Origin of the sequence: Lelliottia wanjuensis (genome assembly GCF_030238365.1) — a bacterium.
In the GTDB taxonomy this organism is placed as follows: Bacteria; Pseudomonadota; Gammaproteobacteria; order Enterobacterales; family Enterobacteriaceae; genus Enterobacter; species Enterobacter wanjuensis.
Genome location: NZ_JASSOT010000079.1, coordinates 1 through 55,965, shown reverse-complemented (window position 1 = coordinate 55,965; position 55,965 = coordinate 1). Strand labels below are relative to the sequence as shown.

At 52.5% G+C, this 55,965-nt stretch carries 59 protein-coding genes and 5 pseudogenes; 31 read left to right on the top strand and 33 right to left on the bottom strand.

Annotation, left to right across the window (positions count from 1 at the left end):
- Positions 1-48: 48 nt before the first annotated feature.
- The 17 genes from tssB (QQF33_RS24275) (at position 49) to QQF33_RS24195 (ending at position 20,621) form a co-directional block, all read left to right on the top strand.
- Entirely contained in the window at positions 49-549 is a 501-nt protein-coding gene (gene tssB / locus QQF33_RS24275; RefSeq protein WP_282494357.1) for a type VI secretion system contractile sheath small subunit, read from the top strand.
- A 20-nt stretch (positions 550-569) separates the two neighbouring features.
- The gene (gene tssC / locus QQF33_RS24270) at positions 570-2,054 is read left to right on the top strand and encodes a type VI secretion system contractile sheath large subunit (protein ID WP_282494358.1); all 1,485 of its coding nucleotides are present in this window, start codon (positions 570-572) and stop codon (positions 2,052-2,054) included.
- An 8-nt stretch (positions 2,055-2,062) separates the two neighbouring features.
- The gene (gene tssE / locus QQF33_RS24265; RefSeq protein ID WP_285144001.1) at positions 2,063-2,482 is read left to right on the top strand and encodes a type VI secretion system baseplate subunit TssE; all 420 of its coding nucleotides are present in this window, start codon (positions 2,063-2,065) and stop codon (positions 2,480-2,482) included.
- A gap of 4 nt (positions 2,483-2,486) precedes the next feature.
- A complete protein-coding gene (tssF, locus tag QQF33_RS24260; protein ID WP_285148327.1) occupies positions 2,487-4,310 on the top strand; it encodes a type VI secretion system baseplate subunit TssF in 1,824 nt (607 codons plus the stop codon).
- On the top strand, positions 4,277-5,320 hold the full coding sequence (gene tssG, locus QQF33_RS24255; RefSeq protein ID WP_285148328.1) for a type VI secretion system baseplate subunit TssG: 1,044 nt from the start codon (positions 4,277-4,279) through the stop codon (positions 5,318-5,320). The genes tssF and tssG overlap by 34 nt, the downstream gene beginning before the upstream one ends.
- A gap of 16 nt (positions 5,321-5,336) precedes the next feature.
- Complete coding sequence (gene tagH / locus QQF33_RS24250) at positions 5,337-6,623, top strand: type VI secretion system-associated FHA domain protein TagH (protein WP_285148329.1); 1,287 nt, start codon at positions 5,337-5,339, stop codon at positions 6,621-6,623.
- Entirely contained in the window at positions 6,620-7,144 is a 525-nt protein-coding gene (tssJ, locus tag QQF33_RS24245) for a type VI secretion system lipoprotein TssJ (protein ID WP_285143919.1), read from the top strand. The genes tagH and tssJ overlap by 4 nt, the downstream gene beginning before the upstream one ends.
- Positions 7,145-7,146: 2 nt before the next feature.
- A complete protein-coding gene (gene tssK / locus QQF33_RS24240) occupies positions 7,147-8,490 on the top strand; it encodes a type VI secretion system baseplate subunit TssK (RefSeq protein WP_285148330.1) in 1,344 nt (447 codons plus the stop codon).
- A 42-nt stretch (positions 8,491-8,532) separates the two neighbouring features.
- A complete protein-coding gene (icmH, locus tag QQF33_RS24235) occupies positions 8,533-9,288 on the top strand; it encodes a type IVB secretion system protein IcmH/DotU (RefSeq protein WP_285148392.1) in 756 nt (251 codons plus the stop codon).
- 8 nt (positions 9,289-9,296) lie between these two features.
- Positions 9,297-11,921: a type VI secretion system ATPase TssH gene (tssH, locus tag QQF33_RS24230; protein WP_285158749.1), complete on the top strand. Its 2,625-nt coding sequence runs from the start codon at positions 9,297-9,299 to the stop codon at positions 11,919-11,921.
- Complete coding sequence (gene vasI / locus QQF33_RS24225; RefSeq protein ID WP_285158748.1) at positions 11,918-12,607, top strand: type VI secretion system-associated protein VasI; 690 nt, start codon at positions 11,918-11,920, stop codon at positions 12,605-12,607. The genes tssH and vasI overlap by 4 nt, the downstream gene beginning before the upstream one ends.
- A complete protein-coding gene (tssA, locus tag QQF33_RS24220; protein WP_285158747.1) occupies positions 12,607-14,001 on the top strand; it encodes a type VI secretion system protein TssA in 1,395 nt (464 codons plus the stop codon). The genes vasI and tssA overlap by 1 nt, the downstream gene beginning before the upstream one ends.
- Before the next feature lie 75 nt (positions 14,002-14,076).
- The gene (gene tssM / locus QQF33_RS24215) at positions 14,077-17,541 is read left to right on the top strand and encodes a type VI secretion system membrane subunit TssM (RefSeq protein ID WP_285158746.1); all 3,465 of its coding nucleotides are present in this window, start codon (positions 14,077-14,079) and stop codon (positions 17,539-17,541) included.
- 10 nt (positions 17,542-17,551) lie between these two features.
- Positions 17,552-18,892, top strand: a complete 1,341-nt coding sequence (locus QQF33_RS24210; protein ID WP_285158745.1) for a type VI secretion system ImpA family N-terminal domain-containing protein — start codon at positions 17,552-17,554, stop codon at positions 18,890-18,892.
- Positions 18,893-18,913: 21 nt separating this feature from the next.
- Complete coding sequence (locus QQF33_RS24205) at positions 18,914-19,393, top strand: Hcp family type VI secretion system effector (protein ID WP_285148343.1); 480 nt, start codon at positions 18,914-18,916, stop codon at positions 19,391-19,393.
- Between the two features lie 35 nt (positions 19,394-19,428).
- On the top strand, positions 19,429-20,280 hold the full coding sequence (locus QQF33_RS24200) for a glucosaminidase domain-containing protein (protein ID WP_285148344.1): 852 nt from the start codon (positions 19,429-19,431) through the stop codon (positions 20,278-20,280).
- Between the two features lie 2 nt (positions 20,281-20,282).
- Entirely contained in the window at positions 20,283-20,621 is a 339-nt protein-coding gene (locus QQF33_RS24195) for a hypothetical protein (RefSeq protein ID WP_285148346.1), read from the top strand.
- A 74-nt stretch (positions 20,622-20,695) separates the two neighbouring features.
- Here QQF33_RS24195 and QQF33_RS24190 read toward each other — a convergent pair whose 3' ends face one another.
- Together QQF33_RS24190 and QQF33_RS24185 are read right to left on the bottom strand one after the other, a co-directional pair.
- A complete protein-coding gene (locus QQF33_RS24190) occupies positions 20,696-21,469 on the bottom strand; it encodes a hypothetical protein (protein WP_285148348.1) in 774 nt (257 codons plus the stop codon).
- A 510-nt stretch (positions 21,470-21,979) separates the two neighbouring features.
- Entirely contained in the window at positions 21,980-22,879 is a 900-nt protein-coding gene (locus QQF33_RS24185) for a WYL domain-containing protein (RefSeq protein WP_285148396.1), read from the bottom strand.
- Positions 22,880-22,977: 98 nt separating this feature from the next.
- Here QQF33_RS24185 and QQF33_RS24180 point away from each other — a divergent pair, with 98 nt between their 5' ends.
- The 3 genes from QQF33_RS24180 to QQF33_RS24170 all read left to right on the top strand — a co-directional run bounded on the left by QQF33_RS24180 (position 22,978) and on the right by QQF33_RS24170 (position 23,622).
- Positions 22,978-23,151, top strand: a complete 174-nt coding sequence (locus tag QQF33_RS24180; protein WP_285148397.1) for a hypothetical protein — start codon at positions 22,978-22,980, stop codon at positions 23,149-23,151.
- 158 nt (positions 23,152-23,309) lie between these two features.
- Positions 23,310-23,432, top strand: coding sequence for a hypothetical protein (locus QQF33_RS24175; RefSeq protein ID WP_285148398.1), 123 nt, complete (start codon positions 23,310-23,312; stop codon positions 23,430-23,432).
- A gap of 16 nt (positions 23,433-23,448) precedes the next feature.
- Positions 23,449-23,622, top strand: coding sequence for a hypothetical protein (locus QQF33_RS24170; RefSeq protein WP_285148399.1), 174 nt, complete (start codon positions 23,449-23,451; stop codon positions 23,620-23,622).
- Between the two features lie 19 nt (positions 23,623-23,641).
- Here the strand turns inward: QQF33_RS24170 and QQF33_RS24165 are convergent, their stop codons facing one another.
- A complete protein-coding gene (locus tag QQF33_RS24165) occupies positions 23,642-24,502 on the bottom strand; it encodes a DUF4942 domain-containing protein (protein ID WP_285158744.1) in 861 nt (286 codons plus the stop codon).
- A 184-nt stretch (positions 24,503-24,686) separates the two neighbouring features.
- Here QQF33_RS24165 and QQF33_RS24160 point away from each other — a divergent pair, with 184 nt between their 5' ends.
- Complete coding sequence (locus QQF33_RS24160) at positions 24,687-24,911, top strand: hypothetical protein (protein WP_285148402.1); 225 nt, start codon at positions 24,687-24,689, stop codon at positions 24,909-24,911.
- Positions 24,912-24,978: 67 nt separating this feature from the next.
- On the opposite strand, the gene QQF33_RS24155 is transcribed toward QQF33_RS24160, so the two are convergent.
- The 16 genes and pseudogenes from QQF33_RS24155 to QQF33_RS24080 form a co-directional block, all read right to left on the bottom strand.
- On the bottom strand, positions 24,979-25,638 hold the full coding sequence (locus QQF33_RS24155; protein ID WP_285148403.1) for a metallophosphoesterase: 660 nt from the start codon (positions 25,636-25,638) through the stop codon (positions 24,979-24,981).
- 72 nt (positions 25,639-25,710) lie between these two features.
- A pseudogene (locus QQF33_RS24150) lies at positions 25,711-25,913 on the bottom strand (hypothetical protein).
- 30 nt (positions 25,914-25,943) lie between these two features.
- Entirely contained in the window at positions 25,944-26,435 is a 492-nt protein-coding gene (locus QQF33_RS24145; RefSeq protein WP_285148405.1) for a DUF5983 family protein, read from the bottom strand.
- Positions 26,436-26,449: 14 nt separating this feature from the next.
- Positions 26,450-27,238: a hypothetical protein gene (locus QQF33_RS24140; protein ID WP_285148407.1), complete on the bottom strand. Its 789-nt coding sequence runs from the start codon at positions 27,236-27,238 to the stop codon at positions 26,450-26,452.
- Positions 27,239-27,295: 57 nt separating this feature from the next.
- The gene (locus QQF33_RS24135; protein ID WP_285148408.1) at positions 27,296-27,646 is read right to left on the bottom strand and encodes a TA system toxin CbtA family protein; all 351 of its coding nucleotides are present in this window, start codon (positions 27,644-27,646) and stop codon (positions 27,296-27,298) included.
- A gap of 61 nt (positions 27,647-27,707) precedes the next feature.
- Positions 27,708-28,046: a type IV toxin-antitoxin system YeeU family antitoxin gene (locus QQF33_RS24130; protein ID WP_285148409.1), complete on the bottom strand. Its 339-nt coding sequence runs from the start codon at positions 28,044-28,046 to the stop codon at positions 27,708-27,710.
- Between the two features lie 25 nt (positions 28,047-28,071).
- Entirely contained in the window at positions 28,072-28,293 is a 222-nt protein-coding gene (locus tag QQF33_RS24125) for a DUF987 family protein (RefSeq protein ID WP_285148452.1), read from the bottom strand.
- A complete protein-coding gene (radC, locus tag QQF33_RS24120; RefSeq protein WP_285148411.1) occupies positions 28,290-28,826 on the bottom strand; it encodes a RadC family protein in 537 nt (178 codons plus the stop codon). The genes QQF33_RS24125 and radC overlap by 4 nt, the downstream gene beginning before the upstream one ends.
- A gap of 10 nt (positions 28,827-28,836) precedes the next feature.
- Positions 28,837-29,280 (bottom strand): antirestriction protein, encoded by a 444-nt coding sequence (locus tag QQF33_RS24115; protein WP_285158743.1) that lies wholly within the window; start codon positions 29,278-29,280, stop codon positions 28,837-28,839.
- A gap of 170 nt (positions 29,281-29,450) precedes the next feature.
- Positions 29,451-30,272, bottom strand: a complete 822-nt coding sequence (locus tag QQF33_RS24110) for a DUF932 domain-containing protein (protein ID WP_285148414.1) — start codon at positions 30,270-30,272, stop codon at positions 29,451-29,453.
- Positions 30,273-30,362: 90 nt separating this feature from the next.
- Positions 30,363-30,485: a hypothetical protein gene (locus tag QQF33_RS24105; RefSeq protein WP_285148415.1), complete on the bottom strand. Its 123-nt coding sequence runs from the start codon at positions 30,483-30,485 to the stop codon at positions 30,363-30,365.
- An 80-nt stretch (positions 30,486-30,565) separates the two neighbouring features.
- Positions 30,566-31,033, bottom strand: coding sequence for a hypothetical protein (locus QQF33_RS24100; protein WP_285148416.1), 468 nt, complete (start codon positions 31,031-31,033; stop codon positions 30,566-30,568).
- Entirely contained in the window at positions 31,030-31,587 is a 558-nt protein-coding gene (locus tag QQF33_RS24095; protein WP_285148417.1) for a DUF4234 domain-containing protein, read from the bottom strand. Before QQF33_RS24095 ends, QQF33_RS24100 begins: the two co-directional genes overlap by 4 nt.
- A 468-nt stretch (positions 31,588-32,055) precedes the next feature.
- Positions 32,056-32,775, bottom strand: coding sequence for a hypothetical protein (locus QQF33_RS24090; protein WP_285148418.1), 720 nt, complete (start codon positions 32,773-32,775; stop codon positions 32,056-32,058).
- Between the two features lie 116 nt (positions 32,776-32,891).
- Entirely contained in the window at positions 32,892-33,365 is a 474-nt protein-coding gene (locus QQF33_RS24085) for a hypothetical protein (protein ID WP_285148419.1), read from the bottom strand.
- A gap of 19 nt (positions 33,366-33,384) precedes the next feature.
- Positions 33,385-33,861 (bottom strand): L,D-transpeptidase family protein, encoded by a 477-nt coding sequence (locus QQF33_RS24080; protein WP_285148421.1) that lies wholly within the window; start codon positions 33,859-33,861, stop codon positions 33,385-33,387.
- Between the two features lie 1,057 nt (positions 33,862-34,918).
- On the opposite strand from QQF33_RS24080, the gene tnpA reads away from it, so the two are divergent.
- The 4 genes and pseudogenes from tnpA to QQF33_RS24060 all read left to right on the top strand — a co-directional run.
- Positions 34,919-35,296 carry an IS66-like element accessory protein TnpA gene (tnpA, locus tag QQF33_RS24075; RefSeq protein ID WP_285158797.1) on the top strand — a complete coding sequence of 126 codons (378 nt, stop codon included), beginning with the start codon at positions 34,919-34,921 and terminating at the stop codon, positions 35,294-35,296.
- A pseudogene (gene tnpB / locus QQF33_RS24070) lies at positions 35,293-35,642 on the top strand (IS66 family insertion sequence element accessory protein TnpB). Before tnpA ends, tnpB begins: the two are co-directional and overlap by 4 nt.
- Before the next feature lie 49 nt (positions 35,643-35,691).
- Positions 35,692-36,300, top strand: a pseudogene (locus QQF33_RS24065) (IS66 family transposase zinc-finger binding domain-containing protein); the annotation flags it as partial.
- A 5-nt stretch (positions 36,301-36,305) separates the two neighbouring features.
- Positions 36,306-36,670: pseudogene (locus tag QQF33_RS24060) on the top strand (hypothetical protein); the annotation flags it as partial.
- A 128-nt stretch (positions 36,671-36,798) separates the two neighbouring features.
- Here the strand turns inward: QQF33_RS24060 and QQF33_RS24055 are convergent.
- The 5 genes from QQF33_RS24055 to QQF33_RS24035 all read right to left on the bottom strand — a co-directional run bounded on the left by QQF33_RS24055 (position 36,799) and on the right by QQF33_RS24035 (position 43,533).
- On the bottom strand, positions 36,799-38,334 hold the full coding sequence (locus QQF33_RS24055) for a right-handed parallel beta-helix repeat-containing protein (RefSeq protein ID WP_285148423.1): 1,536 nt from the start codon (positions 38,332-38,334) through the stop codon (positions 36,799-36,801).
- A gap of 32 nt (positions 38,335-38,366) precedes the next feature.
- Positions 38,367-39,152: an oligogalacturonate-specific porin KdgM family protein gene (locus tag QQF33_RS24050; protein ID WP_285148424.1), complete on the bottom strand. Its 786-nt coding sequence runs from the start codon at positions 39,150-39,152 to the stop codon at positions 38,367-38,369.
- An 89-nt stretch (positions 39,153-39,241) separates the two neighbouring features.
- Positions 39,242-40,432: a glycoside hydrolase family 88 protein gene (locus tag QQF33_RS24045; RefSeq protein WP_285148426.1), complete on the bottom strand. Its 1,191-nt coding sequence runs from the start codon at positions 40,430-40,432 to the stop codon at positions 39,242-39,244.
- A gap of 19 nt (positions 40,433-40,451) precedes the next feature.
- A complete protein-coding gene (locus QQF33_RS24040; protein ID WP_285148427.1) occupies positions 40,452-41,714 on the bottom strand; it encodes an oligosaccharide MFS transporter in 1,263 nt (420 codons plus the stop codon).
- Positions 41,715-41,748: 34 nt separating this feature from the next.
- Positions 41,749-43,533, bottom strand: coding sequence for a DUF2264 domain-containing protein (locus tag QQF33_RS24035; protein WP_285148428.1), 1,785 nt, complete (start codon positions 43,531-43,533; stop codon positions 41,749-41,751).
- Between the two features lie 181 nt (positions 43,534-43,714).
- On the opposite strand from QQF33_RS24035, the gene QQF33_RS24030 reads away from it, so the two are divergent.
- Entirely contained in the window at positions 43,715-44,572 is an 858-nt protein-coding gene (locus QQF33_RS24030; RefSeq protein WP_285148429.1) for an AraC family transcriptional regulator, read from the top strand.
- 132 nt (positions 44,573-44,704) lie between these two features.
- Here the strand turns inward: QQF33_RS24030 and QQF33_RS24025 are convergent, their stop codons facing one another.
- Genes QQF33_RS24025 through QQF33_RS24015 form a run of 3 tightly spaced genes read right to left on the bottom strand, consistent with a single transcriptional unit; the run spans position 44,705 to position 46,900 of the window.
- Complete coding sequence (locus tag QQF33_RS24025; RefSeq protein ID WP_285158741.1) at positions 44,705-45,376, bottom strand: DUF2913 family protein; 672 nt, start codon at positions 45,374-45,376, stop codon at positions 44,705-44,707.
- On the bottom strand, positions 45,360-46,010 hold the full coding sequence (locus QQF33_RS24020) for a hypothetical protein (RefSeq protein WP_285148431.1): 651 nt from the start codon (positions 46,008-46,010) through the stop codon (positions 45,360-45,362). The genes QQF33_RS24025 and QQF33_RS24020 overlap by 17 nt, the downstream gene beginning before the upstream one ends.
- Positions 46,007-46,900 (bottom strand): DNA-processing protein DprA, encoded by an 894-nt coding sequence (locus tag QQF33_RS24015; RefSeq protein ID WP_285148433.1) that lies wholly within the window; start codon positions 46,898-46,900, stop codon positions 46,007-46,009. The genes QQF33_RS24020 and QQF33_RS24015 overlap by 4 nt, the downstream gene beginning before the upstream one ends.
- A gap of 446 nt (positions 46,901-47,346) precedes the next feature.
- On the opposite strand from QQF33_RS24015, the gene QQF33_RS24010 reads away from it, so the two are divergent.
- A complete protein-coding gene (locus QQF33_RS24010) occupies positions 47,347-47,964 on the top strand; it encodes a hypothetical protein (protein ID WP_285158740.1) in 618 nt (205 codons plus the stop codon).
- A gap of 3 nt (positions 47,965-47,967) precedes the next feature.
- Complete coding sequence (locus tag QQF33_RS24005; RefSeq protein ID WP_285148436.1) at positions 47,968-49,095, top strand: helix-turn-helix domain-containing protein; 1,128 nt, start codon at positions 47,968-47,970, stop codon at positions 49,093-49,095.
- Between the two features lie 84 nt (positions 49,096-49,179).
- On the opposite strand, the gene QQF33_RS24000 is transcribed toward QQF33_RS24005, so the two are convergent.
- From QQF33_RS24000 to QQF33_RS23975, 6 genes are all read right to left on the bottom strand, one after another.
- Positions 49,180-49,434 (bottom strand): protein L, encoded by a 255-nt coding sequence (locus tag QQF33_RS24000; RefSeq protein ID WP_285158739.1) that lies wholly within the window; start codon positions 49,432-49,434, stop codon positions 49,180-49,182.
- A 149-nt stretch (positions 49,435-49,583) separates the two neighbouring features.
- Positions 49,584-50,510 (bottom strand): glycosyltransferase, encoded by a 927-nt coding sequence (locus QQF33_RS23995; RefSeq protein ID WP_285158796.1) that lies wholly within the window; start codon positions 50,508-50,510, stop codon positions 49,584-49,586.
- Between the two features lie 5 nt (positions 50,511-50,515).
- Positions 50,516-50,686 carry a hypothetical protein gene (locus QQF33_RS23990; RefSeq protein ID WP_285148439.1) on the bottom strand — a complete coding sequence of 57 codons (171 nt, stop codon included), beginning with the start codon at positions 50,684-50,686 and terminating at the stop codon, positions 50,516-50,518.
- A gap of 42 nt (positions 50,687-50,728) precedes the next feature.
- Positions 50,729-50,884 carry a hypothetical protein gene (locus QQF33_RS23985; protein ID WP_285148440.1) on the bottom strand — a complete coding sequence of 52 codons (156 nt, stop codon included), beginning with the start codon at positions 50,882-50,884 and terminating at the stop codon, positions 50,729-50,731.
- A 51-nt stretch (positions 50,885-50,935) separates the two neighbouring features.
- Positions 50,936-52,204 (bottom strand): GTPase, encoded by a 1,269-nt coding sequence (locus QQF33_RS23980; protein WP_285158738.1) that lies wholly within the window; start codon positions 52,202-52,204, stop codon positions 50,936-50,938.
- A gap of 330 nt (positions 52,205-52,534) precedes the next feature.
- Entirely contained in the window at positions 52,535-53,032 is a 498-nt protein-coding gene (locus QQF33_RS23975) for a hypothetical protein (protein WP_285148443.1), read from the bottom strand.
- Between the two features lie 767 nt (positions 53,033-53,799).
- Between QQF33_RS23975 and tssB (QQF33_RS23970) the strand changes: the two genes are divergently transcribed.
- From tssB (QQF33_RS23970) to QQF33_RS23960, 3 genes and pseudogenes are all read left to right on the top strand, one after another.
- Positions 53,800-54,294 carry a type VI secretion system contractile sheath small subunit gene (gene tssB, locus QQF33_RS23970; protein ID WP_285148445.1) on the top strand — a complete coding sequence of 165 codons (495 nt, stop codon included), beginning with the start codon at positions 53,800-53,802 and terminating at the stop codon, positions 54,292-54,294.
- Positions 54,295-54,311: 17 nt separating this feature from the next.
- Entirely contained in the window at positions 54,312-55,862 is a 1,551-nt protein-coding gene (tssC, locus tag QQF33_RS23965) for a type VI secretion system contractile sheath large subunit (RefSeq protein WP_285143873.1), read from the top strand.
- Positions 55,863-55,875: 13 nt separating this feature from the next.
- Positions 55,876-55,965 (top strand): annotated as a pseudogene (locus QQF33_RS23960) (type VI secretion system baseplate subunit TssK); the annotation flags it as partial.

Genomic DNA, 55,965 nt, shown 5'->3' with positions numbered 1-55,965 from the left:
GAACATGCTGCATTGATGGCCTGGTCAATTACCTGAAGGACTATTTGTATGAGCAGCCAAAAAAATGACGGCAGCATTGCTCCACGGGAGCGCGTCAATATTAAATTCACCCCTAAGACAGGCTCCCAGACTGCGGAAGTTGAGTTACCACTTAATCTGCTGGTCACCGGTAATCTGACGGGCATTGTGGATGATACGCCGCTGGATGAGCGCCAGCCTGTTGCCATCAATCGTAATAATTTCAACGCAGTACTTGAGCAGGCGGATATTGGCCGCAATTTCGCCGTCCCTTCCACACTCAATGAAAGTCCGGATGCGAACATGAGCATCAACCTGAAAGTGAAATCGCTGGCCGATCTCGCGCCGGACAATATTGCTGCCCAGGTACCGGAGATGCGAAAGATGCTGGAATTACGTGAAGCACTGGTCGCGTTGCGTGGACCGATGGGCAATATCCCTGCCTTCCGCGCGCAACTTAAGGCGTTGCTCGATAACGAAACAAGCCGCGAGCAGTTGATTGCGGAATTAGGCATCGCAGGTCGGAAATAACTTTGTACAAGGATTTCACCATGTCAGATATCACATTACCTGAAGCGTCAGCTTCTGCCGCACAGGTCGCAGCGCCCACATTACTTGATGACATCATGGCGCAAACCCGTTTTAAACCCGAGTCAGAAAGCTACGATATCGCTCGCCAGGGGGTCACAGCCTTTATCACTGCTCTGCTGCAAAATGACGAAGAGGTTGAGTCTGTCGATATTCTGGCGGTCAACGGCATGATTGCAGATATAGACGCGCGTATGGGCCGTCAAATGGACCTGATCCTGCATGCGCCGGAATTTCAGGAGCTGGAGTCATTCCTGCGCTCCCTCAAACTGCTGGTAGATCATGCCGATCCCCGTGAAAACATCAAAATCCACCTGCTGCATGTGACGAAAGAAGAGCTTCTGGATGATTTCTCGTTTGCTCCTGAAATCACTCAATCCGGCTTCTATCGCCACGTTTACTCCAGCGGTTTTGGGCAGTTTGGCGGTGAACCTGTCGCCGCAGTTATTGGCAATTACAGTTTCGATAATACGACGGCTGATATGAAGCTGCTTCAGCATGTCAGTGCCGTCAGTGCGATGGCCCACTGCCCGTTCCTCTCCTCAGTTTCTCCGGCATTTTTCGGGCTGGACTCATTTACCGAGTTGCCTGGCATTAAAGACGTTGCCGCCATTTTTGAAGGTCCTGCTTACACCAAATGGCGCTCGCTGCGCGAATCGGAAGATGCCCGAAATCTTGGCCTGACAGCGCCGCGTTTTTTACTGCGCCACCCCTATGTGCCGCACGAGAATCCAATAAAAAGTTTTAACTATCATGAGGATGTCAGTAAGAGCCACGATCACTATCTGTGGGGAAATACTGCGTTTCTTCTGGCTGCCAATATGGCTGAAAGCTTCATGTCGACCCGCTGGTGCCCGAATATCGTTGGCCCACAAAGCGGTGGGGCGGTGAAGGATTTACCAGTGCATCTGTATGAGGCGATGGGACAACTTCAGGCAAAAGTGCCGACCGAAATTCTCATCACCGATCGCCGGGAGTACGAGCTGGCGGAGCAGGGATTCATCACGCTCACCATGCGTAAGGGCTCTGATAATGCAGCCTTTTTCTCCGCCAATTCAGTGCAGAAACCAAAAGTCTTCCCGAACACAGTGGAAGGGAAGGAGGCAGAGACCAATTACAAATTAGGGACTCAACTGCCTTATCTATTTGTTATCAACCGGTTAGCGCATTACATCAAAGTTCTTCAACGCGAACAGCTTGGTTCATGGAAAGAGCGTGGCGATCTGGAGCGCGAGCTGAATACCTGGATCCGCCAGTATGTGGCTGATCAGGAGAACCCACCTTCTGAGGTCCGCAGCCGCAAACCGCTTCGTCAGGCGAAAATTGAAGTGTCTGATGTCGAAGGCGAGCCGGGCTGGTACCAGGTTGCACTGAGCGTACGTCCGCATTTCAAATATATGGGCGCGTCGTTTGAGTTGTCTTTAGTCGGACGTTTAGACAGGGAATAAGCACCATGATAACGGAGCGGGAGTCCGGAAGCAGTTTGTTTGAGCGCATTCGCGAGGCGGCGATACCACCTTCGCGGCAGCGCCCGAAGGCGGCACTGTTGCGCTCTGTGCGGGAGACCCTGCGCAACGTGCTCAATACCCGTTCCGGCAGTTGTTATGGTTCGCCAGAGTTGGGGATTGACGATTTTAACGATCAATCCCCTGACTCCATGAACATAAGAGACTGGATGGTTCAGGCTATCAGGGAGTGTATTTTGGGTTATGAACCTCGGATTTCGGATGTGTCCGTTGCTGCCGTTGCAGAAGACGCCAGTATGCCGCTGGAGCTGCGTTTTCATATTGTGGCAACGATAGATTTTAGCAACAGCCAGGATGTTCTGGAATTTGACATCCTGCTGGATAACCACCGTCACTGGCGCGTGGAGTGATCCTATGGCCTTCGAAGAGCGTTACTACCGCGAAGAGCTGGATTATCTGCGTCAGCTTGGCAAATTGCTGGCACATGAGAAACCTTATCTGGCCCGTTTCCTGGCGGAGAAAGAGGGCGATCCGGATGTGGAGCGGCTACTGGAAGCCTTTGCCTTTCTCTCCGGTGGCCTGCGGCAAAAGCTGGAGGATGAGTTTCCTGAATTTACGCATGGCATCATCAATATGCTGTGGCCTAACTACCTGCGTCCGGTTCCGGCGATGACCGTTATTGAGTATCAGCCGCGTAAAGAGCTTAAATCACTTGTTCAGGTTTGCCGCGATGAGCTGGTCAAGACGAAAACGGGTAACCGAACTCAGGAGTCTGGCCAGGGAGCGTTAACCGGGGAGAGTACCCGAGATGCGCTGCCAGTCTGCCATTTCACGCTGGCGCGTGACACCTGGCTGCAACCGCTTTTTGTTCGGGAAGTGAGAAACACCAGTAGCCTCAAATCGGGCGGCATTGAGATTGATCTCTTTACCGAGGGCAACGTTTCCCCCCATGCGCTGGATCTTAATAAGCTCACCTTTTGGTTGGGTAACGAGGATGACTATACCCGCCATCAGCTCTACCTGTGGTTCAATGAACATCTGGTGGATGCCGAACTGGTTGCCGGTGACCGCCGTCTAGCGCTGCCGGAACTCAGGCTTGAGGCCGCAGGGTTCGATCAACAAGATGCGCTGCTGCCGTGGCCGAAAAACGTCCATAACGGTTATCGCGTGCTGCAGGAATATTTCTGTTACCCGGAGAGTTTTTTCTTCTTCCATCTGCGGGATGCTGCACCTTTGCCGGAAGATTTTCCGGTCAGCGCCTTTACGCTGCGCCTGCATTTTAATCTGCCACTGCCAGCAGACATCAAACTGCGCAAGAATTCTCTGCGGCCTTACTGTACGCCAGCGGTGAATCTGTTCCCTCAACATTCCGAACCGGTCAGACCGGATGGCACTGCGCCGCAATACCCGCTGTCTGCCAGTCAGCAATATCCGGAATCTTGCGATATTTTCCAGATAAAAACAGTCTCCAGCAAAGTGAATGATACCGGGCAGGGCAAGAAATTCCGTCTCTGGCCTGAGTTCGAAGGGTTTCAGCACCAGATTGAGTACAGCCGTCAGCGGGAGGTGATCTACTGGCACCACCGGACAAAAACTTCGCTATTCCATTCTGGTCTGGATCATTCTATTTCCTTCGTCCATGCCGATGGCTGCATGCCGCATCGTTCCCAACTGGATGGCGAGGTGTTCACCGCCTCAATGGTGTGCACCAACCGTATGTTGCCCGCCTCTCTGCACGCCGGGGATATCTGCGAGGCGGTCAATAAAAATCCGGCGGTCGCCTCCTTTAGCAACGTTATGCGTCCGACCCGTCCGCTGTATCCGATGACGGACGGCAATATGCACTGGTCGCTCATCTCCTGCATGAATCTGAACTATCTCTCCCTGCTCGACAGGGAAGCGTTGATTCAGGTACTGCACACTTTTGATCTGCCCGGGATACATCATCCGCAGCAGGCCAGGCTTTCCTCGCAAAAGCTGGATGCCATCGAAAAGATGGAATCCTCTCCGGTTGATCGCCTGTTTAAAGGCGTACCGGTTCGCGGTCTGTCCACGACGCTGTGGATTAATCCCGCCCCCTTTGTCTGTGAAGGTGAGATCTATCTGCTGGGGACCGTCCTGTCATACTTTTTTGCCCTGTATGCCAGCATCAATTCGTTTCACTGCCTCAAAATTATTAACACGGAAAGTCAGGAGTCCTGGGAATGGCAACATACCGGCCAGCACGCCCTGATGTAAGGGAAAACACACCACTCCCGGATGTGCGCGGGACAAATTTTTTTGTGCTCATGGACTCGTTGTACCGCCGCTATGGCGGCGCCGATCGGGAGCCATCCTTACGCACTGACCCTGAGCAGGAAGTGGTGCTGTTCAAATCTGATGCCAGCATTGCCTTTCCTGGCAGCGACCTGAGCGGGCTTGCGCGCAGTGATGCGGGGCAGTTTATTCTGACCACCCAATTTCTCGGGCTCTCCGGCAGTCAGTCGCCGTTGCCCGGTTACTACCTGGACAGGATGGCGCAAGAATCTGCCCAGAATGAAGAGGGGCTGAAAGAGTTCCTCGATCTGTTTAGCCACCGCTGGACGCAGTTTGCCTACCATGCCTGGCGTAAATACCGCTATCACATCTGTTTTCGCAATGGCGGTACCGATGCTTTTTCGCAGCGGATGTATGCCCTGGTTGGACTGGGGAACGCCAGTGTGCGGGGCAGACTCGCTATCAACCACAGCAAGATGCTGGCCTATGCCGGGATACTTGCGACGCCAGGGCGATCGCCCGATGTGGTGTGCAATCTGGTTTCCCACTGTTTCGATCTGCCTGAGGTCAGCATTGAGAGCTGGCAATTGCGCAAAGTGCCGATTGACCCCGCTCAGCAGAACCGGCTTGGCGTACGAAACCCAAAAAACAAAACCTTCGGATATGTGCCGGGGCGCTCAGTGGTGGGCGTGAATTTTACCCTCGGCGCCCGAGTGCCCGATCGTAGCGGGAAATTTTTGCTGCGGATCAGCAATCTTTCCATGGCGCGTTATCTCTCATTCTTACCGGACGGTGAGCACCACCAGGCGCTGACCATGTTCGTTTCCTTCTTGCTTCGCGATCAGTTTGCCTGGGATCTCCGGTTGGATCTGGCTCCAGAGCAGGCGAAAGGAATGCGGCTGGGAGACGTTTCCCGATCCTGTATCGGGCGTACGGCATTTATCGGAGAACCGAAAATGCCGCCATCCGTCACCCTCCACATCAGGGATTAATTTTATGGAATCGCATATGACTGAGGAAAAAATACCGTCTTCCGCGCTGTCACTGACGTTGCAGGTGATGAACGGCAACGAACTGGAAAGTGGCCGCGCCGCAAAATGCCTGTTTTCTGCGGCAGGCGGCGATATCGGCCATGCCGCGGCGTGCCATTGGGCGGTGCAGGATCGGGCTGGTTCTGTGGCCGGTCGCGCATGCGAGATTGTTTTGCATGACGGCACTTTTTGCCTGCGCAGCCTGATGCCTGGGCTGATGATCAACCTGGCCCCAGTGTCCGTGGACGCCGGACTGGTACGCCTGCGTCAGGGGGATGAGATTGGGCTAGGGGCGCTGGCGCTGAAGGTCTTTATCCATGAGGGAAAACTGGTCAGTTACAGCGAGCAAATGGCCGCTCCTGAAACCATCGTCACCAATCGCGATCGTCTGGCGGATGCGCTGTTGACCACCGACGGGCAGCCTGCTTATCCAGGAATGCCTCACAGACACCAGCTCGCGGATACTGTGGTTAATGGTTTTTCCACCGATCCGCTCCAGGCATTACAAACCGAAAGCCTGACGACGGCGGGTGGCCTGCTCTCTGGCGCCCCCGCCACCCCGCAATCTTCTCCTGCCAGCAATAGTGGAATCGATAATCAGTATATGGATCTGCCGCCAATGTATGCCGACCCTCATGACAGCCGTAGCGAAGAGGTTTCTCCGGCAGAAATGGCGCATCGCCATCTTGCCGTCACCCCCTTGCTGCGCGGTTTGGGAAGTTCGCTTGTGGTACGCAATTCTCAGGAAGCCGATGATTTTCTGGAGGAGAGCGGGCGGACGCTGCAGGCGGCGATAAAAGGTCTGCTTGATCTGCAGCATCAGCGTAACAGCCTGTCAGACAAGCATTTACGTCCTCTGGAAGATAACCCGCTGCGTCTGAATATGGACTACGCCACTGCGCTGAATGTGATGTTCGCCGAAGGTAAAAGTCCAGTCCACCTTGCCGCGCCTGCGGCAGTCAAAGAGAGCCTGCGCAATATCCGCCACCACGAAGAAGCCAACCGGGCAGCGATTGTCGAGTCGCTTCGCGTTCTGCTGGATGCTTTCTCGCCCCAGAGCCTGATGCGCCGTTTTGTGCAGTACCGCCGCAGCCACGAGCTGCGCCAGCCGCTGGATGATGCCGGGGCATGGCAGATGTACAGCCACTATTACGACGAACTGGCGTCGAGCCGTCAGCAGGGCTTTGAAATGCTGTTTAACGAAGTCTATGCCCAGGTTTATGACCGGGTGCTGCGAGAGAAGAAACGGGAGTCGGAAGCATGAATATAAGGGCGTTTCTGGCCTGCGTTCTGATGAGCGCGCTATTAACCGGCTGCGAAACGGCGAAGAAACTCGGCCAGGTGATCAGTAACCCAGATATTCAGGTCGGGAAACAGGCTGAACAACCGTCTGAAGTGACCGTCACCTTGTTGACGGAGCCGGACACCAACACCAATGCGGATGGCGAAGCCGCTCCCGTTGATGTGCAGATGGTTTATATGAGCGACGACTCCAAATTACAGGCCGCCGATTATGACCAGATCGCCAGCACGCCGTTGCCGGATGTGCTGGGGAAAAACTATATCGATCACCAGGATTTCAGCCTGCTGCCGGACACTATCAAAACCTTGCCGCCGGTAAAACTGGACGAAAAAACGCAGTTTATAGGCATCGTGGCGTACTTCTCTGACGACCAGTCCACCCAGTGGAAACAGATCGAACCGGTGGAAGGAACGGGCCACAGCTACCGTGTGCTGGTGCATGTACGACAAAGCAGCATTGAAATGAAAAAAGAGGACGACTGACGATGGCGACGATGAAAAGCAAGGTGATCTGGCAAGAGGGGCTATTCGCTCTGCCGCAGCACTTCCAGCAACAGCAGCGCAACCAGGAATATTTGCTGAACCAACGTATCAACGCGCAGGGGGATTTTGTCTGGGGATTTACCACGCTGTCAGTCAATACCGAACTGCTGGCCCAGGGGAAACTGATGCTCGATCACGCGTCGGGCTGTATGCCTGATGGCACCGTGTTCAGCATCCCGGAGCAAGATCAGCTTCCCGTTCCGTACCAGCCTGTCGATCTGGCAAAGCCTGGCAGCCATGACATTTATCTCGCGCTGCCGGTTATCAGCGATATCACCTGCGAAATTGAAGGCCGTCGCAGCGCCGGGCAGGGGACAGAGCGTTACCGCCTGACACGCAGTGATATTCGTGATTTGCACTCCGATGAGGGCGATGTTCAGCAGCTCGTTTTGGGCCAACTGGCACCCAAAATTGTCAGCGGCGCGGACGATCTGAGTGCGATGGTCACGCTTCCCCTGTGCCGCATTCGCAGCCAGCTGCCAAATGGCGCGCTGGTGCTGGACGAACATTTTATCCCCACCTGTCAGGCCATCCGGGTCAGCCCGGTGCTTAACGGGTTTGCAGGCGACGTTCAGGGGCTCATCAGTAATCGTGCCAGCGAACTGGCAAAACGCATTGGCTCGCCGGAGCAGAGCGGTATTGCCGACGTGGCGGAATTTATGATGCTGCAGATGCTGAACCGCAGTCAGATGCATTTCACTCATCGCACTCACCTGCATACCTTGCACCCGGAATCCTTTTATCTGGACTTGGTCCGTCTGCTGGGTGAACTGATGACGTTTACCGAAAACAGTCGTCTGCCCTGTCCTGTTGAGGTTTACAACCATCGCGACCTCACCCAGTCCTTTAAAACGGTGATTCCCGAACTGCGCCGGGCGCTCAATACGGTGCTGATGCCGCGGGCACAGAACCTGCCGCTGATCTTTTCGGATGGCGTGTATATCGCCACGGTCAACGATCCTACGCTGCTGCAATCCGGCTCCTTTGTGCTGGCCGTCCGGGCGCGGATGCCGCAGAACCAAATTATTCTCCAGTTCACTCAGCAGTCGAAAATTGCCGCAACGGACAAGATCCGCAACGTGGTTAGCGTCCAGGTTCCTGGCGTACCTCTCACCCCACGTACCGCCGCACCGCGTCAGCTTCCTTACCATGACGGCTACGTCTATTTCGATCTGGATAAAGGGGCTGGAGCCTGGCAGGACGTGGTGAAAGCCGGGGCGATGGCGCTGCATATCTCCGGCACCTTCCCGGAGCTGGATCTGCAGCTTTGGGCGATAAGGGGATAAAGCATGAGCGACCAGTCGGTTTTTTATCCCAACCAGACGTCGATGAATGCGTCGGATAATTTCTCATATGAAACCGAGGGAGAAACCTCCCGCCGCGAGTACAAGCTTGCTCTGCGTGGCGGCAGTCTGAATCCGATGATCGATGCCGCAACGCCGCTGTTAGGCATGGTCATGCGCGTGGCGGGAATGAACAGCCAGTCGATGCCTGAACACCTGTTTTCCAGAGTGGTTACGGATGTGCAGGCCGTGGAGCAACTGCTTCAGGAGCAGGGCTACGAGCCTGGCGTGATTGTCTCGTTCCGCTATGTCCTCTGTACTTTTATTGATGAGGCGGCGCTCGGCAACGGATGGTCGAACAAAAACGAGTGGATCAAACAGTCTTTACTGGTCCATTTCCACAATGAAGCCTGGGGCGGTGAGAAGGTTTTCATTCTTCTCGAACGCCTGATGCGTGAGCCAAAACGCTACCAGGATTTACTCGAATTTTTGTACCTCTGTTTCTCCCTCGGCTTTCGCGGGCGCTACAAGGTTTCGGCCCCGAATCAGAACGAATTTGAGCAGATCTACCGTCGTCTGTACCACGTACTGCACCCGTTGCGCGGTGATGCGCCTTTTCCACTGCTGCATCAGGACAAAAAAACGAAAGGCGGGCGCTATCACTTAATAAAGCGCCTGACCATCAAGCATGTCTTTTTCGGCGGCGCGATCGTGTTAGCGCTGTTTTATCTCTTTTATCTGCTGCGCCTGGACAGCCAGACGCAGGACATTCTGCATCAGTTGAATAAATTACTGCGATAAGGACGTTTATGATCCAGATTGATCTTCCCGTGCTGGTCAAGCGGCTGAACCTGTTTTCCCGGCAGGCGCTGGAAGCCGCTGCTGCGGAGTGTATGGCTCAACAGGCAGCGGAAATCACCGTGGCGCATGTGCTCCTGCATATGCTGGCTTCGGTACGCAGCGATCTGCGGGTCATTGCAGATCAGGCCGACCTTGATATGGGCAAACTGCGCCAGGCACTGACGGTAGAAAACTATGCCACGTCGCGCTCTGCTGATAGTTATCCGGCGTTCTCCCCCATGCTGGCGGAGTGGCTGAAAGAGGCGTGGCTGCTGGCCTCAACGGAAATGCAGATGACGGAGCTGCGCGGCGGTGTGATGTTGCTGGCCCTGCTGCATTCACCGCTGCGTTACCTGCCGCCCGCCGCCGCGCGTCTTCTGACCGGGATTAACCGCGACCGCCTGCAGCAGGATTTTGCGCAGTGGACGCGGGAGTCGGCAGAAACCGTCATGCATGATGCAGAGGGAAAAAGTGTCCCAGCCGCGGCTGACTATGGCGACAGCCTGCTGGCTCGCTATGCAAAAAACATGACTGAAGATGCCCGGCAGGGACGTCTTGACCCGGTGCTATGCCGCGATCGCGAAATCGATCTGATGATCGACATTCTCTGCCGCCGCCGCAAAAACAATCCGGTGGTCGTGGGGGAGGCGGGGGTCGGCAAAAGCGCATTAATCGAAGGGCTGGCGCTGCGAATCGTGGCCGATCGGGTTCCGGACAAGCTGAAAAACACCCACATCATGACCCTGGATTTAGGTGCATTGCAGGCCGGAGCCTCGGTCAAGGGTGAGTTTGAAAAACGGTTTAAAGGGGTGATGGCGGAAGTCATTTCATCGCCCGTGCCGATCATTCTGTTTATCGACGAAGCCCACACGCTGATAGGTGCTGGCAATCAGCAGGGTGGACTCGATATTTCGAACCTTCTCAAGCCAGCGCTGGCCCGAGGTGAGCTCAAAACCATCGCCGCGACCACCTGGAGCGAGTACAAAAAGTACTTTGAGAAAGACGCCGCACTGTCGCGCCGGTTCCAGCTGGTGAAGGTCAGCGAACCCGACGCGGCGGAAGCCACCATTATTCTGCGCGGTCTGTCTGCTGTGTATGAGCAGTCGCACGGTGTGCTGATTGACGATGAAGCATTACAGGCAGCAGCAGCCCTGAGCGAGCGTTATCTCTCCGGGCGTCAGTTGCCGGATAAAGCTATCGACGTGCTGGATACCGCCTGCGCGCGGGTAGCGATTAATCTCTCCTCACCCCCGAAAAAGATTTCAGCGCTGACGACCCAATGTCATCAGTGTGATGCGGAAATCCGCCAGCTTGAGCGCGAGATACGCATCGGGTTGCGCATGGATACGGCGCGACTGGATGAGATTCACGCTCATTACGACACGGTTCAACAGGAGCTGCGGACGCTGGAAGAGGCCTGGTACCAGCAGCAGGCGTTAGTGCAGGAGATTATCGCGCTGCGCCAGCAGTTGCTGAGTGAAGGGCAAGAAACCGATTCTCCCGCAGAGCGCCTGAAGCAATTGACGGTGGATCTGGATGCTCTGCACCAAGATCAGCTGTTGGTTTCTCCGCATGTCGATAAAAATCAGATTGCGGCGGTGATCGCCGAGTGGACCGGCGTGCCGCTCAATCGCCTGTCGCAGAATGAACTGTCAGTGATTACCGATTTGCCCCTGTGGCTGGGTGAGACCATCAAAGGCCAGGAGCTGGCGATTGCCAGTCTGCATAAGCACCTGCTCACCGCTCGCGCTGATTTGCGCCGACCAGGCAGACCGCAGGGAGCTTTCCTGCTGGCAGGCCCGAGCGGCGTCGGCAAAACCGAAACCGTACTGCAGCTGACGGAGTTGCTCTACGGGGGGCGTCAGTATCTCACCACCATCAATATGTCCGAGTTCCAGGAAAAACACACCGTATCAAGGCTGATTGGCTCACCTCCGGGCTATGTCGGCTACGGTGAAGGCGGCGTTTTAACCGAGGCTATCCGTCAGAAACCTTACTCGGTTGTGCTGCTTGATGAAGTGGAAAAAGCGCATCCTGACGTGCTGAATCTGTTCTACCAGGCCTTTGACAAGGGAGAGATGGCGGACGGCGAGGGGCGGCTGATTGACTGCAAAAATATTGTCTTCTTCCTCACCTCCAATCTGGGCTATCAGGTCATTGTCGAACACGCAGATAATCCGGCATTGATGCAGGAAACGCTCTACCCGATCCTGGCGGATTTCTTTAAACCAGCGCTGCTGGCGCGCATGGAAGTGGTGCCGTATCTGCCGCTGTCACATGAGACCCTTGCCACCATCATCTCCGGGAAACTGGCGCGACTTGATGCTGTGCTGCGCAGCCGCTTCGGTGCTGAGGTCATGATTGAACCTGACGTCACCGATGAAATTATGCGACGCGTCACCCGCGCCGAGAATGGGGCCAGGATGCTGGAATCGGTCATTGACGGTGAGATGCTGCCGCCGCTCTCGCTGCTGCTGTTGCAGAAAATGGCGTCAAACACAGAGGTGGCCCGAATTCGCTTGTCCGCCGCAGAGGGCACGTTTACGACCTGTGTGGAAGATGCAGCCGAACAAAAAGACGGTGCCGTTTCATGAGCAGGATGCGTTTTTTCTGGCATACCGGTCTGCTGATGTCCGGTTTATCTGCGGGTGTTGCACTCGCAGACACTCCCCCGGCTTCCGATACCCTGCAGGCGATGCAATCCTGCCGCCTGAAATCTGCCGCGCTGGAGCGTCTCGACTGCTACGACCAACTTCTGGCGCCAGCATCATCAGGAAGTTTTGATGGAGCGCTGGTTAAAGCTCGCTATCAGGGCGAAGCCTGGACTCTGGCCATGGAACAGGAAAAGCGCCGTGAGGGGAATACCACAGCCCTGATGGTGGTGCAGACGCCTGGCGATCATCCGACTGTCGTGATCACCACGCCGGCTATTGGCAGTGTCCCGCCGCGCCCGGTGCTGATGTTCAGTTGTATGGACAACATCACCCGGATGCAGGTGGCGCTGACGCATCCGCTGGACGCTCATGATATCGCTGTCACGCTGAATGCGGATGACAGAACCTTCAACAGTCGCTGGTTTGTCCGCGAGAACGGTGTGCTGCTGGAATCCAGCCGTGGCCTATCGGGTATTGGCGAAATTAAGCAACTGTTCGGGGCCAAAACGCTAACGGTAGATACCGGATCAGACAGCGTCGCCGGAAAGCTGACCTTTGATATTAACGGGCTGGCACGGGCCATCGATCCGCTCCGTGATGCCTGCCATTGGGCGGGGGATTTTTGATGTCTCTGGATTTACGTAACCCGGATACCTGGATTTCGCATCTGCTGGAAACACTGCCGGAAGAAAAAAGCGTTTCATCCCTGAAAGACGACAGCCCGGACTGGGAGTATATCGACGGTGAAATCGTCAAACTGGGCTCGCTGGCCCACGGCCAGCTGGATATCGCGGAAATTCAGCGCCGCGGGCTGATCCTTCTGGCATCCGAGAGTAAAGATTTTCGCCTGCTGGCGCATCTGCTCAGGACTTTGCAGCATGCGGGTGACCCGCAGCTGGCGCTGCGTCTGCTGTCGCTCTATGTAGAACATTACTGGGCGGTGGCCGCTCCGCAGAATGTGGCGCATAAAAAGCGCTTTGCCGGGCAGGTCATTAAACGTTTTGAAGCGGGGATCGCCGGGTTTGCGCAGAGCGCGGATACTGCGCAGCGCGAGGCCTTACTGGGGGAACTGGCAAAACTGGCCCAGTGCTGGCAGGCGCACAACCTCCCGGAACTGGCGCAAGCCACCGACGACCTGTTTGCGTTATATCAGCGGGAATTCCGTGACGCGGCGTCGACACCTTCGGCGAACGTCGTCCCTTCGCACGACATCGCGCAACCCCTCCCTGCAGTAAAAAACTCTGCCATCACTCTGGCTCCGAAGGTGATCGTCGATAGCCATGATGATATTGCCTGGCGCGATTCACAGCTGAATGTCGCCGCGATCCTCTGCGAGCGCGAACCCGATTCCCCTCTGGGTTTTTGTCTGCGTCGTCATGCCCTCTGGCAGACCATCACCGCTACGCCGCAGGCCGAAAGTGACGGACGTACTCCGCTGGCCGCCGTGTCGGCGGACAGGGTGGCCGAATATCAGACCCGGCTTACCAGCGCAGACCTGGCGCTCTGGGAGCAGGTCGAAAACAGCCTGTTGCTCGCACCGTACTGGATCGACGGTCATTACCTTTCAGCGCAGATCGCGCGGCATCTGGGCTATAGCGCTGTGGCAGAGGCTATTCGCGATGAAGTCATCCGCTTTCACGCGCGTCTGCCTCTGCTTTCCAGCCTGCTTTTCAACGACCGAACGCCGTTTATCAGCGACCAGACAAAACAGTGGCTGGCCTCCACGCCTGTTAGTGGTGTTGCGCAGAGCGGCGAAGAGTTGCAGGCGGCCCAGGCATGCTTTGCCGGGCAGGGGCTGGAAGCGGCGCTGCGCTATCTGGATTCGTTGCCTGAAGGCACGCCCCGCGAGCGTTTCTACCGCCAGTATTCTGGCGCACAGCTTATGGAAGAGGCCGGAATGGAAAAACTGGCTCAGCAACAGTACCGGATGCTTTTCACTACGGGCTCACGAATGATGCTTGCGGACTGGGAACCCTCCCTGTTGGCGCAGCTTGAACATAAATTCATGGCAGAACAGTAAGATAGAACAGGAGCTTTTGTGAGATTACCGACACCCCGACTCTTCAGCGGACTCAAATCTGTCCTCAGGCCGGCTATGCCCCGTTTTAAGGTTTCCGCTTTCTGGTTGCTGGTACTGGCGTGGATTTTTCTGCTGGTATGGATCTGGTGGAAAGGCCCGACGTGGACGCTTTACGAAGAGCACTGGCTACAGCCGCTGACCCGTCGCTGGCTGGCTACGGCCGTGTGGGGAATTATTGCCCTGGCATGGCTCACCGTCAGAGTGATGAAGCGTCTGCAACAGCTTGAGCGGCAGCAGAAGCTGCAACGTGCGGAGACGCAGGATCCTCTCAGCATCGAACTCAATGCGCAGCAGCGTTACCTTGACCGCTGGCTGCTGCGCCTGCAACGGCATCTCGACAGCCGTCGTTACCTGTGGCAACTGCCCTGGTATATGGTGATCGGCCCGGAAGGCAGTGGGAAAACCGCGCTGCTGCGTGAAGGGTTTCCGTCGGATATTATTTATACCCCTGAAACGGTGCGCGGAGCCGAACACCGGCTGTATCTCACCCCGCACGTCGGAAAACAGGCGGTGATTTTTGATATCAGCGGCTCACTTTGCGAACAGCCTGAAGGTGACATTCTGCACCGTCGCCTGTGGGAGCATCTGCTGGAGTGGCTGGTGCAGAAACGCGCCCGCCAGCCGCTGAACGGTCTCATCCTGACTCTGGATTTCCCCGATCTTTTGACGGCTGATAAACGCCGCCGCGAGTACCTGCTACAGATGCTGCGCAGCCGTTTACAGGACGTGCGCCAGCATCTTCACTGCCAGTTACCCGTCTACGTGGTGCTGACCCGGCTCGATTTGTTGCACGGATTTTCCGCATTATTTCAGTCGCTGGATAAGCAGGGGCGTGACGCCATCCTTGGCGTCACCTTCACCCGTCGCGCCCACGAGAATGATGACTGGCGCGGCGAGCTGAACAGTTTCTGGCAGACATGGAGCGAGCAACTGAACCATGCTCTGCCCGACCTGATGCTGGCGCAGAACCAGACTCGCAGTGCTCTGTTCAGTTTCGCCCGTCAGATGCAGGGCAGCCGGGAGCCGCTGGTGGCTCTGCTTAACGGCCTGCTGGATGGCGAAAACATGGACGTCATGCTGCGCGGCGTCTATCTCACGTCATCTCTGCAGCGCGGCCAGATGGATGACATTTTTATGCAGTCTGCAGCCCGTCAGTATGGGCTTGGCAGTAGCCCGCTGGCTGCGTGGCCGCTGGTGGATATGGCCCCCTATTTTACGCGTAACCTGTTTCCTCAGGTGCTGCTCGCAGAACCTAATCTGGCAGGCGAGAGCTACTCCTGGCTGACTAACGCCCGCCGTCGCCTGACGGTGTTCTCGGTTGCGTCGGGGATGGTCGTCGTGCTGCTGACCGTCGGATGGCACCATTATTACAATGACAACTATGCGTCGGGGATTCAGGTGTTGAAGCAGGCGAACGCCTTTATGGCGGTTCAGGCACCGAAGGACATGGATGAGTACGGCAATCTGCAGTTGCCACTGCTGAATCCGGTCCGCGAAGCCACTCTGGCCTACGGCGACTGGGGCGATCGCAGTCGTCTGGCCGATCTGGGGTTATACCAGGGCAGACGCATTGGTCCGTACGTAGAACAAACCTACCTGCAACTGCTGGAGCAGCGTTATCTCCCGTCCTTGCTCAACGGACTGGTCAAGGATATGAACGCGGCACCGCCAGAGAGCGAGGAAAAACTCGCTATTTTGCGCGTGATTCGCATGCTCGAAGATAAAAGCGGACGCAACAATGAAGTCGTGAAGCAATACATGGCGAAGCGCTGGAGTGAAAAATTCCACGGCCAGCGTGATATCCAGGCCCAACTGATGTCCCATCTCGATTACGCGCTGGCGCATACCGACTGGCACGCCGAGCGCGAGGAGGGAGACGGCGATGCCATCAGCCGCTGGATGCCTTACGACAGCCCGGTGGCTGCCGCTCAGAAAGAACTCAGCAAATTACCGGTCTACCAGCGTGTTTATCAGAGCCTGAAAACGCGGGCCCTGGGAGTGCTGCCTGCCGACCTGAACTTACGCGATCAGGTCGGGCCGAGCTTTGAACGGGTATTTACCTCTGCGGAGGATGACAAACTGGTGGTCCCTCAGTTCCTCACCCGCTACGGTCTGCAAAATTATTTTGTAAAACAGCGGGATGAGCTGGTGGAACTCACCGCAATGGACAGCTGGGTGCTGAATCTGACCCGCAGCGTGAAGTACAGCGATGCCGATCGCACGGAGATCCAGCGTCAGCTCACCGAGCAATATCTCAGCGACTACACCGCCACGTGGCGAGTGGGGATGGACAATCTCAACGTCCGCGATTATGAGTCCATCGCGCAGTTGACCGGCGCGCTGGAGCAGGTGATTAGCGGCGACCAGCCGCTCCAGCGGGCGTTAACCGCTCTGCGTGACAACACTCAGCCCATCGTTCTGTCGGAAAAACTTTCAGACTCGGCGCGCGAAGAGGCCCTGGCTGAACCGGACTATCGCCTGCTGACCCGGCTCGGGCATGAATTTGCACCGGAGAACAGCGCGCTGGCCGTGCAGAAAGATAAAGAGAACACGATGCAGGCGGTGTATCAGCAGTTAACCGAGTTACACCGTTATCTGCTGGCGATACAGAATGCACCGGTACCGGGGAAATCCGCGCTGAAAGCAGTACAGATTAGGCTTGATCAGAACAGCAGCGATCCAATTTTTGCCACGCGTCAGATGGCGAAAACCCTGCCTGCACCGCTCAACCGCTGGGTGGGTAAGCTCGCCGACCAGGCCTGGCATGTGGTGATGGTGGAAGCCGTTCACTATATGGAAGTGGACTGGCGTGACACCGTGGTGAAACCCTTTAACGAGCAACTGGCGAATGCCTATCCGTTTACCCCTGACGCCAGGCAAGATGCATCCCTCGATGCGTTTGAACGCTTCTTTAAACCGGATGGAGTGCTGGATACGTTTTATCAGCAGAACCTTCGCCTGTTTATGGAAAACGATCTTAGCCTGGAGGACGGCGACAATGCGGTCATCATTCGCGAGGACATCCGCCAACAGCTGGATACCGCGCAGAAAATCCGCGATATTTTCTTCAGCAAACAGAATGGGTTAGGGGCACAGTTTGCGGTGGAAACCGTATCGCTTTCGGGTAACAAACGCCGGAGCGTGCTGAATCTCGACGGCCAGTTAGTCGACTACAGCCAGGGACGCAACTACACCGCGCACCTGGTATGGCCAAACAATATGCGCGAAGGCAATGAAAGTAAGCTGACGCTGATTGGCACCAGCGGAAACTCGCCGCGCAGTATCAGCTTCAGCGGGCCGTGGGCACAGTTCAGGCTACTGGGCGCAGGGCAGTTAACCGGCGTTCAGGACGGCACATTCAGCGTACGTTTCAACGTCGACGGCGGGGCGATGGTTTACCGGGTGCATACCGATACGGAAGACAACCCGTTTGCCGGTGGGCTTTTCAGCCAGTTCCGGCTGCCGGACACGCTGTACTGAGGAGGCAGGGATGAGTAGCAATCACGCACTGACACAGACCATCATGACCGGCAGCGATCCGCGGGATCTGCCGGAGTTCAGCGCCATTCGGGAGGAGATTAACAAGGCCAACCATCCGTCGCAGCCGGAGCTGAACTGGAAGCTGGTGGAGTCGCTGGCGTTGACGATCTTTAAAACCAACGGGGTAGATCTGCATACCGCAACTTACTACACCCTGGCCCGGACCCGCTCGCAGGGCCTGGCAGGTTTCTGCGAAGGCGTCGAGCTGCTGGCGGCGATGATAAGCCATGAGTGGGAGACCTTCTGGCCGCAAAGCGGCCCGGCGCGCACTGAGATGCTGGACTGGCTCAACATCCGCACCGGCACGATTCTGCGTCAGCAAATCGCCTTTTCGGAGTCTGACCTGTCGCTGCTATACCGCACCGAACGTGCATTGCAGCTTATTTGCGACAAACTTCAGCAGGTGGAACTCAAACGGCAACCGCGCGTGGAAAACCTACTGTATTTTGTGCAGAACACGCGCAAAAAGTTCGAGCCACAGCCCAAGCACAGTGCAGATACAGCGGCACAAAACCCCGTCAGAACGCTGGTTTATGCCCCTGAGAGTGCGCCATCCACGGCAGAGGTCATTCCCCCGCTGCCCGATCTACCTGAAATGAAGGTGCAGGTGCGCGGACTGACAGACGGCAAGCGCGTGAAAGAGGGCAATACTTTCAAAGGCTTTATCGCAGGAGTGGCCAATAGCGTCGCGATTGCTGCTGCACTCTGGTGGTGGCAGGTGTACCCCACGCAGCAGGTGCTCGCACAGGTCAACGACAGCGTGCAGGGTGCGGCGACGGTCTGGCTGGCCTCGCCAGAGCTGGGAAGTTATCAACGCAGACTTGAGCAACAGCTCGGTTCCTCCTCGCTACAGCCGCTGGAGATCGGGATGCAGATAATGCACACCGCAGACAGTCGATGGCCGGAAAGTCAGCAACAGCAGCAGGCGACTGCCAGATGGAATGAGACGTTAAAAACCCGCGCGCAAAACAGCCCGCAGCTCAGGGGCTGGTTGCAGACGCGGCAGGATCTACGCGCTTTTGCCGATCTGGTTATGAGACGTGAAAAAGAGGGGCTGACGCTGTCGTATATCAAAAACGTGGTCTGGCAGGCAGAGCGAGGGTTAGGCCAGGAAACCCCACTGGAATCCCTGTTAACGCAATATCAGGACGCGCAGGCGCAGGGCCAGAATACCGACACGCTGGAAAAGCAAATCAACGATCGGCTGGATGGAATATTAAGCCGCTGGCTGCTGCTGAAAACCCATACCCTGCCGGAAGCGGCGACGATTAATACAGGTGCCGGGGAATAACCCTGGCCAGAGGAGTTTATTATGGCAAATCTTGTTTATCTCACACTGAACGGTGACCTGCAGGGACTGATTTCAGCAGGCTGTTCATCGCAGGACTCTATTGGTAATAAAGCACAGATTGCGCATACGGATCAGATTATGGTTCTGGCGCTGAATCACGGCCTGATTAGAGCGCAGAATGTTAACCATCTGGCACTAACCATTCAGAAGCCCGTCGATAAATCGTCACCTTTGTTGACTAAATCGATAACTGAAAATGAGTGTCTGACCTGTGATTTTGAATACTACCGTACCAATCGCTTTGGTATTAATGAATTATTTTACAAAGTGAAACTGATTAAGGCCCGCATTTCGAGTATACATAGTGAGGTACCGCACACCATCACCAACAGTCAGGGACAGCCAGAGGAATCAATATCGTTCACGTATGAAAGCATTACCCAGGAACACTGCATCGCAGGAACCAGTGTATACAGTTTGTGGGAAGAGCGAATTTTCTAGTGTGGATGCATTATTGAAAATAGAAAGGAGGGTGTATGAGATGGAGAATTCACCATGCGGTCGGGATGAATCAGCCAAATTTTCCAAGCGATGTTAGAAAAATTCAGATTTTACTGAACAGAGCTACCCGCGAAGATAATATTGAAACGCTAAAGGAAGATGGAATATGGGGGCCAAAAACCTGTGCCCGGTTAGTTATGTTCCAAAGAAAGCATGTTCATTTTTTACTCCCGGATGCCATAGTTAATCGGCATGGCCCGACCTTTGACGCACTACGGGGGACGCACCTTGAGGCTTCACAACTTCATAAGCATGATGCGATTATACCGGATAGTAATACTATTAATCAGTTAGCTCAGCGGGCATCATTACCGCTATCGACGAAGCAAACGGAATGGATTAACAGATCGTTACCTGCCGCTGTTATGGTTAAACGTAATTGGGGAGTACCGATTGCTGTAACAATTTCACAGGGGGCTTTCGAGTCAGACTGGGGACATCGTGCTCCTGGAAATATGTATTTTGGTGTAAAGGGAAAGTCACCTAAAGGTAACTCGATAGATGTTACAACTCACGAAATGTCGGGAGGAGTATCGTCTAAAATTAAAGATAGTTTTCGCTCGTATGATACACTGGAGCAATCTGCAGATGATTATGGACGGTTTCTTACGGTCAATAAAAGATATGCGGCAGCATTTAGCTTCCCCAATGATCCTGAAAAATTTATTCATGAAATAGCCAAAGCTGGATATGCAACAAACCCTAACTATGAGAAAAGGATAGTAAGTATTATGCGCACGACTGGAATAAAAGATTACGATAATCCAGTTGCCTTTGTTTCTATGTGTTACATAAATCCAATGTATTACTTCAGTTTAGTAGGGTAACCATGAAAAAATTGATCGCTATTACATTACTCGGTTGTGCCATATTGAGCACAAATGTTTTTTCGGCACAATTACCACCTGTTGCACAGAAGGTAAAAAATATAGCTGAGAAAAATAAGTTACTTTACTCCCCAGAATGTACCGATTATTTATATATGCCTGACAGTGAACCAGGAATAGATTCTGTTATTGTGGTTGAAAAGCATGAAGGTAGTTGCCCCGGGGATCCGGGCACGCAGCCAAGATTATTCACTGTCAATATAGACCAAAAAACACATGAAATGACATCGGATATTAATGATCCTACAGAGCCTGAGTTTTCGGCATTTCCTGCGAAGTGAGAGAGTTTTGGGTTAAGACAGTATCTATTAATTGACGGGCCGATAAATCCTAAGCCCGTCAGCTAAAAGCAGATTTACTGATAGCGATTTGCCAGATCTTTTACCATAGAAGCATAGGTGTTTTGCTTAAGCCGGGCAATTTGTTGGTCGATAGTATCAGCATTGATTTTTTTGTCTGACAGAGGGACCGTGACTTTGTATTCATAATTCGCCGGTGACCAACTGGCCCATTCGCCCGTTGCCACGTCCACAAGGGTGAATCGCACCAGGTAACGCAGTGAGGTAGTGTTCGTTACCTTTTCATTTTTATAGTCTGACCAGACAGTGGTTTTGGTGGCGGGATCATATTTACCCGACTGCAGTAAATCCTGATATACGATGATGGCTTTCTGATGGCCTTTTGCCGCTACATAGCGCAGCGCCTGCATCCAGTTCATATTCTCTGCGATGACAGCTTCATTGTTTTCATCCTTTTCTTTGTTGCAGGAAATCACTTTCTGTCGGTCAGGTATACCTGAGAACGTTGCCACGGAATAATACTGACTCATCTCCTGCTGCATAAGCGTCTCGGGTGCGCGACTACCGGATTGTACCAAAATGATTTTTGAATTTAGTGGCACATGGAATTCGTCTTCTTCGAGTGCTGCCTGAATATCCTCTTCAGTCACTGCCAGTGTGGTTTCGTTGCCAAAAATATCTTTATCCGTTAATTGGACAGAAGGGTTTTTACTGACGTTACTCTCCGTACCTGACACACCTGTTTTTTTCGCATCAATAGGGGAGTGGACTGCGCATCCCGTGAGTAAAAGTGCTGACATATATAGCAATGCTATTGACCTGAAATTCATAATTCGCTCCCTGAATGATAGTTAAATTATTCCGCTGATATTTTATATGTTGTGTTAATTATATACCTGCATCTGGCGTTGGCAAAATGGAATAAATATATTCATTTGCTCAATACATTTAATAGGAGTGTGTTTGGGTGGTGTCTATTTTAATAGCACTTCGTTTTCAGCCTTACATAAAACGGCTCTGGTTTAATCGAGGAGAGTGGGGCTAAGGATAAGGGCGTGGACAGGTCTGAAGAACCTCAAAACCCCAAAAGCAAAAACCCGCCTTGTGGGCGGGTTCTTTAAATAGTGGTGCCCGGACTCAGAACCAAACTGAATGCAAAATAACGTTGATATCTCTGCGTTTTATCTAATTCTAAAAACATAGAGGCCCCCATTTGGGCCCCCTGATGCGGTTTGATCACTTTTCAACTAAAAAATGACGCTCTGCATTTTGGCTGTGAACTGGTACGTTCTCGCTCACCGGAATCGTACCAAGCACAACCAGATGATGATAACACTATTTCAGCGGAACAGATTTTCTGCGCATTGAATCTGTCTGAGGCTTTCGCTGTTATCCAGTTTAAAATTGTAGTAACCCTTCTCATCAACCCCTACATCAATCTTCCAGTTTTGTCTGACAAAATAGGCGAATGCAGCTTTACAGATAATTGTTTTCTTACCATCAACCAATCCAAACTCCCGCGTCAGTGATGTCTCTCTCTTACACTTATCATGAATAGAAATCTGCAATGGTAGTAAAGTATGCCATGCTTCGTCTTTTGGCATGCTTTCGTGAAGCATTGGTTTATCATTTCGCAACCATTGTGCCGATTTTACCCTTGTCATTTTAAAGTTTTTGAATCCACTTTTTTCAGGATCTTTGTTCCGATCGTAGGCTCTGAAATACCAGTGTTTGCGATCCACAAAAACAGCTGTGGGGTATAGCTGTCGTTCATCATGATCATCGCTTGATGACGAAAGATAACAACAGTGTATCCCTGAGTTGCTATAAATTGCGCGAGTAATGGCTGCTATGTCGCTCTCCTGAAGTGAATCCATGACCATGAGCGTGTCTATGGATTCTGCCGGGATATATGACGTTCGTGTAACCAACTCATTGCGACAGAAACCGTGCAGCACAAACTCAAGAGCTGTATAAGTATCCAGTTTTATCAGGGGGTAAAATGCCCCCTCCGCTACAACTGTTGTTCTGGCTGCGTTGTTTTTGTCTGTGTTTTGTGGGCGAAACTGCTTGTATAGCTTTAGATCGTTTGATGCTGTTGCCTGACCAATTTTGAACTCCTCAATCAGATCGTTTCGAGCGATCTCCCCAAGGTATCTTAATCTGAAATCAATGAAAGCAAGCCGCTCAGCCTGCTGGAGCGACTCCTTATCGACCAGCTCTTCGAATGATGATTCCATAAATTTTCCTTTTTGTGAGTATAAAAATTATATTCGCTTGATCGAATTTTTTCAAGTTGCTAGTATGGAGGCTCATTAATCAAGCAGGAGCAGGACCAATGGCTAAGAATGCACCGTATGGTGATAACCGCAGAGTCGGGATGGTAAAAGAACGTTCTCAGACGTTTAATCCCCAGACAGAGCAGTGGGTTAAGCGAGATACAACTACCGGGAGGTTTATGGATGTAAAACAAGACGGAAGCCCATTTAAGGGGGTAAGGAAAGAAAAATAACAGGGCGGCATTTTTCAACGCCGCCCTACAAATCAGTATCAGCGTGGCACTTAAGGTGAGAGTTAAGTGCTGATAAACAGCAGCCACAAGATTCGTTGTTCTTAACAGTACAATTTTTTACTGAAAAAGCAACCTTCCTGTGGCTCTAAGGAGGGCTTATGCCTGCAATCGAAGAACAAGTGTATATTTTTCGTCCGTACATTACTGTAAAGGGGCGACGAATTACTCGTCCTAATGGTGGGATGTTTAAGATCCCTGTTAAAGACAAAAAGCCAGGTTAATCGCAGGGGAGTTGTTGTGAACAACAAAGAATCAACGCGCTGCCCTCGCTGCAATGAATCTGCTGAAGGCATCCTCTCAATTGAAATGTTATTTGGTTTCAGAAATCTGAGAGGGCAGAAAAAACCTCAGTCACATTGCCGGGCATGCCGTATTGAAGAGTTGCGTCTTTCGCGTCAACTTGCTGCATGATTTTATCAACCAGACTCATTTACGAGTCTGGTTTTTTAGCAGCCAGCATCCCCGGATAGTGTTTTGCGATTATGTCGTTCATCTTTTCCATCAGGTCGGGGCGCTTGAAAGTTACGTGTGCTGAGCCCCTCTGAAAGTAGCGGATTGAGACATATTCGTCGTCAAAGTTCTGGCAGTGCGGATTTTGCTGAAAATGGCTGGACAACCGACAGGCAATATCAGCACGGTTATCCGGTACTGGCTTGCCATCCAGCAGGTGCAGCATACGCTCCAGGTCCACTAACTGATCCCGCCGCCATCCCCACGTCAGTCCGTAACCCCATTTATCGTACTTCATCATATTGTTGATAATGATCTTTCGCCCGAACGAGCAAGGCGAATTGCTTTTATAATTCCAGCTCAGGTGTCTGAAGACGTTAATCACGCCACGTTCGAAGACTTCACCTTTGCTGTTGTGCAACTGCTTAAAGGTAGAGAGGATGTTCGCTTCGCTGATTTCAGGAATATCGTCTCCCTCAAGGTTTCTGTCCCACTGGTCGCGTGCCTGAGCGTCCATTAAACTCAGCATTCCCGATTTCTTCATCAAGTCACGCCAGATGCTGCGATCAAGATTGCAGGTAATGGTTTTCATCGCAGTTTCTGTTTTCTCCATAAGCCAGCAACCACAGCGAAAATCCTGCTTCATGGCCCAGTCTAAGGCGGTTTTGCCACCGATACTTTGCGTCAGTCGCGAGATCTCTGCGATCTGGTTTATCACCCCTTCGATCTGCTGCAATGTGTTTTGACGTACGGTAACGATTCGCTCGATGCTTGTGGAGCAAATGACGTCGTGCTGCCCTGTGAGGACTTCGGGTTCGGCGTGTGTAGAAAGCGCAGGCATGGTGGCCTCCTTGTATATGAAAGAAAAAAGCCAGCCTGTTGAAGGGCTGGCGTTTATGTCGGTAAGGTAAAATGCTGAAAACAGGCTGAAGAAACATCTGGTTAAGCGAAGTTACAGCTGTGGTATGGGTGTGCTGATACTGTCGCTGCGGTTATTGACTTCCCCTGAGAAAGGAACTGAACGGATGAAAAAAATCGTAACGGGCGCCGTGCTGACTGCGCTGGTAATGGTGTCGTTCTCCACCATGGCGCAAGCGGATCGTGCGCAAATGCGCCAGAATTTTGAAACGAAGATGGTGCAGCCCTGCCAGGGCAAGAAAGCGGGTGATGAAGTGACCATCACTACCCGCCGTGGCGACAAAGTACAGGCCGTGTGCACCCTGACGGCGGTACCAAAGCCACAGTCCTGATTCATTTCAGTGACGATAACAATTGAAGCCTGTTGGGAAACCTGCAGGCTTTTTCGCTCCTGTGCTTTCAAACTCCCTGAATTTGCAATAATGTCAGATTGCCGGTGACCACTGCGCCGGTATCAATGTAGTGCTGGTTAGCGAATATCTGCGGTGCGGAAACGGGTGTATGGCCGAAGATAAATCTGTCAGCACCGGTTATCTCCTGGTAGAGCCCCTTTTGCGATGCCTCAATACGCTCCCGACTCCAGAGCAACGCTGCCTCATCGACGGATTTGTTAAAGGTGTAATGACTGGCCGGATAATCGGCGTGACAGATGACGATCGTCTGGTTGCCCGTTTGTACCTCGATCACTAACGGTAGTGCGTCAATGAGTGGGAGAAGTGCTGATACCGCTTTCTGTTCTGCGTGACTGAGTTCGAAGAACCAGTGGCCGCCATAGCACTGCCATTCGTCCCCGTCATCAGCAGCCTGCAGATAATCCAGTAAATATTGCTCGTGGTTGCCGCGTACTGCCCGGAACCAGGGATGTTTCAGTAGCGCCAGACATTCGAGATTTTCCTCACCGCGATCGATAAGATCACCGACTGACAGCAGCAGATCCTGCCCTGTATCAAAACCTGCCTTCTGAAGCTTTTGTTGTAGCAGACTGTGGCATCCATGCAGATCGCCGATGACCCAGATGTTTCGCCAGTCAGCACCGTTAATGCGCAAATAAACAGACATTCATTTTCCTTTTATAAAGATTGAATCAGCAGCGTACCTTGTGCCACTGACACAACAGATCAGTGGCAGGGGTTACTGTCGCGGGGAGGGGCGCTGCAGAAGTTGAAGGTGGTGCATGTCCCGAACGTCAGCCAGCGCTGTGCGATACAGGACAAGAGCGCTGCTGGATCGGTGCGGTCAATATCGTTGTCGAAGATGATCGGGGATTCACAATCGATATTGTCCTGCAGCCAGTCGATGAGGATCTGTAGCCCCTGTTCTGTCGTGGGTGGCATAGTGTTATTTCCCCGCTGCGTTGTGAAAGGTCACCAGTCAAAAACGTCGAATCCCGGCAGCAGTTCACCGAAGGCATCGAAATGGATGAGACTGAGTGCATACCGGCGCTGAAGTGTGACGACCAGACGACGGCAGGCTTTCGACAGTCCGAGCCGTTTGAGGCGTAGCACCGGAAACGACCATGCATCCAGACGCAACAGATAGCCTGAGCCGGTGTAGTGCACCCATTCGGCATCGCCATACGCTTCAGATTGCTGCGAGAGTGCATGTAGCAACGCGTTGTCCTCACTGGTGATATGCGCGGTACTGCAGCACAGGCCGTTAAGCTGTGTACCGAAGGGCAGCGAGTCTTCGACGACAATCTGACCGGGCTGGTCAGCGATACGCAGCAGCGTGCCATGGGTGTTGACAGCATCGACCAGTGTAGCCAGCTCAATACCGTCCATATCCACAGCAATACGGTCCCCGTTGAGTGGCATCGCGGCGAGTGCTCCGGCTTCAATATTCACTGAAATTTTCATTGTATGGTTTCCTTTTAAGCAGCCCGGTAAAAACTTTGCCAGGCGGACAGCTGCTGGCTGATATGCTCGCGGGCTTCGAGAATCAGCTCGTAGATAACCGCGCGGCTGAGCCAGTGGCGGGGTTTATCGTCGGTTTCAATCAGCGTTTCAGGCAGCCACTGCTGGGCGATAATGTCGCCGGTGGTGTGGCAGATAATCTCCAGGCGCACGGTTAACAGGCGGGCGTGATGGCGCAGCAGACTGACCAGGCAGGACTCCACCGCCGTTTCGTCAATAGTACCGTCGTGGCGATACGTGGCATCCGGCATATCGGCGACTGCCCGCAGTTCAAAGTGTTGCGTCTGACGACTGAACAGAATTTCGTTTCCCGATTGTGGTGTGGTGGCTTCCAGCAAGTGATAAGCGGTTTGTTCCGCCAGGGCACAGAGGTCGCGAATATCGGCCTGCAGTGCCCGAAAGAACGTGAGGAAGGCCGGGTCTTCATCGTCGGGAAAATCCTCAGCCACGGTGGTGATGCAACCCGCGTGACAATAGTGACTGCTCAGCGCATTGCGCTGCAGGGTGACGGTGATGTCACTCAGGGTCAGCAGCACGGTCAGATGCTGTGCTTCAGCATCAGACAGGGACTGACGACGGGCAAGGTGTGGCAGCAGGGTGAGCAGGTGGTCGCGGCTCAGTGAACCGTAAAATGCACAACCGTCACCCTGAGTGTGCGAAAGCTGCCATTGCCACGCCAGGTGAACGGGCCAGCCCGCATCCTGTAACAACTGTTGCCCGTGTCGTTTCATCAGTAAATCGAACATAAAGCGTCCTTGTGGGGAAGTGGAGCGCAGCGCCTGATGTGACGCTGCGGGAGTGGGTTATGCTGTGGTGGCGGGAGCGGGAAAACGCACCCGGCTTAAGCCGGTGGCATGGCGGGCCAGCAGAATGTCAGTCGGGGTTAAAAACGGCTCCTGTTCGGTGATGCTGAACCCGGTGCGGTCGGTTCGCACCAGACCGTAGCGTTCAACGACGTAGTTAATGGCGTCCATCGGTGACAGCGCCCGGTCGATGTGTTCCTGAATGACGGTGTCGTCAGAAAACGGCGTATCGCTGAGCTCAAGGCCGTAGTGCCGGTTGAGCAGATGGGCCAGCAGTTTTTGCCAGGCTTCCAGGGGCGACAGGCGTGGGGTAACCGCTGCCGGTGGAGGCAGGGCGAGGGTGTTTTGCATGGGATTGTCCTTATAAAGAAAGCGCTTTGCCCGGCGTGTCCGGGTGGGGAACTGAGTGGTGTTATTGCGCGGTGTAAGTCGGGTAAATCGTGGCGTACACGTAGCCGAATGAGCCGTTGGTGTCAGATTCACAGGTCAGGCCGTTCAGCGTGCAGCGGTGACGTTTTGCCCTGCGCGGGTCAAGCTGCCAGCTTTTCAGCGCTGCCTCCATCTGCTTAACAAACTGCGGAAAGGAGGCTTCCAGCGCCTGCAACTGCTCCGGCGTAAATTCGCCGCTCAGCCCCGCGCGGTCAGCAAGGTAGTGCAGGTTGTGGCCTTCCTGAACCAGGCGAGCGCCAAACGAGGGCGTGATATCGTCCCGCAGACCCCAGACGGGCGCAGGTGAATGGTTTTCAGACATAGTGGTATTCCCGTGATTAAAAGGATTAACGCAGGGTGACGCAGCGCAGAACGGCATACGGGCCGTGGCGGTCCTGACGACGTTCGGCGAAGACCGCGAGCACGCCAGGAATATCCCGCACTTTTCGGCCCTGGTAATAGCAGACGCTGCCGGCCCAGCGGTAACGGCCCCGACAGTACGCAGCCAGCCGGGCACCGGGTGTCTGCCGGAACAGGTGCATGGCCTGACGTTTGGGGATGATGTTCATAGCCACCCCGATTCAGCAAACGAGAGGATTTCGCGGTGGCCGACGACAAAATGGTCCAGGACGCTGATGTCGATCAGTGCCAGCGCTTTGACCAGCCGTTCGGTTATTACCCGGTCGGCCTGGCTCGCTTCACAGTCCCCTGACGGATGGTTGTGTGCCAGAATCACCGCTGCGGCATTGTGGCGCAGGGCAAACTTCACCACTTCCCGGGGCTGAACTTCGGTGTGGTTTATCGTGCCGGTAAACAGCGTTTCATGCGCCAGCAGGCGATGCTGGTTATCCAGCAACAAGACCATAAAGACTTCGCGCTCCAGCGGTGCCAGTTGCAGGCGTAACCAGTCGCGGGTGGCCTCTGATGACGTAAAGGCCACGCCGGGCTGGCGCAGGTGTCGCTCCAGCAGGCTGATGGCCCGACGGATAGTGCGTTGTGCGTACGGTGTTAACGTGGGCAGTATCTCTGAGCCAGCTGGGATGCAGAATAAATCCGGCTGTGTGGGAGAGACCATCGAAACCAGCGAGAGTGCTGTGTTCATCTTCACCTCCTCAGTCAATTAACCGCATAATGCCGCTGCATTCCGGATGCGCCAGGGCGTAGTCGCGCAGGCGGTAAAAATGCTCCCCGATGGCTGTGCACCCCGTCCGGCAGGCATGATGACTCCAGGCCATCAGCGACACCGCAATGCCGGTGGCTTCGGTGCTGAGCTCCGCGTCATTGCCATTGTGCTCGTTAAACAGCGTGTAATGCGCCTGCTCCGGTGGCACCAGAAACGCCCCACCGTTGGACAGCGTATAAAACTCCCACACGCCCCCCTGATAGTCGGTGCTCCACAGGTCGAGCCAGGAGAACACCTGCGGTTCGAGGAACACCCACTGGCGGACCTTTCCGAAGTGATGACCCCAGAAGGCAACGCGCTCTTCATCCGGGACTAATGTCGCGGTGATGACCGGTACGGCTGGTTGTGGTTGCGGGAATATTGCGTCAGTCATAAATAACTCCTGATAAATGAATTTGTTAAGTGAAAATGAGAAATGTGATAGCGAGCACGCCGGGTTGTCATCGCCCGGTTATGCTTAAGTGAAACGGGACTGTTTTGCGCCAGTACCCTTGCAGACGTTGCACCTCTCCACCGGTGGTATCAGGTGGAGTTTTTTTGCCCTCAGCGCAGCGCCTGTTGAAGCTCTTCTGCCATCACCCACAGCGCCCGGTTCAGCTTCAGGTCGCCATCAATGCCTTTTACGGCGCGGGTGTGACTGCGTTTGCCCTGTGCAGAACGACCGGACAGCCCGCCTTTTATCAGCGATTCCTGGAGTCGGTTAAACACCGTCCACAGGTCGCCGGACTCGTCCTGCCAGCGACGCGGTGCCAGCACCTGCGCTTCAGTCACGGGGTGATGAGCTTCACCAAAGCGGTAGGTCAGTGCCGCCTTAGCGAAGGCCTGTTGTGCGGGTGGCGGTAACAGCAGCGACTGCATGGCATCACGCTTTTCCTCCACACGGTCAAACACGCCGAGCACCTCGTATGCGCCTTCGATGACTTTCTCCACCACGTTTCCGCGATGCGGTACCCGAATCTCACCAAATGACTCTCCGCAGACGAGCGAGTTGGTGCACACTCCTCTGAAGTACCCCGGCAGCATCTGGTACGAACTGGAGCCGTCGTGACTGTTGAGCAAAATGATTTCGGGCACCTGCACCCCGGTGATTTGCCCGGCGCGACGCAGGCGGAGCAGGTGTTTGGTGTGCTCACGCCGTTCAGGGTCGCGAACACGTGACTGACAGGCAAAGAACGGCTCAAACCCTTCACGTTGTAGATTTTCCAGCAGCGTAATGGTGGGGATATACGCGTATTTCTCGCTGCGGGACTCATGTCGGTCTTCACTGAACACGCTGGGAACGCAGTGTTGCAGCTCCTCACGGGTTAAGGGCCGGTCACGGCGAATCTGATTTACCGCGCCGAAGCGGCTGGCTAATCGGACCATTGCAGAAACTCCTTAAAGGCATAAAAACGAAAAAGCCCTGCGGCGTATGACACGGCAGGGCGGTTGTAAGAAAAGGTTGCGGGTGCACAGTCAGACGTCGGGTTCAGCCATCAGCGGGATGCCGTCGCTGGCAATAAAGCGGTTGAGTCCCCGTCCGGCTTCAGCACGGATGAAAGGGCCATCGGGTAACAGAGTTTTCTCTGATGCAGACATCGTGGTCTCCTTAAAAGCAAAAAGCCCGCTCATCACTGAATGGGCCGGGGTTATGGTGCGTGTAGTAAAGGGCGACTGCTTTACTGGTTCAGGCAGTCCTGCCAGGTTTTGCCTTTCAGGGCCTCACTGAGCCCACGGGTGCTGAACGGTTTTGAATCACCGGTCTGCTGTGAGGTAAAGACCAGCATGTCACGGGCGCTGGTGTGTGCCAGGGCTTCAAACACCACCTGCGCAGGGGCTGGCTCATTCGGGAACAGCTTTTCGTTGTCCAGCTGATACGCCTGCCGGTTAATCATCAGGTAAAGCTTGTCCAGCCCTTCGGTGGAGGTGGCAGACCAGTTTTCCTGCCGTGAGCGAAGCGTGACGGTCATCTTCTGATTGCTGCAGCTGATGCTCAGCTCCTCACCCGCCTGATTGCGTGTGGTCAGCGCAAACTCCATCCCGCCGGTGTTGCCGTACCAGTTGCCCCACTCCTGCTCTGTCACAGCGGCCATGGCACAGGCCGATGCCAGCAGCCAGGAAAGCACGACCAGTGTGAAGCGTTTCATGGCTGACTCCCTTCACTGGTACCCGGTGCAGGCTGCTGAGTTGAGGCCTGCATCACCGGTTGCTGTTGCAGGTGTGCACGTAAAATCTGCTGCTTCGCCAGCGCATCCGGCAGGGCATTGATGCAGTAATTGACGTAATAAATACTGAAGGCAAAGGTGTAGAAGAGGTTCATCTTCAGTTCCAGCTGAAACTGCATCAGTGCATAGTGCTGCAGCGCTGCTCGTGCCTTAAACGCCCAGACGATATACAGCACCATCAGGGCGATGCTGAGAATGCCTGTAATGGCAATCATCACCACCGGGGTATGGATGTAGTTCATTTCGTCAATCTGCGGCATGGAATACGGGCGCAGGAAAGCACCCAGACCAAAGCAGACCGCCATCCAGATAATCAGTACGGATGACGAAAAGCGCTGGCCGGTTTCCTGCATAAGCGTGCCCTGGTTTTTGTACAGCCATATCAGCGGCCAGACACCGCCGGTGGCAACGGTCAGCAGGGCCAGATGCAGCGTAGGGGTAGCAAGCTTTTCTTTAAGGGTGGTGATACTCGACATTTTTAAAACTCCTTGTTTTTCAGACAATAGCGCCCCGGTATCGCACAGGTGTGCGACAGCCTTTCCGGTAAAAGGGAAATTGCAGCAGGGCAGGATTAACGGTTCAGAAAAAGAATGACGCGGGCGCGTCGGCAGTGTGTTGTGGCGGGTTTTAACTCCCTGAAACAGAACAAACAATGAGCCATTACGATAGCAAAATCGCCCGTGCAGATTGATCGTTTGTTTCTTTGAAAAATGCAGGGATTGATCGTTACGGACGATCAACTGAACTAAAAAACATCAGTAAAATCAGTATTGAGAATGATTGTGGTGATTAGTATTGATTGAGTGGATTTATTGCGTAATTAACGTGAGCTATACAGGGTCAGGCTGATTTTGATTCGCTGCGTGATTTTTCCGGCACGCTGAAAATCACCAGGAAAATTAGCAGCAGAAAAATGCCTTTAACGACAGCGCCAGGGGTCGAACTCATTGGAGTAATCCTTCAGGTTGTGAGACGGGGTTTAAAAAGGTGGTCCGGGCGATATGCCCGATAGTTCTCGTGGAGGCGATATCCACCGCGCCACTGACCACGCCTCCGGCGAGCGGTAGCAGCCGTACGATGTTTTCCGCACTGACCAGACCGGCACGGGTTGCCAGCAGGGCGAGAGTTTTCTCCGTAACCTGCTGCGCGACAGTTGCCGTCCAGCGGTCAACAGCCTGTAACGTCAGGTCCTGTAACAGCGCTTTGGCGGCATTGCCGCACAGGCACAGCCCGGCCAGTGCGCGGATGCGTTCGTCAGACAGCCGGTGTCGTCCGAGGCAGGCGAGGGCTGCGACCAGACGGGTCTGGAGAAACAGTACGCTGGTGATATTGAGCGGCAGTGTGACGGGCAACGCCACCACGCCGCCCATGCCGGAAAGAAAGCCGCTACTGCCTGCTTTGATGCTTTCCCAGTAAATCAGATTGCGGGCGGCAAGCAACGTGTCACCTCTGGCATCCGCGAGATAACGGGCAGCGAGGGTTTCGGCGGACTCGATACCGGCAATACCGCTGACGGCCTTGTCGTAGAGCCAGCCAGCAATGGCATGCAGATTACGGGGACGGCCTTCATACGCTTCCTCCGGGTCGCTGTCGTTATTGACGGCATCGCTGCTGTGCTCGTCATACTCTTCGTGTTCGTCGTCGTGGGGATAAATCGGCTCCATTGGCACTCCTGGTGAGTTACGGGCAAAAGAAAAGGCCGGAGCCACCCGCAAAGGTGAGTCCGGCCAGAGAGTTACACAGAAGTGATATGGGTTTGAAAAGATTTGGAAATTTTTCGCTAATACACCCCTTTTAGCCGACGGGAAGCATAGAGGGGGAAGGTTTCGAAAAAAATTGCCATGAGAATAATAAGTATTGCGTAAACAACAGCAGTGACAGATGGGGTCAGCCAGAAAGCAAACCCACATAGGCCCAGCAACATTGGGAATGGGGTGAAAACGTGTGCTTTAACATAAGCAATAAACCACATCAGAACCGGTTTGCCGGAGAAGCGCTCACCAATCAGGCTGCATATTATTGCTGCTAACAGGCCAAAACCCATTTTGGTCACATGGACTGAATCGGGGGATACGATGATTGCTGTATAAATGATGCGCCACCACCGCTCGGGTAATTCATGAGTAACAATGAGTACGGATGTGTAAACCAGAGTACTGCTCAGTAAATTCCCTCCCCATTTTGTTGTTATTTTTTCGCAACAAGTGCTGTAGATCTGTTGAAGCTTCATTGTGTTTGAACGGTTAATTGGCATAACAATAGCCTCATTGTATTTATGGTCTGAGTTCAACTGGCGTACCGGTTGGCACGTGTTGCCAGATTTCTCGCATAATGTCGTTTGTCACCGCAATACAGCCATCGGTCCAGTCAATGCGCTGAAACAGTGGGCTGAACCATCCCCAGCCGTTGGGAACGCCGTGGATCATGATGTTTTCGCCCGGCGGATAATCGCCTTCTTTTGCGTGCTGGATCTCGGTCTTATTCGGGTAAGAAATATGCAGGCTGAGGCTGAACCGGGAACGAGCATTGCGGCTGTCAATGTAATAGCGGCCCTGCGGTGTTTTCTTGTCCCCTTCACGCTGTTTCGGGCCAGCGTCAGCATTTCTTCCGAGTGAGACTGGATAACTGGCGAAAGAGATGCCCTGGCGCATCAGCGTCAGTGAGCGACTGGCTTTATGGACAATAATGAGATCAGCCTGTTGTGTGGCTGGCAGCGGCTCTGGCAGTGAAGCATGACCCCACCTTGCCATTATCCGGGTATATGCCAACAAACATAATGTAATGAACAGAAGTATGAAACCCATGCGTAGAACACGACGGGGGCGGTGGTGGGTATTCATGTATGCGACTCTCCAGTCGTATCGGGTTATGTTTACGACGTTTTGCATCGGCTGTGTGTTCACGGATCTGGTGAACGGGTAAGCGATCATACTGAATCAGCCAAAAGGGGGGTTTTTGTGCTCAAGTGCGTAAGTCGTGTGGTTTTACAGACGATGACACTTAATGCGAAAAGCCGGACAGCAATCGGTATGTGCTGCGTAGCGTGCTCAGTCCGGTGACGAGTGCTTCTGCAAAGGGCAGGCCCGGTAGCGGGGCATTAGTGATTTTGTAACTAACCTCACAGCCAAACAAAGGCGTTCGGGCTCCGGCATGTTTGAGTATGCGCCCCGCTGATGTGGTCGGATCTCTGGCCGTAGCAAGCTGGGCCAGACACCACGGGTACACGGCAGGGTACGTGAGGTCACCACTTTGTTGCAACGCGCTATACGCCACGAGGCGCAGCTGTTGCGCAAGCCAGTGCTTCGGGAGTAATGCGCGATGCCAGCCTGCGATGAAACCGCTGACGAACGCTCTGGTGTATAATCAGAAGCGAGTAGTGTGGAAAGTGGGGCGTTCCAGCATGTGGATGGGTAATCTATTGATTATCTGGCGATAAAGGTAGTTGGTAGGGTAATAAATCATGGCGTGTTCCTGGGGTAGGGGTATCACACCATAATGTAGTGGTGCGGATCACTGCTATTGAGCGGTGGTTGAAGGTTTGGGGCTATTTGTTTGATAGTGAATCAATTCATTTCATCAGCAAATTTGTTAGTGGAGCACGCTTTGCTGCCAAAGCAGTTTGTCGTAAGGTTATCTTTCTGGAAATTACTGGAGGAGTGATGTGATGAGTTGTATTTTCTGCCAGATAGTTGAAAGTACTGCCCCATGCCATAAAAGTAAGCGTCCAGCGAGAGCCGTCTGGTCATAATCTGATGTATTCGACAAAGTGGTGTACACCAAATAGTGGTGGAAACCAAAGTGTCAGATATGCAGAAAAATGTGACTCCCGGCAGGCGTAAGGGCTGCCCTAATTATTCTCCTGAGTTTAAGCAGCAGCTCGTTGCGGCCTCCTGCGAACCCGGAATATCCATCTCGAAACTGGCGCTGGAGAACGGCATTAACGCCAATCTGCTATTTAAATGGCGCCAGCAGTGGCGCGAGGGAAAGCTGCTATTACCTTCCTCTGAGAGTCCTCATTTACTCCCTGTGACTCTCGATGCCACCGCCGTACAGCCAGAACCGCCCGCAGAGGACCCAGAGCTCAGTGTCAGCTGTGAGGTAACGTTCCGGCACGGGAGGCTTCGCCTCAACGGCACTGTCAGCGAAAAGCTCCTGACTCTGCTGATACAGGAACTGAAGCGATGATCCCGTTACCTTCCGGGACCAAAATCTGGCTGGTTGCCGGTATCACCGATATGAGAAATGGGGCTTCAACGGCCTGGCCGCAAAGGTGCAGATGGCGCTGAAAGACGACCCGATGTCAGGTCACGTTTTTATCTTCCGTGGGCGTAATGGCAGTCAGGTAAAGCTCCTCTGGTCTACCGGAGACGGGCTGTGTCTTCTGACCAAAAGACTGGAGCGCGGGCGCTTCGCCTGGCCGTCAGCCCGTGGTGGCAAAGTGTTCCTGACCACGGCGCAGCTGGCAATGCTGCTGGAAGGCATCGACTGGCGACAGCCGAAGCGGCTGCTGACCTCCCTGACCATGATGTAGGCCTCTTTATCCTGGTTGTTGCTGTATAAGCCAGGTAAAATGCGGGCTTATGAACGACACCTCTTCTGACGATATCCTTCAGTTGAAACAGCGCCTTGCCGAACAGGAAGCGCTGAACCGCGCCCTGCTGGAAAAGCTGGCCGACCGGGAGCGCGAAATAGACCATCTGCAGGCGCAGTTGGATAAGCTTCGCCGGATGAACTTCGGTAGCCGTTCCGAAAAGGTCTCCCGCCGTAACGCACAGATGGAGGCCGACCTGAACCGGTTGCAGAAAGAAAGCGATACCCTTACCGGTCGGGTGGATGACCCGGAAGTGCAGCGCCCTCTGCGCCAGACCCGTACCCGCAAACTGTTCCCCGAATCGCTCCCTCGTGACGAAAAACGACTGCTACCTGTGGAGCCGTGCTGCCCGGACTGCGGTGGTGCGCTGAGCTATCTGGGCGAAGACACCGCCGAACAACTGGAGCTGATGCGTAGCGCCTTCCGGGTTATCCGGACCGTGCGGGAAAAGCATGCCTGCACAAAATGCGACGCCATCGTGCAGGCTCCCGCGCCTTCACGTCCCATCGAGCGGGGTATCGCCGGACCGGGGCTGCTGGCCCGCGTGCTGAGTTCAAAGTATGCAGAGCATACCCCGCTGTATCGCCAGTCAGAAATATAAAGCCGCTCGAGGCGCTCTCAGAGCTGACTATCGCCACACAAAAAGTGGCAAAGTTGCTCGATCGCGCCTTTCCGGACGTGGGACGTACGGGTATGTTTTTTGAAGGTTTTGGCGTGGATCATGTTCACAGTAAGCTCAGCCCGATGCACGGCACTGCCGCCCTGAATGAGTGGAAACCCATTGAATCGCGGCAAACCAAATTCTTTGCGCAGTATGAAGGCTATTATCGTCCCACGACTGTGAGCGAGGCGACGATGAGAAGCTGGCGGCGCTGGCAAAGAGGATTCGTCATGCCGCAGCCAAACAGCCTTTTTTGTACCTAACCTGCGTAGATATTTTCAAATACCTACAGGTTTGGGGACAATAATTCAGTGGTGACAGGTAATCGATGCATATATTTTACTCCGGCAGCGATGAAGACAGCGAATGGATGTGTAACATCAGTAATTCATCCTGCCGGTTTTTGTTTAGGTTATTTTATTTACTTGCTGAGATTCAGAGCCCTTTTCCTTCATAAGCACCCATATTGGGAGCTTCATCCGAAGAAACCGGATCGCCATAATAGTCCCGACCACCATTATCCGGGATAATTATACCTTGCCCGATAACCGGAGAATTTGCTCTGAGTTTAAAACCATTCACATCTGATTCATTCACTCCCACAAACAGCGGATCGGATGCCATACCGCCCGGATGAATGGCGCCATCAGGATTCGGCGGCGGCGGGGCTACCCCCAGAAAATCATTATTGTAGAAGCTCAGCGTCTGGTTTCCGCCCTGAGCAATGGACATCTCGGGACCGCTATTCTGGACAATATTATTGCGCCAGCTAATGGTGATGTTGGTTGTACCATCGTTCTGGAAAAACATAACGGAGTCATCCCCGTCATGCCAGATACTGTTATTGTAAATCTGCGCATCATTAATGCTACCGGCACACATCTGAAATAGGCGCGCTTTGTCGTTATAACTCAGGTTATAGCGCATAACTGTGCCATTCGTGACCGCCCCAGAATACGGACAAATCAGTAACAATCCCCCAGCATTATTATGACTGTAGTTATACTGGAATACCGTATTTATTGAGCCGCCATCAGCATCAAATGACATGCCATCGTGAGCGCTACCGCCGCCGGAGACATCGTTGTATTCGACACGGGAGTTATTGGTGTTAAACGTCCAGATACCGGCATTATTTTCCTTCGAACGAAGCTGAAAGCCGGCCAACAGATTGTGAATTATGACCGCGCCTTCGGTGGTGTCGATTTTTATACCATCCCCGGCAATTGATTTTAGCGTATTTCCTTTTATCAGGACGGCTGTGCTGGGGGTCCAGGGGCCGACTCCTGATGTATCCTGAGTACCTACTTCCGGGCGTTTGTTCCAGAGTGATTTAAAATAAATCCCTTCTCTGTCCACATCATAAATCGTGTTGTTCAGAATTTGCAGGTTGTCATACCAGGATGGACGTTGCTCACCACTGACCGAGATTAATATTCCGGCTGAACCGGTCAGCGATTTTGTATCACCCCCACGTACATTGTGAATGGTAAGGTTGCGCAGGGTGATATTCCTGGCTTCCCCTGTGTCACTGAGATTAATCTGAACCCCGTTACGCTCACTACCCGGTTGGCTGGCATTGACGATTTCCAGCCCCTCCAGTCTGACATCCGGGAAATTGGTGAGCAGTACTGCATCATGACTGCCGTTGCCATCAATCACGGGTTGTGGAAGTGATTCATCTCCCCAGACGCCGATTGTTACAGGCGCATTGTCATCACCGTGACCTGACGGATGTAATTGCCCCGAACAGGTTTTCCCTCGCTGGAACAGAAGGTTGTCACCTGGGTTCAGTGCGACGGCATTAGCCTGGCTCAGCGAGGTCCACGGGGAGGTCTGTGTTCCCTCTCCGGTGGGAACACCTGATGTATTGCAGGAAACATAATAGTCCGTGGCTTGTGCTGTGCCAGAACCGACCACGGCAATGCCACTCAGACACAATATGTGCAGAACAGATTGTTTTATTTTCATTGGTTACGCTCTTTCAGGTGGGTCATTTTAATTTAATTTAAATTGTATTTAAAACCGACACGAATTTGATATTCATCTTTCGTGTCATTGCCCTCCTGGTATTCATCCAGGTAGCCCAGTTCGAAGAAAGGATAAAAACGAGGGGTGGCATGGAAATTAAACACGAAATTATGCTGGAGGGTATGGTTTTTGCCATTTGCATAATTAAATTCGTCACCGTGCACCTTACTGTAATAGGTCGGATTATATTGAACGTAAAAATCAGGCGTGAAATATTTAGTGATGTACAAATCCACGCGATGCTCTGACGAATCATCCTGGTCACCATTCAGGGTCCGGGAGTCGTGATTCTGATGGTTATAACGGTAACGCAGAACGGTCGTGAACGTTGGGTCGAAGTGATAACCTATTCCGATATAAGGGTCGATACGCGAGCCTGCGGATTCCCAGTGAAATACTGTGCCGGGTTCAAGATAAAACTGACTATGACCAAGTGGAAACGGCTTATTCAGCTCCACTTCCTGATAGCTGTCTTTCCACTGATCCATGTGCTTTCCGAGGTCAGCATCCGTTTCAAAACTCCAGTACATATTCTTCAGTATGCTGTCCGGATCCTGAACCACACCGGTGAGCATCAGTCTCTGAAGAAAACCTTCGCTGGCGGTGCGATATTGTGTCCGGGGCGCAAAATAGATCGTTGTGAAGGGCGTATATTTCACTGACTGGCCCACTGTTGTCACGGTGGTATCTGCATGACTATATGTTGATACGCCACAAAGTAAAGCAGACAGCATAATAACATTGCTTTTGAGTTTCATTTTTTATTCCTTCCATAAGACACAGAGACATGCACTCCCTGTCGAAATGGCAGGGAGGTATAAACGTTAACTTTTATATTGAAATTAAATTACCAGTATGATTTCCAGTTTTTAATAATGCGGGTGATACTTTCCATAAAGAAATAATCCCCCCATGAACAGCATTCATCCACACCGATATTGCCGTTAAAATGATAAACAGAATGTTTCAGTAATCCAGCACCGGGAATATGTTCCCGATTGAAATAATCATCAATCATATTTCCGACCATGCGTAAGGCAATGGCTTCGTAACTTTCACGATCCGGATGAGAAAGTGGCAGGTGTGTCACCATCTCCAGTAGCCCACAGGCGGTGATGGCCGTGGAAGAGCTGTCCCGACAGCTTGTCGGGTCGGTCAGTGCCAGATCCCAGTAACACACCAGGTCATCCGGCAGACGATTAATGAAGTAATTAGCCAGCTTCTGGCTGAGCACCAGTAAATCTTCATTCCGGGTATAGCGATAATTCAGCAAAAAACCATAGACCCCCCACGCCTGACCGCGTGCCCAGCAGGAATCGTCAGCATAACCCTGATGCGTATTACCGTAGCGGGGCTCTCCGGTCTGCACGTCCATGTAGTATGTGTGCCAGGTCGAACTGTCCGGGCGCACAATATAGCGACTGGCTTGTGTGATATGCGTGGTGGCGGCCTGAGCATAACGTTCATCTCCGCTGATCCGGCTGGCCTGATACAACAGCGGCAGATTCATATTACAGTCGATGATCATTCGGCCCTGTTGTTCCGGATTATCCAGCTCACCCCACGCCTGAATAATGCCGCAGCGAGGATGATAACGCTCCATCAGTGCATCGGCTGCCAGCAGGGCGATATAGCGTGCCCGCGCATTATCCGTGAGCGTGCTGGCGCTCAGGCAGGACAGGCTGTAAAGAAAACCGAGGTCATGATGACTGGTGTGATCCCGGTGAATGATGCGTTCGCCGAAAGACTGAACGTGTTTTTCAGCCAGAGCCCGGTATTTTTCATCACCGCTCCACTCCCACGCCAGCCAGAGCTGTCCGCTCCAGAAGCTGGTGGTCCATTCGATATTATCGATAACCGGGTAGAGACCATTCTGGCAGGCGGCATCCGGGAATCGTGCCTGCCAGCAGGCCATATTACGGTCAACGGCCTGTAAAATGTCCGGCATGACCTGCTTAATTTTCCCCACGATGACATCACGCTCACCAGGAGCCAGTTTTACCGGGGAAATCGTTTCTTTATGAATATCCTGTAACATAGTGTTCTCGTATCGTTTCTTAATTTAATGCCTGGCCCGTAGGGGCGACGGATGTGATTTTTTTATGACTGTGGCAGTCCGAAAGCGTGAAGGCTGACACAATCGTAAACAGCAGGGCGATGGTGCCCATAATCAGATAGGTGTGTTCAAAACCGATGGTGTCGTAGGCATAACCCGCAGGCGGGGCCACCACGATAGAGCCAACATAAATCATGGCCTGATAGCCCAGCAGATACATGGTGGCATTGATGCGTTTGTCGAAATGCTCGGCGATGTACTTGAAGACAGAGACCAGGATTAGCGCGATTTCAATACCGTACAGGGGTTTTACCAGACAGATAATGACCGGATCAGTTGTCATGCCCGAGATGATAAGGCGCAGACTGATAATCAGCCCCGTGAGCAGCATCCCCTGTTTGGCTCCGATACGGTTTATCAGCGCCGGGACCAGCATCATGCCGAAGAACTCGGCACTCGACTGTGCGGTGCTCATATAACCAAACATGGTATTACCCTGTTCTTTGGTGTCGAAGAAGGTCACGAAATAACGGGAGAACTGCTGTTCAGCAATAAACATCATCCAGGCGACACCAGCAATATAAAGCGCGAACATCCAGAATTTTCGGTTACCGAGCAGATGAAATACATCCGCAATAACAATTTTCTCTTTTGATATAACGTTATTTTCCTCCTGCCCGAAGTGATTAACTTTCAGTGACAGCAGGACAATAAGCATGAGCAGGGCAGTAATACTGCTGATGGTGAAGTTAATCACCGGGGAAATATTATAAACATAACCGGAAAACGACGCGGCAACGGCCCATCCCAGTGCCGCCCACATTCTGATGCGCCCGAACTCCATGTTATACAGGCGACTGAACCGGTCGACATAAGACTCTTCGGCAGCCACGCCCGCGTACCAGCCAAGACTGAAAAATAATGCGCCAGCTATCATGCCCGCCAGAAAGTGGCTTTGCAGTAAGGGTAAATAACACCAGAGATAAAACGGAGCCATTAGGGCGGAAATCAGGCAGACAAAATAGAGTAAATGTTTTTTCATGCCAGTTTTGTCCATGATGTAGCCATAAATGGGTTTAATCAGGACGGCAAACACGCCGTTAACGGCAAAAACAGTGCCAATATCAATGGCACTCAGACCGGCTTTATCACCCAGCCAGATAGCATACATACCGAAACCGGCAGACCAGGTGAAAGTAAATAAAAAAACGAACAGACTGAGTTTTATATACGCTGAGCGTGTGGATTGTAGGGGTTCAGACATAATGTGCTCCACAAAAAGTCACGGTGATGAATGGTTATTTAATGGAAAGGGTGCGGCCAGACAGCGTGAGCCGCTGGTGTATATGATCGAAAGCCATGTCCTTTGGCACTGTTATCTGCGCCTCCGGGGAAGCGGATACCACACAGGCCAGCCAGCGGGTTCCTGCGTACAACTCGCCATAAAGGCAGGGGATCATGGCGGGGGGAGCAAACAGAATATTGCTGTTAGGCGGCGTGATCACCGTCTGTGGCACGCGGTGATGAAGCAAATCGCCGATGTAACTGCAATCAGAATCTGTGTGAAGGGTGAGACAATGTGCCTGATTATCCGCATGGCTCAGATTGTGCTGATTTACTGCAAATCCGCCTTCCGCCGCTGTCAGGAATCGGGGCGTGGAAATCCGGTGAATACGGATATGCCCCCAGTGGAACGGCAGCAACCAGGTCATGACTTCCACATCTGGCCAGGGAAACCATTCACTGCGCTGCCATTCATCGGTCATCACCACGTTCCGGCACTCACGGCGACCACGAAAATAGCCATCTCCGGTACTGAGCATCAGCATTGAGTCACAGGCAACCTGATTCAGGCCATAACTTCCCCGCTCAAGGGTGAAGCCGAAATGGCTGGAATAGGCAAATTTGCTGTATTTAGGGCCGAAATTAACAAAGTCATTTCTGTCAAACTGACCTGACATCAGCATCCAGGCATGCTTCTGGTCTGTATCATGGATCACGAACTGACCGGCTTCGGGAATGGCACGAACGGGCTCCAGCGCCGGTAGTGGTTCACATTCGGTCTGCCAGAATGATGATGTCTCATCCAGTGCCAGTATCAGCAGTGTTTTCAGCGCCCAGTAGGGTGAGCCAGGGCTGTTATAATCCTCGGCCATAATCAGGTTAGGGTACGTGTACCCCACAGAGAAAAGACCGCTCTGGTCGGTAAATGGTTGCTGTGTCCACCAGTCGAGATGTCGGAGCACCAGCCCTTTGACTATCCCCGGCGTGAACACATCCAGCCCGGTATAAGCGACGGCGCTCCAGAATGCGCCCTGAATAAAGCGATAAGTCAGACTGCGTCCGAACGGGATAGCGGCCCCGTCAGCGGTGAACCAGTAGATGTAATCCTGAGCAAAACGTCTGGCACGCTGGCGGTAACGCATGCACCGCTCAGGATCAACATCCTGCATCACATGGCTGTAAAGCAGGCCGTAGAAGTGGAAGGCGCTGGAAATGTAATAGTCACGCGGTTTGCTTTCCCCGTCGGAGTACCATCCGTTTCCCAGATAAAAAGGTTCAATGGCGTCCAGGTGATTCTCGATGACCTTCATATCGTAATCCTGGCCCACACATTTGAGTCCGGTCTGGATAAGTACCGGGAAAAAATGCCAGTTATTGTCGGGAATACGGATCTCAGCGCTCTGCCGTAACCACGTTGCCAGGTTATTTTGTTCCGTTGTGGTTAATGATGACCACAGAGGAGACTCCGGCAGTATCAGCCCCAGCCCATAAACAGCCATTTCCACACAGCGCTGATCGTTGTCGGTGAGCATTCCCCAGTATTCGGTATGCTCAGGATCGGTTCCGTTGCGGATCCCCGTCAGGAATTGTTGCCACAGAGGTGTTTCAGTACCGCCGCTGACCAGCGGAAACAGGCCCCACAATAAGCGGGAGAACCCTTCCATTTCTGCAATGTCTGCCGGGTACTGGGCAGCGGTCTCGCCCATTCTGATGCGGGTACACCCCGGTGAGAAATGCCGGGTGGCATCCGTTATCCAGCGCAACGCTGACTGACAATAATTCTGCTTGCTGTGCAACATATTCACTCTCCATTTTTCGGACTGGAATAGCGCACAGTAAAAAACTAAAACAGGGTTTTAATTGTGATTTCTGTCTGGTTTTTAAACAGCGAAGAGAAAAAATGTTGAGTTTTTCTGGTAAAAAGCCCAAAAACTTCATGATATTGACAGAAGTTTAATTTTATTAACGTGGGTGCTGGCTATGGTAAAAAACGAACTGGAGGGCTACGCGGGTTATCTGGAACGCATTGCTCTGAATGAAAATGCCATTTATTTCCACCGAATGCAGGAAGATGTTCCGGCAAATTATTATCACTGGCATCAGTGCGTGGAGATACTGAGCGTCTCCAGAGGAGTGGGGATCGTGCTGGTGGACCACCGGCAGTATACCATCCGTCCTGGGCGGCTATTTATTTTCCCCCCAGGGAAGCTACACAAGGTATTTGTTGAGCAGAGCGCTCGTAATTGCTACCACCGCACGACTCTTCATTTCAACGCGCTGACGGCTATACATTATCTCCGTGATTTCCCACGGCAACAGGCACTGCTGCGTCAGTTGTGTGAGCGGGGCGAACATGCGCGGGTGTTTGATACCAGTGAGATCCTGGATTTTCTGGAACTGCTGCTGATTCGTTTTGAAAAGCAGATGGAGGATGGTTTATTTTCAATCAGCGACAGCGTATTTCTGGTGATGCAGTTACTGAGTCTGCTACCGCAGGCTGAAACGGAGTCCGGACAGAAGACCTTCTCTACTCGTCTGACCCGCTGGATTGACGAACACTACCACGAAAGTTGTTCACTTGATGAGATTGCCACAGTCGCGGGGTGTTCACCGGGTCATACCTGTCGCCGCTTTCATGATGAAACGGGCGGGACGTTGCAGGAATACCTGGTCATGCGGCGTTTGCGACAGGCCTGTGAACTTCTGATCCATACGCAACTTAGCGTCAGGGAAATAGCTGAAAAGGTGGGTTTTTCGGGGTATGCCTGGTTTATCACCCGTTTTCGTAAGCAAATCGGGAAGTCTCCCTTTCAGTACAGAAAGGCTTACCGACAGTAGTGTGATATCATAACCAGCCAGTTAGACGGGAATTTCTCCTGAATAGTTGTAGCCAGAAATCACAGTGCTGATTTCAGGTTGCTATACTGGGCGGGCTGGTTTCTCGGAAGGCACTGATCGGCCAGAGATAACTTATCTCTGGTCAGGCTTCAATATTACGACACTCCAGCCATACGGTGATTCTGGTACGGTACAAAGAAGGCTCCGAGCATTGAAAGCGTCAAGTACGACCTGTGGCTGACCTTTCAACAGAAATTCCACGCGCCCGGTGAGTTGGCCTTCATCGTTAAAGTGACGCACTAAATCGGATTTTCTGACCAACAGTGCGGAAATGTCACCGTACTCCGCAAGTAGCGCCGGAATATCCCATTCGTGATCGGCCACCGCTGCGTTAACCCAGCCCTGTGCTTTAAGCGCTTCAATGGCGTACGTCAAACGGAACAAATCGGACTGGTACGAAACCGGAGATGAACAGGATTCAAGCAAATACTCCAGGCGTTGTTGTAGCCCAGTGGTGGGGCCCTTTTGACGTCCAAGTTTTAGTAAACTGTCGATATCCAGAGCAATTGAGCGCGGAAAGCGGCGCTGTTTTTGGGCGACAGCTAGCCAGCGAACCAGGAACGTATGGGCCATCATTGGTGACATCGCCTGACCATCTTGCTGGGCGAGCTTTAAAGCGACCAGTGCGCACCAGGCAAAGTGAGCGAGATCGCTAACGGTTTGTTCAGGTGAAAGTGGCGGGTGAATACGGTTCATAAGTGGTGACGTTTCAAAAGGAATAATGTCTCTAGTCTTCCAGATCAAAGAGGCTTGCCATATCAGCTTCACGAGCAGTACGAGCGACGAAAAGTCCAAGAATGCTTGCTTCAGGTAAGTGTTGGCGCAGAAATTGCTTCATTGCTTTAAAATGGCTACCTGCAGTAAGAACATCATCGAAAATGACGATATTCCTCCGGGTTCCTGCAAGTAAAGCTGCATCAAGGCGATAATTTGCCATAATTTCATCGGGGTCTGGGCGATTTGATGTTGATGCATGAGAAGCAATAGTTGAGTGGTTCTGTAGCACCAGTTCCCTGAAGTCTAGTGCGGGGTTCATAGTCTTAGCTGTTCGAAGAATGGCGGTCATTCGGTCATCATAGGCAGCATCAGTTCTGCACTTAGAGGGGGGGACCGGGATGAATGTAAGATCGGCTATGTTACTGATGGTTTTGACGAGTATTCGTGCCACGTTATCAATTGCGAGCCCTTTATAGCGATAATCCTGTAATCCCCGACGTTCATTCCCTTTCTTGAGGTTCATTATCAGCTGATTGGTTTCGCTGTAGGCGGCACGTTGCCTGGCTGTGTACTCACCGAAAAAATAGCATGGATCATCAGCATCCAGATAATAATGCTGCTCACGGATCAGTTCATCAATCTTCGTCAGCCGAAATGTCATCCAAGATTTTTCCTGATGTCTTCGTAATCTTTCACCCGTATCGCTCCCTGGGCTTCAAACTTCGCGGGCCACGTAATAGACGGATTTTGGAAACAGGATTCGAGGATGAACAGCTTACGGCCCTGGGCCAGTGCTGCACGGGCCTGGGTCAGTGTCCCTGATGTTTCTGATGCTTCGATGATAATCGTCGCTTCTGTCAGGGCAGACATGGTGATATTTCGCTCAGGGAAGAAAATCCGGTTGCTGCGAAAATCCTGGTCCAAATAGCGCTGAAACGGTACCTGGCTGATAAGCAGATAGTTATCACGAATTTTACGCTGTAGTTCGCTATTCTGCTTCGGGTAGTTGTGAGAAAGCGGTGTGCCAATAACCGCTATCGTGTTGCCGCCGAGCGCCAGGGCGGTCTGGTGGGCATTGGTATCAACTCCCTCGGCAAGCCCGGATACGATAGTAAAACCATTTTCCACCAGGCACTTCACCAGCCTGCGAGTGCGGCGAGCGCCTTCTTCTGAAACCTTTCTGGAGCCGACTACCGCGACTGAGCGAGTGTTTACCAGATCCCACCACCCCTGATAGTAGAGTACTTCAATCGGGTGACGGGCATCTCTCAGTTTTTCAGGATATTCACCTGCGCCATGAACCCGGATACCAATATTCTCGACATCATAGCGGGACATGATTTCCTTCAATCTGGTCTTGAAGTCAGCAATCATGCTGCTGGAGACCAAATCAGAGGGAACTGCGCCTTCGGGAGCCTGACGAAACTTATCGGCGATGGTTTTGAACGTTGCCCCTTTTTCGGTCCACAGTGCTTCGTACGCCGCCATTTCCTTAAAAGGGGAAATCGCACGTTCAAAAGGGTTCTGGCTGCCGAAATCAAGTTGTGACATAGGTTCTCAGGTAAATCGAATCGTAGTAGACAATATGAACACCTTTAGTTTACCTGCTTTATCCTGGCTGTAAACCGTCACCGGATTTGAAGAGGTAATGACCAGACATGTTATTCCGGAGAAAAGATGGCAGGTGAAGCAGTATTAGATGTGGCTATTTAGCAAGCTTTGATGCTCTTGAGTTTCTAAAAAGTTCAGTCACCCTTATCAAATCGGCCTGCGAGACAACGTTCAGTTTCTGGCTGATTTTGCTGATTCTCTGAAATGGGATTAGGGGTTATTCAATTAAATCAATGCATTGGTTTGGGTATTGACATTGTGCTCAGGTGGTGACTTTTTCACGGTCACTTGACAAATTTCATAAAACGCGTAATTATTGAAAGGTATTTCACCTAAACCCGATCAGGGTCTACACCAGCTCTACGCTACAAGGATTACCTTTAATAATGAAACAACCATGGGAACTAAACCCTGAACTGACACAAGAACGTCTACAGCAACTGGCTTCACTCATCCGCGATGTTAGAGATGATGTGGTTGACCGGCATGATGATGACCTGGGCGACTCAGCACGCGCAACGGGTATGCGTGCATATGAATGCTGCAGAACCCGGATTGCACGCGCAGCCCTGAATTCAGAAGAATGGCCCTGGCTTGGTATTGTGAAAAAAGATGGAAAATTTACATTTTCAATTAAATCAGTACCAGTCCGTCTTTATAGGGGAAAACCAGGTAGTCCTGAAGAACGTCGACTGATTCCATGTTTTGAAGCCCTGAGCCAAACCAGTTTTTTATTTGAAGAAGTTGGTGATGCTGCAGCCATTATATGGTTTTTTGCTATCGAAGTTGACGAATTCAAATATGTGGATCGTGTAACATTCACAGGTTTCCTCGAGGGAGCGCAGGTTTCATGTTGGGAGATCCCACTCAATGAGAAAGTACCTGCTATTAGTTCGATCGATGCAGAACTTCCTGAGCCTGTAAAAGTTCAAAAACCAACAGTTACTGTTAAAAAGAAAGAAGAGAAGAAAGTAAATAATGATGATGCAAATGATGGTCAGTAAGTTATGTCCATGACATTTTATGGTGAGCGGTTAAGACTCGCCCGTTTACTTAAAGGTTATACTCTGCAGGAATTGGGGGATGCTGTTGCAGTAACAAGACAGAGTATCCACCAGTATGAGAGTGATGCCAGAGCACCTGCGCATGACATACGCAATGCTTTGGCTGAACTACTGCAGGTATCGCCTAAATTTTTTGAATACCCTTTGGCTGGTGATGTGAAACCAGAACAGTGCCATTTTCGTAAACGCCAGACAACACCTGTCGGTGTAAAAGAACGGGTACAATCATACAGTACCATTCTTGAACAATTAGTTTCGGAGCTATATGAACACCTGGATTTACCAGAGAATCGTTTTAATCTAATTGATAATGAAAAAATCCCTGAGCTTACTGCTCCAGTTATTGAAAAAATTGCCGAGGGAGCTAGAGTTCGCTGGGGATTAACAGATGATGCCCCTATCGACAATATGATCAATGTTGTTGAGAATCAGGGGGCAATAGTTACAACTTTTGATGGAGTTTCAGACAAAGTTGACGCTCTTTCAATTAATAGAAAATACCCTATTATTATTCGTAATACGGCGAAAGAAAGTGTTTGTAGAATGCGGTTTGATATTGCGCATGAGTGTGGTCATTTAGTTATGCATGATGGTATTGAAACCGGATGCAAAAAAACAGAGAGAGAAGCTGATGCTTTTGCTAGCGCATTTTTATTTCCACGAAAATCTTTTGCCCGGGAGTTCCCTACTTGTATAACCTCGAGAGGAACTATCGACTGGAAAAAAGTATACAACCTAAAATTAAGGTGGAAAATGAGTGCAAGAGCAATCATTTATCGTGCTCATTTCTTAGGCTTTATCAATGCTCAACAGTATAGGACTGCTAATGTCTGGTTTAGCCAGACTAGGCAAACTAAAAAGGAAAAATATGATGACTCTATTCCAATGGAAGAACCTCATATACTTCAGGAAAGTTTATTAGTTTTGAAAGAACAGTTGGGGATTTCATTTGAAATGCTTGCCGAGAAACTATGTGTGAAGCCAATTTTATTAGCTGAAATATCTGGCGTTGATTATACTCAAAATCAAAATGATGATTTTGATAATGTTGTAGTTCCATTTAAATTTTAATCAAAGAGTGGCGTATTTTGCCATTCTTATAGTTGTTGATGCAAAAATAACTCTCAGGGGGTGTTAGCCCCCTGGCTCAATGTTTTACTGAGCATATACAAAGAGATGCCAGCGAATCGCTCCCTGTGCTGAGTTATGCTGATGGTGGTTTTGTGGCGGTATCGTTTTACCTCCGGCAACTGTTACTTCTTTCCCACAACCTACGCACTGATATATGCCTTCATGCTCGCATTTATTGCCAGGGCTATAAATTTTATCGAAAGCCGCGTTTGATTCAGTGTTAGCTTCCTTAATGTTACTTTGATTACCATTTCGGACTAAAGCCATTTGATTTCTCATCTCTTGTTCCGGGTCGTATTACCCACTATGAATATGCGGCTTCGCATCGGTGTTCCAAGTGGGCTAACCTGACAAACATCACATTTATTAAAAAGATCCTCAATCTTGTAACCAGGCAAAACGCTTTCTGTTGATGGAGGTGTGAGCATTTACCACAACCTGGCAACCAGCTTGATGAAGAAGCAAAGATCGCTGGCACTGCGAATGCCCCGCCATAACTCACGCCGCCCAATACGCGATCGGAACGCAACCTTCACACCAGCGAGGTCCAGGACGCGCCGACGGTAGAGACCCAGGAAGTGGCGGGCTTCCACCAGAGCATGACGACGCAGAGACCTTTGTATGCTGTGGTTCTCCGGCAGCGATGCCAGTCGATGTAGCTCCGCTATCACGTCAATATAGTCCCGTGCCCGGTGGTCGTAGTAGTCAGGCCGGTGGGTAATAGACGCACTGTTAGTGTGCCAGGTGTAATCCTTACGGTCTGATACGTAAAACCGCCCGTTATTCACCGCCAGTTGTACCGTCCAGAGGATATCTTTGTGACTTTTACCGGCGTGGAAGGCCATACCGTGTTCACGCAGATACGCTGACCTGACAATCTGCAGCCACAGGTAGTGCGGCCATTCCCGGTGACTGACGCAGTGGCGGAGCCACTGATGCCCGGAGATACGCTCGCCGTAAGGTTGTCTGCGGTGGACGGGTCTGTCGTGGCGCTCGCCGCACCAGGCATTGAACAGCACCACGTCTGCGTTGGTTTCGGTGGCGGTGCGCCAGCGTTCGTAAATAAACCCGTCGCTCACGGTGTCGTCCGCATCCAGAAAGACCAGCCATTCACCCCGGTGGATAGCCAGTGCAGCGTTGCGGGCGGCATAGACGCCCTGATTGTCCTGGCCAAGCAGAACAACCCGCTCATCAGTGTACTCGCTGACAATACGTTGGGTGGCATCGGTGGAGCCGTCATTGACGACGATTAGCTCCAGCGCTACGCGGGTCTCCTGCAGCACGCTCTCGATTAGTCTGCCAATCGTGGCGGCTGCGTTATACGCCGGAATGATGACGCTGACATCGGGTGTCATGGCCGTCACGGGGTGTGCTCCTTTTTGCACTTGTCCGGCTGACGAACCGGGATGATGCGCTTCTCGCGGAGCTCCTGGTCAGTGTCAAACAGGCATTCGTCGCAGTACTCGTCGTCCAGCGCGAAGAGTCGTTCGAGGATGTTTCGTTTTTTCCCGCAGCGGGCGCAGGTGTGCATGATTCAGTTCCTGAAAATGTTCGGGTGTGAGGTGGCGTTCGCTCAGTTCCGCAGGTAAAACGCCACGAAAAAGATGCCGCAGATAAGCAGAATGGCGATGACGAACATCACTACCCACAGCACAACAAAGCTTTTTGGTCGACGGGTTATCAGCCAGAACAGCAGAATAAGAATCAGCAGGTCGGGTATGGCAATCATCAGTGGAGACTCACCTCTGAATGTGCGGGCGGTCGCTGCCGCCCGGCGGAATTACTGCAGCCCTGATGCCTTGAGCTGCGACACATCTTTGCCGCTGGCTTCCAGCTGCTCACAAATCCAGACAAAGATATCGTGTGCACCAAGCGGTGCCTGCCCCAGGCGCGGGTCCGGGTCAAAGGCGGTTTTCAGCATCGGATAGTTACCCAGGCGTTTTTTCGCCACCTGTTCCAGCTCTGTGATATCAGCGTCCGGGCGCAACAGGTCGACCTTGTTCAGGCAAATCAGCAGCGGTTTGCCCGGTGCGGTTGCAGTAATGTGCTTCACGACCTGGATATCGACGTCGCTGATACCCCGGTTCAGGTCCACCACCACCAGGAAGGCATCGGCGACATGCAGGAAGTCATCGGTACGCTGATTGACGCTGGCGCGTGGGTCGTTAAAGCCGGGCAGGTTGTGGACCCACACCATCGGGCTACTTTTCAGTTGATGGCTTTCCACTGACGAGGTCGCTCCCGCGACCGGACTGACGTTACCCTGGATGGCAAACACCTGACGCATCAGGGAGTCCTTGCCGGTGGAGCCGTCGCCCACCACACAGAGATTGATTTGCTGGTTCACTAACTGACGCAGGGCCGCGAAGTGAATGACGAAAGGTACGGTCTTGCGATAAGCGGGTCCGGCGAGGTCATTTGCCAGCCAGGCACCGGTCGCGAACCAGCCCACCGGTCCGAGCAGCACCCCGGCAGCGTTCGCGACCATGCCGTCCACGGCTACTAAGGCTCCCCAGGCCGCCACGCGACCCAGAAGGGCGACAGACAGCATTTCGGTCAGCAGAAGCGCAATGTAAGACAGCGCTCCGGCTCCGAGTTGCGCCAGCAGCATCTGCACCACAATCGCGCCCGCCGGGCCGACGGGAATATTTCGGTTCTCCAGCCCGACCGAGGCCAGAAATTTTTCCCGCTCTTCCGGAGACATTTTATCCACGGCATCACTGAGTGCCTTTTTGAGAATCAGACCCTCGTTACCTTCCACGGTGTTAATTTTGCTGATGTCGGGGACTTTCATTTTTTTGCCCACGTCATACACCAGTTCGGCATACGGGATCCCTTCGCCTTTGCGACACAGGTTGGCGAGTTCGTGGCCGCCCATTTTCCGGGCATGGCTGATGAGGAGTTCTGCAGCGCGGTGCTTATCCGGCGCTTTCAGGTCGACCTCTTTTTCAATTTTCAGGTATTTCACCAGCGGCTCAGCGCTTTCCGGGTGAAAGGTCAGAATACGATGCAGAAGGTCAGTTTCGGTCAGGGTATTTGGGGTAAACATGAAAAACTCCGTCAGGGTGATTAATTAAAGGGGCCAGTCGAACGAGGCGGTAAATAGTTCATCGTGATACGTCTGCGGTCAGTCATAAGGACATTCGTCGTAATCCTTTTCGGGTTCATCAGGATGAAAGTGATTCCATATAAAGCCGAAGAGGAGCCACAGCTCTGTCACCAGTAAAATAGCCAGAGTGATTTTCATGAGCGGACCTTACTGGTATTCACCTGGCTGATACGTATGTGATACTGAATGAAACACATGACTCACCCTGCCCGTATTGCAGGGCATCTGTAATAAAAGTTTTTTGATTACTGGTTCAGATAACGATTGCCGTTACCGTAAAGGTGCGAGCGGTGGAAATATCGGTGCTACGTACAGGAAAAGAAACAGCCGTGCCGCACGGTAAGTGCGTCGACAGTCATCAATCACCCTGTACAGACTCCGGTTGCTCCAGCAGGCTGGCAACGTAACCGCGCCCGTGCCGTACAGCACTTCCAGCGCCCGGTACTGTGTGGCTTCCTGGCGTAAATCCCACCCGCCGAGATACTGCATTATCGCCAGCAAACGCAACTGACGCACCAGCAATGCAAAGGGCGGTGCCCGCTGAACAACAGAGGCCATTGATAACACGGTCATGTGCAGGCATTCCCGGATGATAAAACGTGCCGCCCGACGATAAACATCGCCGCCTTTATCCATCCAGTTTTCTGCAATTCTGCCTGCAGATCCCAGCTGCTGGTCGTCACGGGTGGCGACAGACCAGGCCAGTTCGCAGACATCCTTGCAACTCTGTGGTGATAGCTTTGTGGGTAATACAAAAGCAGCGTCCATTTATTCCCTTTTGGGGCCGGGTTACTTCAGGCAGATGCTGGCAGAGGTAATTTTAAAAGTCAGATCGTTTTCACAGATCAATTTTTTAAAATCGATCTGTTTCGCCGATCAATCAATACTTCAGTGATTATGTATTTATTTGATGAATATTTATGGGTGGAATAATAGCTGTGGCGTTATGGCTATTTTTTTTGTCGATAAATAACATGCAGGGGTGAGTGGCAATTTTATGGAACTGTACGGAATCAACCATGCTGAATTGGAGAGAATACCGGTGCTGGCGAGAAGAGTTCGAAAGTACCATGCGTAATTAATTGTTTTGATGAATGTATCTGGTATGAAATATTCATTAATCTTTGTTAAAGATTAATTGTTCATCCTAAATTTTCTCATGGATTATGTATTTTAAGAAATCTGCTGCCATTAAATTGTTACCATGTTGAAATATTTAGTTGACAAAAATAAGTGTGAGTAAGCCTCTGTTATTTTTCGGCTACCAGTGAATCATCTGGACTTAACCGGAATTGATTCGGTACTTCTGTTCCCCTGTCCGGGCCTGTGCCTCTCTATACTCAGATCATGAGTCTTTACATTTCAGGTGTATCCCCCTCTTGTTAGAGTGTTTAATCGGCGTAGCATTTTCTGCGTAACTGTCTGTTTTATCCAATTTATTCATCGCTGCGGATGCGGTGAGGTGCTGCCCGGAAGGTGTGTCAGATGTTTCCGGCCATCAGCCGTCTGAAGTACGTCATATGAAGGAACATTGCATGTCCGGTTCATTCCAGGAAGAAATTCCCAAAGCCCGTATTAATTTAAAGCTGGCCCTGCATACCGGGGGCGCGCAGAAGAAAGTTGAGTTGCCGCTTAAATTGCTGGTGACGGGGGATTTCAGCAACGGACAGGAAAACCGCCCGTTGTCTGAGCGTGAAAAAATCAACGTTAACAAAAATAACCTGAACAGCGTGTTATCTGAGCTGTCCCCGTCCGTTAATCTTACCGTTGAAAACACCCTCGCCTCTGACGGCAGTGAAGAGAACATCCGCCTCAGTTTTAAGGATATGAAGGATTTTGAACCGGAGCAAATTGCCCGGCAGGTACCCCAGCTCAGGGCTCTCCTCTCGATGCGTAGTCTTCTGCGCGACCTCAAATCCAACCTGCTCGACAACGCCACGTTCCGCAAGGAGCTGGAAGTCATCCTGCGTGACCCGGCGCTCAGCAATGAACTGCGCACTGAACTCAACGCCCTTGCCCCGAAAGCCTGACGGAAAAATTAAGGAAAATGCTGATGTCTGTACAGAATGAAACCGCTGTACCCGCTGGTGAGACGCTTGTCCGGGAACGTTCCGCAACTGACGGCGTGTATGCCTCCCTTTTTGAAAAAATCAATCTTAAACCCGCTTCCAGTCTGAGTGACCTGTCAGTCTGGCAGGATGAAACCGCCATGGCAGAAGCCGGGACCAACGAGCGCATTACCGCAGGTGTACAGGTGTTCCTGGAGCGCCTGCGCCAGTCCGGCCAGAAAGTGGAAAAACTCGACAAGACCCTGATTGACCACCATATCGCCGAACTGGACCATCAGATTAGCCGTCAGCTGGATGCAGTCATGCATCACCCGGCCTTCCAGAGCGTGGAAGGTCTGTGGCGTGGTCTGAAGCACCTGGTGGATAACACCGATTATCGTCAGAACGTGAAAACCGAAATTCTGGATGTGTCAAAAGACGCCCTGCGTCAGGATTTTGAAGATGCACCGGAAGTGATCCAGAGTGGATTATACTGGCATTCTTACGTCTCGGAATACGATACCCCGGGTGGCGAGCCGCTTGCTGCGGTGATTTCGGCGTATGAGTTTGATGCGTCGGCGCAGGATGTGGCGTTGATGCGCAACATCTCTAAAGTGTCTGCCGCTGCCCATATGCCGTTTATTGGTTCTGCGGGGCCGAAGTTCTTTTTAAAAGAAAATATGGAGCAGGTGGCGGCCATCAAGGACATCGGCAACTATTTTGACCGTGCCGAGTACATTAAATGGAAAAGTTTCCGTGACACGGATGACTCGCGCTATCTCGGCCTGGTGATGCCACGTGTGCTGGGCCGCCTGCCGTATGGTCCGGACACTGTGCCGGTGCGCAGCTTCAACTACATTGAAGAAGTGAAAGGTCCGGATCACGACAAATACCTGTGGACCAACGCCTCGTTCGCTTTCGCCGCCAACATGGTGAAAAGCTTCATCAACAACGGCTGGTGCGTACAAATTCGTGGCCCACAGGCCGGTGGCGCGGTGAAAGATCTGCCGATTCACCTGTACGACCTCGGCACCGGCAACCAGGTGAAGATCCCGTCAGAAGTGATGATCCCGGAAACACGCGAATTTGAGTTCGCCAACCTCGGCTTCATCCCCCTGTCGTACTACAAAAATCGCGACTACGCCTGCTTCTTCTCGGCGAACTCCACCCAGAAACCGGCCCTGTATGACACCGCAGATGCAACTGCTAACAGCCGTATCAACGCCCGTCTGCCTTACATCTTCCTGCTGTCGCGTATTGCACATTACCTGAAGCTTATCCAGCGTGAAAATATCGGCACCACCAAAGACCGTCGTCTGCTGGAGCTGGAGCTGAACACCTGGGTACGTGGCCTGGTCACCGAAATGACTGACCCGGGCGACGAACTGCAGGCTTCTCACCCGCTGCGTGACGCGAAAGTGGTGGTAGAAGATATCGAAGATAACCCTGGCTTCTTCCGCGTGAAACTCTTTGCAGTCCCTCATTTCCAGGTCGAGGGTATGGACGTCAATCTGTCGCTGGTATCTCAGATGCCTAAAGCAAAAGCATAAGGCGGTCGCAGGGATGAAAATTTATCGTCCACTGTGGAACGAGGGGGCTTTGCTGTCCCCTCAGCAGTTCCAGCAGCAGGCAGAATGGGAATCTTTTCGCAGC

Excerpts from the sequence above, each read along its gene's own strand:
- tssB (WP_282494357.1), top strand. The coding sequence starts at position 49 with ATGAGCAGCCAAAAAAATGACGGCAGCATTGCTCCACGGGAGCGCGTC.
- tssC (WP_282494358.1), top strand. The coding sequence starts at position 570 with ATGTCAGATATCACATTACCTGAAGCGTCAGCTTCTGCCGCACAGGTC.
- tssF (WP_285148327.1), top strand. The coding sequence starts at position 2,487 with ATGGCCTTCGAAGAGCGTTACTACCGCGAAGAGCTGGATTATCTGCGT.
- tssG (WP_285148328.1), top strand. The coding sequence starts at position 4,277 with ATGGCAACATACCGGCCAGCACGCCCTGATGTAAGGGAAAACACACCA.
- tagH (WP_285148329.1), top strand. The coding sequence starts at position 5,337 with ATGACTGAGGAAAAAATACCGTCTTCCGCGCTGTCACTGACGTTGCAG.
- tssJ (WP_285143919.1), top strand. The coding sequence starts at position 6,620 with ATGAATATAAGGGCGTTTCTGGCCTGCGTTCTGATGAGCGCGCTATTA.
- tssK (WP_285148330.1), top strand. The coding sequence starts at position 7,147 with ATGGCGACGATGAAAAGCAAGGTGATCTGGCAAGAGGGGCTATTCGCT.
- icmH (WP_285148392.1), top strand. The coding sequence starts at position 8,533 with ATGAATGCGTCGGATAATTTCTCATATGAAACCGAGGGAGAAACCTCC.
- tssH (WP_285158749.1), top strand. The coding sequence starts at position 9,297 with ATGATCCAGATTGATCTTCCCGTGCTGGTCAAGCGGCTGAACCTGTTT.
- vasI (WP_285158748.1), top strand. The coding sequence starts at position 11,918 with ATGAGCAGGATGCGTTTTTTCTGGCATACCGGTCTGCTGATGTCCGGT.
- tssA (WP_285158747.1), top strand. The coding sequence starts at position 12,607 with ATGTCTCTGGATTTACGTAACCCGGATACCTGGATTTCGCATCTGCTG.
- tssM (WP_285158746.1), top strand. The coding sequence starts at position 14,077 with ATGCCCCGTTTTAAGGTTTCCGCTTTCTGGTTGCTGGTACTGGCGTGG.
- QQF33_RS24210 (WP_285158745.1), top strand. The coding sequence starts at position 17,552 with ATGAGTAGCAATCACGCACTGACACAGACCATCATGACCGGCAGCGAT.
- QQF33_RS24205 (WP_285148343.1), top strand. The coding sequence starts at position 18,914 with ATGGCAAATCTTGTTTATCTCACACTGAACGGTGACCTGCAGGGACTG.
- QQF33_RS24200 (WP_285148344.1), top strand. The coding sequence starts at position 19,429 with ATGAGATGGAGAATTCACCATGCGGTCGGGATGAATCAGCCAAATTTT.
- QQF33_RS24195 (WP_285148346.1), top strand. The coding sequence starts at position 20,283 with ATGAAAAAATTGATCGCTATTACATTACTCGGTTGTGCCATATTGAGC.
- QQF33_RS24190 (WP_285148348.1), bottom strand. The coding sequence starts at position 21,469 with ATGAATTTCAGGTCAATAGCATTGCTATATATGTCAGCACTTTTACTC.
- QQF33_RS24185 (WP_285148396.1), bottom strand. The coding sequence starts at position 22,879 with ATGGAATCATCATTCGAAGAGCTGGTCGATAAGGAGTCGCTCCAGCAG.
- QQF33_RS24180 (WP_285148397.1), top strand. The coding sequence starts at position 22,978 with ATGGCTAAGAATGCACCGTATGGTGATAACCGCAGAGTCGGGATGGTA.
- QQF33_RS24175 (WP_285148398.1), top strand. The coding sequence starts at position 23,310 with ATGCCTGCAATCGAAGAACAAGTGTATATTTTTCGTCCGTACATTACT.
- QQF33_RS24165 (WP_285158744.1), bottom strand. The coding sequence starts at position 24,502 with ATGCCTGCGCTTTCTACACACGCCGAACCCGAAGTCCTCACAGGGCAG.
- QQF33_RS24160 (WP_285148402.1), top strand. The coding sequence starts at position 24,687 with ATGAAAAAAATCGTAACGGGCGCCGTGCTGACTGCGCTGGTAATGGTG.
- QQF33_RS24155 (WP_285148403.1), bottom strand. The coding sequence starts at position 25,638 with ATGTCTGTTTATTTGCGCATTAACGGTGCTGACTGGCGAAACATCTGG.
- QQF33_RS24145 (WP_285148405.1), bottom strand. The coding sequence starts at position 26,435 with ATGAAAATTTCAGTGAATATTGAAGCCGGAGCACTCGCCGCGATGCCA.
- QQF33_RS24140 (WP_285148407.1), bottom strand. The coding sequence starts at position 27,238 with ATGTTCGATTTACTGATGAAACGACACGGGCAACAGTTGTTACAGGAT.
- QQF33_RS24135 (WP_285148408.1), bottom strand. The coding sequence starts at position 27,646 with ATGCAAAACACCCTCGCCCTGCCTCCACCGGCAGCGGTTACCCCACGC.
- QQF33_RS24130 (WP_285148409.1), bottom strand. The coding sequence starts at position 28,046 with ATGTCTGAAAACCATTCACCTGCGCCCGTCTGGGGTCTGCGGGACGAT.
- QQF33_RS24125 (WP_285148452.1), bottom strand. The coding sequence starts at position 28,293 with ATGAACATCATCCCCAAACGTCAGGCCATGCACCTGTTCCGGCAGACA.
- radC (WP_285148411.1), bottom strand. The coding sequence starts at position 28,826 with ATGAACACAGCACTCTCGCTGGTTTCGATGGTCTCTCCCACACAGCCG.
- QQF33_RS24115 (WP_285158743.1), bottom strand. The coding sequence starts at position 29,280 with ATGACTGACGCAATATTCCCGCAACCACAACCAGCCGTACCGGTCATC.
- QQF33_RS24110 (WP_285148414.1), bottom strand. The coding sequence starts at position 30,272 with ATGGTCCGATTAGCCAGCCGCTTCGGCGCGGTAAATCAGATTCGCCGT.
- QQF33_RS24105 (WP_285148415.1), bottom strand. The coding sequence starts at position 30,485 with ATGTCTGCATCAGAGAAAACTCTGTTACCCGATGGCCCTTTCATCCGT.
- QQF33_RS24100 (WP_285148416.1), bottom strand. The coding sequence starts at position 31,033 with ATGAAACGCTTCACACTGGTCGTGCTTTCCTGGCTGCTGGCATCGGCC.
- QQF33_RS24095 (WP_285148417.1), bottom strand. The coding sequence starts at position 31,587 with ATGTCGAGTATCACCACCCTTAAAGAAAAGCTTGCTACCCCTACGCTG.
- QQF33_RS24090 (WP_285148418.1), bottom strand. The coding sequence starts at position 32,775 with ATGGAGCCGATTTATCCCCACGACGACGAACACGAAGAGTATGACGAG.
- QQF33_RS24085 (WP_285148419.1), bottom strand. The coding sequence starts at position 33,365 with ATGCCAATTAACCGTTCAAACACAATGAAGCTTCAACAGATCTACAGC.
- QQF33_RS24080 (WP_285148421.1), bottom strand. The coding sequence starts at position 33,861 with ATGGCAAGGTGGGGTCATGCTTCACTGCCAGAGCCGCTGCCAGCCACA.
- tnpA (WP_285158797.1), top strand. The coding sequence starts at position 34,919 with ATGCAGAAAAATGTGACTCCCGGCAGGCGTAAGGGCTGCCCTAATTAT.
- QQF33_RS24055 (WP_285148423.1), bottom strand. The coding sequence starts at position 38,334 with ATGAAAATAAAACAATCTGTTCTGCACATATTGTGTCTGAGTGGCATT.
- QQF33_RS24050 (WP_285148424.1), bottom strand. The coding sequence starts at position 39,152 with ATGAAACTCAAAAGCAATGTTATTATGCTGTCTGCTTTACTTTGTGGC.
- QQF33_RS24045 (WP_285148426.1), bottom strand. The coding sequence starts at position 40,432 with ATGTTACAGGATATTCATAAAGAAACGATTTCCCCGGTAAAACTGGCT.
- QQF33_RS24040 (WP_285148427.1), bottom strand. The coding sequence starts at position 41,714 with ATGTCTGAACCCCTACAATCCACACGCTCAGCGTATATAAAACTCAGT.
- QQF33_RS24035 (WP_285148428.1), bottom strand. The coding sequence starts at position 43,533 with ATGTTGCACAGCAAGCAGAATTATTGTCAGTCAGCGTTGCGCTGGATA.
- QQF33_RS24030 (WP_285148429.1), top strand. The coding sequence starts at position 43,715 with ATGGTAAAAAACGAACTGGAGGGCTACGCGGGTTATCTGGAACGCATT.
- QQF33_RS24020 (WP_285148431.1), bottom strand. The coding sequence starts at position 46,010 with ATGACATTTCGGCTGACGAAGATTGATGAACTGATCCGTGAGCAGCAT.
- QQF33_RS24015 (WP_285148433.1), bottom strand. The coding sequence starts at position 46,900 with ATGTCACAACTTGATTTCGGCAGCCAGAACCCTTTTGAACGTGCGATT.
- QQF33_RS24010 (WP_285158740.1), top strand. The coding sequence starts at position 47,347 with ATGAAACAACCATGGGAACTAAACCCTGAACTGACACAAGAACGTCTA.
- QQF33_RS24005 (WP_285148436.1), top strand. The coding sequence starts at position 47,968 with ATGTCCATGACATTTTATGGTGAGCGGTTAAGACTCGCCCGTTTACTT.
- QQF33_RS24000 (WP_285158739.1), bottom strand. The coding sequence starts at position 49,434 with ATGAGAAATCAAATGGCTTTAGTCCGAAATGGTAATCAAAGTAACATT.
- QQF33_RS23995 (WP_285158796.1), bottom strand. The coding sequence starts at position 50,510 with ATGACACCCGATGTCAGCGTCATCATTCCGGCGTATAACGCAGCCGCC.
- QQF33_RS23990 (WP_285148439.1), bottom strand. The coding sequence starts at position 50,686 with ATGCACACCTGCGCCCGCTGCGGGAAAAAACGAAACATCCTCGAACGA.
- QQF33_RS23985 (WP_285148440.1), bottom strand. The coding sequence starts at position 50,884 with ATGATTGCCATACCCGACCTGCTGATTCTTATTCTGCTGTTCTGGCTG.
- QQF33_RS23980 (WP_285158738.1), bottom strand. The coding sequence starts at position 52,204 with ATGTTTACCCCAAATACCCTGACCGAAACTGACCTTCTGCATCGTATT.
- QQF33_RS23975 (WP_285148443.1), bottom strand. The coding sequence starts at position 53,032 with ATGGACGCTGCTTTTGTATTACCCACAAAGCTATCACCACAGAGTTGC.
- tssB (WP_285148445.1), top strand. The coding sequence starts at position 53,800 with ATGTCCGGTTCATTCCAGGAAGAAATTCCCAAAGCCCGTATTAATTTA.
- tssC (WP_285143873.1), top strand. The coding sequence starts at position 54,312 with ATGCTGATGTCTGTACAGAATGAAACCGCTGTACCCGCTGGTGAGACG.